General features: G+C 70.4%; 57 protein-coding genes and 1 tRNA gene (2 of these 58 only partly in view). 28 read left to right on the forward strand and 30 right to left on the reverse strand.

Features of this window, described 5'->3' with window-relative positions:
* On the forward strand, positions 1-1,228 hold the 3' portion of the coding sequence (gene nhaA, locus AB4Y83_RS09140) for a Na+/H+ antiporter NhaA (protein ID WP_442296642.1). It extends 128 nt beyond the left edge of the window; only the last 1,228 of its 1,356 coding nucleotides appear in the window; its start codon lies off the left edge, out of view; the stop codon is at positions 1,226-1,228.
* A 321-nt stretch (positions 1,229-1,549) separates the two neighbouring features.
* Positions 1,550-2,605, forward strand: a complete 1,056-nt coding sequence (locus AB4Y83_RS09145; protein ID WP_442296643.1) for a hypothetical protein — start codon at positions 1,550-1,552, stop codon at positions 2,603-2,605.
* On the opposite strand, the gene AB4Y83_RS09150 is transcribed toward AB4Y83_RS09145, so the two are convergent.
* Positions 2,528-3,436: a glycosyltransferase 87 family protein gene (locus AB4Y83_RS09150; protein ID WP_442296644.1), complete on the reverse strand. Its 909-nt coding sequence runs from the start codon at positions 3,434-3,436 to the stop codon at positions 2,528-2,530. The genes AB4Y83_RS09145 and AB4Y83_RS09150 overlap by 78 nt on opposite strands.
* A gap of 172 nt (positions 3,437-3,608) precedes the next feature.
* Between AB4Y83_RS09150 and AB4Y83_RS09155 the strand changes: the two genes are divergently transcribed.
* The 5 genes from AB4Y83_RS09155 (at position 3,609) to AB4Y83_RS09175 (ending at position 8,530) form a co-directional block, all read left to right on the forward strand.
* Positions 3,609-4,160 carry a phage holin family protein gene (locus tag AB4Y83_RS09155; protein ID WP_442296645.1) on the forward strand — a complete coding sequence of 184 codons (552 nt, stop codon included), beginning with the start codon at positions 3,609-3,611 and terminating at the stop codon, positions 4,158-4,160.
* A 22-nt stretch (positions 4,161-4,182) separates the two neighbouring features.
* Positions 4,183-5,094: an alpha/beta fold hydrolase gene (locus AB4Y83_RS09160; protein ID WP_442296646.1), complete on the forward strand. Its 912-nt coding sequence runs from the start codon at positions 4,183-4,185 to the stop codon at positions 5,092-5,094.
* Positions 5,095-5,215: 121 nt separating this feature from the next.
* On the forward strand, positions 5,216-5,977 hold the full coding sequence (locus tag AB4Y83_RS09165; protein ID WP_442275752.1) for a serine hydrolase: 762 nt from the start codon (positions 5,216-5,218) through the stop codon (positions 5,975-5,977).
* A 107-nt stretch (positions 5,978-6,084) separates the two neighbouring features.
* Positions 6,085-7,299 carry a glycosyltransferase 87 family protein gene (locus AB4Y83_RS09170; RefSeq protein ID WP_442296647.1) on the forward strand — a complete coding sequence of 405 codons (1,215 nt, stop codon included), beginning with the start codon at positions 6,085-6,087 and terminating at the stop codon, positions 7,297-7,299.
* Positions 7,300-7,417: 118 nt separating this feature from the next.
* Positions 7,418-8,530 (forward strand): hypothetical protein, encoded by a 1,113-nt coding sequence (locus tag AB4Y83_RS09175; RefSeq protein ID WP_442296648.1) that lies wholly within the window; start codon positions 7,418-7,420, stop codon positions 8,528-8,530.
* 11 nt (positions 8,531-8,541) lie between these two features.
* Here AB4Y83_RS09175 and AB4Y83_RS09180 read toward each other — a convergent pair whose 3' ends face one another.
* Positions 8,542-9,726 (reverse strand): sensor histidine kinase, encoded by a 1,185-nt coding sequence (locus AB4Y83_RS09180; RefSeq protein ID WP_442296649.1) that lies wholly within the window; start codon positions 9,724-9,726, stop codon positions 8,542-8,544.
* A 74-nt stretch (positions 9,727-9,800) separates the two neighbouring features.
* On the reverse strand, positions 9,801-10,472 hold the full coding sequence (locus AB4Y83_RS09185) for a response regulator transcription factor (RefSeq protein WP_442296650.1): 672 nt from the start codon (positions 10,470-10,472) through the stop codon (positions 9,801-9,803).
* A gap of 60 nt (positions 10,473-10,532) precedes the next feature.
* Here AB4Y83_RS09185 and AB4Y83_RS09190 point away from each other — a divergent pair, with 60 nt between their 5' ends.
* The 3 genes from AB4Y83_RS09190 to AB4Y83_RS09200 all read left to right on the forward strand — a co-directional run bounded on the left by AB4Y83_RS09190 (position 10,533) and on the right by AB4Y83_RS09200 (position 16,441).
* Complete coding sequence (locus AB4Y83_RS09190) at positions 10,533-11,993, forward strand: ferredoxin reductase family protein (protein ID WP_442296651.1); 1,461 nt, start codon at positions 10,533-10,535, stop codon at positions 11,991-11,993.
* Complete coding sequence (locus AB4Y83_RS09195; RefSeq protein ID WP_442296652.1) at positions 11,990-12,556, forward strand: FMN-binding protein; 567 nt, start codon at positions 11,990-11,992, stop codon at positions 12,554-12,556. The genes AB4Y83_RS09190 and AB4Y83_RS09195 overlap by 4 nt, the downstream gene beginning before the upstream one ends.
* Positions 12,557-12,826: 270 nt before the next feature.
* Entirely contained in the window at positions 12,827-16,441 is a 3,615-nt protein-coding gene (locus AB4Y83_RS09200) for a S8 family serine peptidase (protein ID WP_442296653.1), read from the forward strand.
* Between the two features lie 171 nt (positions 16,442-16,612).
* Here the strand turns inward: AB4Y83_RS09200 and AB4Y83_RS09205 are convergent, their stop codons facing one another.
* A complete protein-coding gene (locus AB4Y83_RS09205) occupies positions 16,613-17,284 on the reverse strand; it encodes a response regulator (protein ID WP_442296654.1) in 672 nt (223 codons plus the stop codon).
* A complete protein-coding gene (locus AB4Y83_RS09210; protein WP_442296655.1) occupies positions 17,281-19,044 on the reverse strand; it encodes an ATP-binding protein in 1,764 nt (587 codons plus the stop codon). Before AB4Y83_RS09210 ends, AB4Y83_RS09205 begins: the two co-directional genes overlap by 4 nt.
* Positions 19,045-19,127: 83 nt before the next feature.
* On the opposite strand from AB4Y83_RS09210, the gene AB4Y83_RS09215 reads away from it, so the two are divergent.
* The 4 genes from AB4Y83_RS09215 to AB4Y83_RS09230 are packed head-to-tail and all read left to right on the forward strand — an operon-like array spanning position 19,128 to position 22,679.
* Positions 19,128-20,153: a Bug family tripartite tricarboxylate transporter substrate binding protein gene (locus AB4Y83_RS09215; RefSeq protein ID WP_442296656.1), complete on the forward strand. Its 1,026-nt coding sequence runs from the start codon at positions 19,128-19,130 to the stop codon at positions 20,151-20,153.
* 2 nt (positions 20,154-20,155) lie between these two features.
* A complete protein-coding gene (locus AB4Y83_RS09220; RefSeq protein ID WP_442296657.1) occupies positions 20,156-20,743 on the forward strand; it encodes a tripartite tricarboxylate transporter TctB family protein in 588 nt (195 codons plus the stop codon).
* Entirely contained in the window at positions 20,743-22,290 is a 1,548-nt protein-coding gene (locus tag AB4Y83_RS09225) for a tripartite tricarboxylate transporter permease (RefSeq protein WP_442296658.1), read from the forward strand. The genes AB4Y83_RS09220 and AB4Y83_RS09225 overlap by 1 nt, the downstream gene beginning before the upstream one ends.
* A complete protein-coding gene (locus tag AB4Y83_RS09230; protein ID WP_442275739.1) occupies positions 22,287-22,679 on the forward strand; it encodes a universal stress protein in 393 nt (130 codons plus the stop codon). Before AB4Y83_RS09225 ends, AB4Y83_RS09230 begins: the two co-directional genes overlap by 4 nt.
* Before the next feature lie 144 nt (positions 22,680-22,823).
* On the opposite strand, the gene AB4Y83_RS09235 is transcribed toward AB4Y83_RS09230, so the two are convergent.
* From AB4Y83_RS09235 to nth, 5 genes are all read right to left on the reverse strand, one after another.
* Positions 22,824-23,291: a GNAT family N-acetyltransferase gene (locus tag AB4Y83_RS09235; protein ID WP_442296659.1), complete on the reverse strand. Its 468-nt coding sequence runs from the start codon at positions 23,289-23,291 to the stop codon at positions 22,824-22,826.
* A gap of 51 nt (positions 23,292-23,342) precedes the next feature.
* Complete coding sequence (locus tag AB4Y83_RS09240) at positions 23,343-23,603, reverse strand: hypothetical protein (RefSeq protein WP_442296660.1); 261 nt, start codon at positions 23,601-23,603, stop codon at positions 23,343-23,345.
* A gap of 72 nt (positions 23,604-23,675) precedes the next feature.
* On the reverse strand, positions 23,676-24,878 hold the full coding sequence (locus tag AB4Y83_RS09245) for a MarP family serine protease (RefSeq protein WP_442275737.1): 1,203 nt from the start codon (positions 24,876-24,878) through the stop codon (positions 23,676-23,678).
* The gene (locus AB4Y83_RS09250; RefSeq protein ID WP_056774027.1) at positions 24,875-25,618 is read right to left on the reverse strand and encodes an NUDIX hydrolase; all 744 of its coding nucleotides are present in this window, start codon (positions 25,616-25,618) and stop codon (positions 24,875-24,877) included. Before AB4Y83_RS09250 ends, AB4Y83_RS09245 begins: the two co-directional genes overlap by 4 nt.
* Positions 25,615-26,274: an endonuclease III gene (nth, locus tag AB4Y83_RS09255; protein ID WP_235508717.1), complete on the reverse strand. Its 660-nt coding sequence runs from the start codon at positions 26,272-26,274 to the stop codon at positions 25,615-25,617. The genes AB4Y83_RS09250 and nth overlap by 4 nt, the downstream gene beginning before the upstream one ends.
* A 234-nt stretch (positions 26,275-26,508) precedes the next feature.
* On the opposite strand from nth, the gene gntA reads away from it, so the two are divergent.
* The 3 genes from gntA to AB4Y83_RS09270 all read left to right on the forward strand — a co-directional run bounded on the left by gntA (position 26,509) and on the right by AB4Y83_RS09270 (position 28,767).
* Positions 26,509-27,285, forward strand: coding sequence for a guanitoxin biosynthesis heme-dependent pre-guanitoxin N-hydroxylase GntA (gntA, locus tag AB4Y83_RS09260; protein WP_442296661.1), 777 nt, complete (start codon positions 26,509-26,511; stop codon positions 27,283-27,285).
* A 55-nt stretch (positions 27,286-27,340) separates the two neighbouring features.
* Positions 27,341-28,024: a DUF1989 domain-containing protein gene (locus AB4Y83_RS09265; protein WP_442296662.1), complete on the forward strand. Its 684-nt coding sequence runs from the start codon at positions 27,341-27,343 to the stop codon at positions 28,022-28,024.
* 65 nt (positions 28,025-28,089) lie between these two features.
* Positions 28,090-28,767, forward strand: coding sequence for a Crp/Fnr family transcriptional regulator (locus AB4Y83_RS09270; protein ID WP_020145792.1), 678 nt, complete (start codon positions 28,090-28,092; stop codon positions 28,765-28,767).
* A 57-nt stretch (positions 28,768-28,824) separates the two neighbouring features.
* Here AB4Y83_RS09270 and AB4Y83_RS09275 read toward each other — a convergent pair whose 3' ends face one another.
* The 5 genes from AB4Y83_RS09275 to AB4Y83_RS09295 all read right to left on the reverse strand — a co-directional run bounded on the left by AB4Y83_RS09275 (position 28,825) and on the right by AB4Y83_RS09295 (position 31,860).
* Complete coding sequence (locus tag AB4Y83_RS09275; protein ID WP_442296663.1) at positions 28,825-29,175, reverse strand: hypothetical protein; 351 nt, start codon at positions 29,173-29,175, stop codon at positions 28,825-28,827.
* A 322-nt stretch (positions 29,176-29,497) separates the two neighbouring features.
* Positions 29,498-30,295 (reverse strand): MBL fold metallo-hydrolase, encoded by a 798-nt coding sequence (locus AB4Y83_RS09280; protein WP_442296664.1) that lies wholly within the window; start codon positions 30,293-30,295, stop codon positions 29,498-29,500.
* Between the two features lie 40 nt (positions 30,296-30,335).
* Entirely contained in the window at positions 30,336-31,187 is an 852-nt protein-coding gene (locus AB4Y83_RS09285; RefSeq protein ID WP_442296665.1) for an NUDIX hydrolase, read from the reverse strand.
* A 38-nt stretch (positions 31,188-31,225) separates the two neighbouring features.
* Positions 31,226-31,690, reverse strand: a complete 465-nt coding sequence (locus AB4Y83_RS09290) for a RidA family protein (protein ID WP_020145788.1) — start codon at positions 31,688-31,690, stop codon at positions 31,226-31,228.
* A gap of 14 nt (positions 31,691-31,704) precedes the next feature.
* The gene (locus AB4Y83_RS09295) at positions 31,705-31,860 is read right to left on the reverse strand and encodes a DUF4177 domain-containing protein (RefSeq protein WP_142179199.1); all 156 of its coding nucleotides are present in this window, start codon (positions 31,858-31,860) and stop codon (positions 31,705-31,707) included.
* Positions 31,861-31,933: 73 nt separating this feature from the next.
* On the opposite strand from AB4Y83_RS09295, the gene AB4Y83_RS09300 reads away from it, so the two are divergent.
* The 4 genes from AB4Y83_RS09300 (at position 31,934) to AB4Y83_RS09315 (ending at position 36,054) form a co-directional block, all read left to right on the forward strand.
* Positions 31,934-32,704, forward strand: a complete 771-nt coding sequence (locus tag AB4Y83_RS09300) for an alpha/beta hydrolase family protein (protein WP_442296666.1) — start codon at positions 31,934-31,936, stop codon at positions 32,702-32,704.
* Positions 32,705-32,841: 137 nt separating this feature from the next.
* Complete coding sequence (locus AB4Y83_RS09305) at positions 32,842-33,759, forward strand: hypothetical protein (protein ID WP_442296667.1); 918 nt, start codon at positions 32,842-32,844, stop codon at positions 33,757-33,759.
* Positions 33,760-33,829: 70 nt separating this feature from the next.
* Positions 33,830-34,882 carry an ArsA-related P-loop ATPase gene (locus tag AB4Y83_RS09310; RefSeq protein ID WP_442296668.1) on the forward strand — a complete coding sequence of 351 codons (1,053 nt, stop codon included), beginning with the start codon at positions 33,830-33,832 and terminating at the stop codon, positions 34,880-34,882.
* Entirely contained in the window at positions 34,879-36,054 is a 1,176-nt protein-coding gene (locus AB4Y83_RS09315) for an ArsA family ATPase (RefSeq protein ID WP_442296669.1), read from the forward strand. The genes AB4Y83_RS09310 and AB4Y83_RS09315 overlap by 4 nt, the downstream gene beginning before the upstream one ends.
* A gap of 73 nt (positions 36,055-36,127) precedes the next feature.
* Here AB4Y83_RS09315 and AB4Y83_RS09320 read toward each other — a convergent pair whose 3' ends face one another.
* Complete coding sequence (locus AB4Y83_RS09320; protein WP_056774052.1) at positions 36,128-36,433, reverse strand: WhiB family transcriptional regulator; 306 nt, start codon at positions 36,431-36,433, stop codon at positions 36,128-36,130.
* A gap of 286 nt (positions 36,434-36,719) precedes the next feature.
* Between AB4Y83_RS09320 and AB4Y83_RS09325 the strand changes: the two genes are divergently transcribed.
* Positions 36,720-39,179, forward strand: coding sequence for a penicillin-binding protein (locus AB4Y83_RS09325; protein WP_442275726.1), 2,460 nt, complete (start codon positions 36,720-36,722; stop codon positions 39,177-39,179).
* A gap of 70 nt (positions 39,180-39,249) precedes the next feature.
* On the opposite strand, the gene AB4Y83_RS09330 is transcribed toward AB4Y83_RS09325, so the two are convergent.
* Complete coding sequence (locus tag AB4Y83_RS09330) at positions 39,250-39,705, reverse strand: GatB/YqeY domain-containing protein (protein ID WP_442275725.1); 456 nt, start codon at positions 39,703-39,705, stop codon at positions 39,250-39,252.
* Positions 39,706-39,785: 80 nt separating this feature from the next.
* Between AB4Y83_RS09330 and AB4Y83_RS09335 the strand changes: the two genes are divergently transcribed.
* Both AB4Y83_RS09335 and AB4Y83_RS09340 read left to right on the forward strand, forming a co-directional pair.
* On the forward strand, positions 39,786-40,724 hold the full coding sequence (locus tag AB4Y83_RS09335; RefSeq protein ID WP_442296670.1) for a metallophosphoesterase: 939 nt from the start codon (positions 39,786-39,788) through the stop codon (positions 40,722-40,724).
* Between the two features lie 112 nt (positions 40,725-40,836).
* Positions 40,837-40,910: transfer RNA gene (locus AB4Y83_RS09340), tRNA-Pro, on the forward strand.
* Between the two features lie 80 nt (positions 40,911-40,990).
* On the opposite strand, the gene AB4Y83_RS09345 is transcribed toward AB4Y83_RS09340, so the two are convergent.
* The 6 genes from AB4Y83_RS09345 to AB4Y83_RS09370 are packed head-to-tail and all read right to left on the reverse strand — an operon-like array spanning position 40,991 to position 46,595.
* Positions 40,991-42,160 (reverse strand): site-specific integrase, encoded by a 1,170-nt coding sequence (locus tag AB4Y83_RS09345; protein WP_442296671.1) that lies wholly within the window; start codon positions 42,158-42,160, stop codon positions 40,991-40,993.
* Positions 42,157-42,354, reverse strand: coding sequence for a helix-turn-helix domain-containing protein (locus AB4Y83_RS09350; RefSeq protein ID WP_330476036.1), 198 nt, complete (start codon positions 42,352-42,354; stop codon positions 42,157-42,159). The genes AB4Y83_RS09345 and AB4Y83_RS09350 overlap by 4 nt, the downstream gene beginning before the upstream one ends.
* 13 nt (positions 42,355-42,367) lie before the next feature.
* Positions 42,368-44,059 carry a replication initiator gene (locus AB4Y83_RS09355; protein WP_442296672.1) on the reverse strand — a complete coding sequence of 564 codons (1,692 nt, stop codon included), beginning with the start codon at positions 44,057-44,059 and terminating at the stop codon, positions 42,368-42,370.
* Positions 44,056-44,448 carry a WhiB family transcriptional regulator gene (locus AB4Y83_RS09360; RefSeq protein ID WP_442296673.1) on the reverse strand — a complete coding sequence of 131 codons (393 nt, stop codon included), beginning with the start codon at positions 44,446-44,448 and terminating at the stop codon, positions 44,056-44,058. Before AB4Y83_RS09360 ends, AB4Y83_RS09355 begins: the two co-directional genes overlap by 4 nt.
* Positions 44,449-44,488: 40 nt before the next feature.
* On the reverse strand, positions 44,489-46,180 hold the full coding sequence (locus AB4Y83_RS09365) for an FtsK/SpoIIIE domain-containing protein (RefSeq protein WP_442296674.1): 1,692 nt from the start codon (positions 46,178-46,180) through the stop codon (positions 44,489-44,491).
* A 1-nt stretch (position 46,181) separates the two neighbouring features.
* A complete protein-coding gene (locus AB4Y83_RS09370) occupies positions 46,182-46,595 on the reverse strand; it encodes a hypothetical protein (RefSeq protein WP_442296675.1) in 414 nt (137 codons plus the stop codon).
* A gap of 137 nt (positions 46,596-46,732) precedes the next feature.
* On the opposite strand from AB4Y83_RS09370, the gene AB4Y83_RS09375 reads away from it, so the two are divergent.
* Complete coding sequence (locus AB4Y83_RS09375; RefSeq protein ID WP_442296676.1) at positions 46,733-47,578, forward strand: GntR family transcriptional regulator; 846 nt, start codon at positions 46,733-46,735, stop codon at positions 47,576-47,578.
* A 38-nt stretch (positions 47,579-47,616) separates the two neighbouring features.
* Positions 47,617-48,237 (forward strand): HAD family hydrolase, encoded by a 621-nt coding sequence (locus tag AB4Y83_RS09380; protein WP_442296721.1) that lies wholly within the window; start codon positions 47,617-47,619, stop codon positions 48,235-48,237.
* Between the two features lie 205 nt (positions 48,238-48,442).
* Here the strand turns inward: AB4Y83_RS09380 and AB4Y83_RS09385 are convergent, their stop codons facing one another.
* From AB4Y83_RS09385 to AB4Y83_RS09415, 7 genes are all read right to left on the reverse strand, one after another.
* Positions 48,443-48,889 (reverse strand): hypothetical protein, encoded by a 447-nt coding sequence (locus AB4Y83_RS09385; protein ID WP_442296677.1) that lies wholly within the window; start codon positions 48,887-48,889, stop codon positions 48,443-48,445.
* Between the two features lie 31 nt (positions 48,890-48,920).
* Positions 48,921-49,328 (reverse strand): amidase domain-containing protein, encoded by a 408-nt coding sequence (locus tag AB4Y83_RS09390; RefSeq protein WP_442296678.1) that lies wholly within the window; start codon positions 49,326-49,328, stop codon positions 48,921-48,923.
* The gene (locus tag AB4Y83_RS09395; RefSeq protein ID WP_442296679.1) at positions 49,289-50,152 is read right to left on the reverse strand and encodes a hypothetical protein; all 864 of its coding nucleotides are present in this window, start codon (positions 50,150-50,152) and stop codon (positions 49,289-49,291) included. Before AB4Y83_RS09395 ends, AB4Y83_RS09390 begins: the two co-directional genes overlap by 40 nt.
* Before the next feature lie 784 nt (positions 50,153-50,936).
* Positions 50,937-51,062: a hypothetical protein gene (locus AB4Y83_RS09400; RefSeq protein ID WP_442296680.1), complete on the reverse strand. Its 126-nt coding sequence runs from the start codon at positions 51,060-51,062 to the stop codon at positions 50,937-50,939.
* A 374-nt stretch (positions 51,063-51,436) separates the two neighbouring features.
* Positions 51,437-51,688, reverse strand: coding sequence for a hypothetical protein (locus AB4Y83_RS09405; RefSeq protein ID WP_442275723.1), 252 nt, complete (start codon positions 51,686-51,688; stop codon positions 51,437-51,439).
* A gap of 88 nt (positions 51,689-51,776) precedes the next feature.
* The gene (locus AB4Y83_RS09410) at positions 51,777-52,292 is read right to left on the reverse strand and encodes a DinB family protein (RefSeq protein ID WP_442296681.1); all 516 of its coding nucleotides are present in this window, start codon (positions 52,290-52,292) and stop codon (positions 51,777-51,779) included.
* Positions 52,293-52,995: 703 nt separating this feature from the next.
* Positions 52,996-54,174 carry a carboxylate-amine ligase gene (locus AB4Y83_RS09415; protein ID WP_442296682.1) on the reverse strand — a complete coding sequence of 393 codons (1,179 nt, stop codon included), beginning with the start codon at positions 54,172-54,174 and terminating at the stop codon, positions 52,996-52,998.
* 234 nt (positions 54,175-54,408) lie between these two features.
* Here AB4Y83_RS09415 and AB4Y83_RS09420 point away from each other — a divergent pair, with 234 nt between their 5' ends.
* Positions 54,409-55,818: an MDR family MFS transporter gene (locus AB4Y83_RS09420; protein WP_442296722.1), complete on the forward strand. Its 1,410-nt coding sequence runs from the start codon at positions 54,409-54,411 to the stop codon at positions 55,816-55,818.
* A 107-nt stretch (positions 55,819-55,925) separates the two neighbouring features.
* Positions 55,926-56,131: the start of a pyridoxamine 5'-phosphate oxidase family protein gene (locus tag AB4Y83_RS09425; protein ID WP_442296683.1), read on the forward strand. It continues 283 nt past the right edge of the window; 206 of the gene's 489 nt are visible here — the first part of the coding sequence; its start codon is at positions 55,926-55,928; its stop codon lies beyond the right edge, outside the window.

Consider the following 56,131-nt stretch of genomic DNA (forward strand, 5'->3'; position numbering starts at 1 on the left):
CGGCGGGGCGATCCTCCTCGCCGCAGCCGTGACCGCCCTCGTCTGGGCGAACTCGCCGTGGCGCGACGGTTACGCCGCCGTGCGCGACACCGTCATCGGCCCGCATGCCCTGCACCTCGACCTGTCGCTGGGGACCTGGGCGGCCGACGGGCTGCTCGCCGTCTTCTTCCTCGTCGCCGGCATCGAGCTCAAGCGCGAGTTCGTCGCGGGCGACCTCTCCGACCGGCGCAAGGCGGCACTGCCCATCGCGGCGGCGGTCTGCGGCGTCGCGCTGCCCGCGATCCTGTTCGTCGTCACGGCCACGCTGATGAGCCGGGGCGACAGCGCGAGCGAGCTCAGCGGCATACTCCGCGGCTGGGCCGTCCCGACGGCCACCGACATCGCCTTCGCGCTGGCGGTGCTCGCCGTCATCGGCACGCACCTGCCGAGCGCGCTGCGCTCGTTCCTGCTGACCCTGGCCGTCGTCGACGACCTCATCGCGATCACGATCATCGCCGTCTTCTACACCGACACGGTCAGCTTCCTCTGGCTGCTCGCCGCGGTCGTCCCCCTGGCCGCGTGGCGCCTGCTCCTCAAGCGCAAGATCACCAACCCGCTCATCCTCGCGATCCCGGCCCTGCTCGCCTGGGTCTTCGTCCACTCCAGCGGCGTCCACGCCACGGTGGCCGGCGTCCTGCTCGGGCTCCTCGTCCCGGTCAACCGCGAGGTGGAGGACGACCCCGACCGCCACTCGCTCGCGGAGCGCATCGAGCACAAGATCCGTCCGTTCTCCGCGGGCTTCGCGGTGCCCGTCTTCGCGTTCTTCGCTGCCGGGGTCACGGTCGTCGGCGGCGGGTTCGGCTCCGCACTCGGCGACGCAGCCGCGGTCGGTGTTGTCGTCGGGCTCGTCGTCGGCAAGACGGTCGGCGTCCTCGGCGGCACGTGGGCGGTCGCCCGCTTCACCCGAGCCGAGCTCGACGAGGACCTGGCCTGGACCGACGTCCTCGGACTCTCGGTGCTCTCGGGCGTCGGGTTCACCGTCAGCCTGCTCGTCGGGGAGCTCGCTTTCGGCAACGGCTCCGAGCGCGACGACCACGTCAAGCTCGCCGTCCTCAGCGGCAGCGTCATCGCCGCACTGCTCTCGAGCGTGGTGCTCCGGCTGCGCAACCGGCACTACCGGCTCGTCGAGGCCCGGGAGACCGCGGACCTCGACCACGACGGCGTGCCTGACGTCTACGAGCAACACTGACGCGGAGTTTCTGTGGCAGGACTCCGGCTGCCCGATTTGGCCGGATGCGACCACAGTGCGTTCCGACCATGGCTATCTTGTCCCGACCGGGGATCGGAGTCTGAGTTGAGTAGTGAGCGCGCGACAGCGCGGCAGGTCGGGGGTCGTGGGCGCGTCATCGCGATTCTTGCCGCGGGCTACGTGGTCATCCGCCTCGTTGACTTTGTGCTGCTCTGGCTCGCGTCAAGCTCACAATCGCCCACTGGACCGGCCAACCCCATCGGTGCGCCGACCACGTACTACGTCCACACCGAGGGACTCGCGTCGCCAGGCTTGGGAGGGGTGCTCGCCAACTGGGACGGCCAGTGGTACGAACGCATCGCAACTGAGGGTTACCCGAAAGCTGCCGAGGCGCACTCGGCGAACGACGCCTGGACGTGGCAGTTCCCCCCACTGTTTCCAGTGCTGGCGCGACTGGTGATGTGGGTAACTGGGCTCGGATTTCCTGTCAGCGCAGTCCTCTTGAATTTCGCGCTCGGCGGCATCGCGACCGCACTTCTCTACGGGATCTACCGCGCCGCGGTCACGACTCCGATCGCCATCGCCGGGGCGCTCTCGGTCAGCGCCTTCATGACGGCACCGCTCCTCAACGTGGCCTACAGCGAGCCCGCAGCACTTGTCTTCCTGCTCCTCACCTTCCGCGGACTCATGGCAAGGCGATACGCCCTCGCTTGGCTGTCAGTCTTGGCCCTGGCCTTCACACGCCCCGTCGCGGCCCCGCTCGCCCTCGTCTTCGCGGCCCACTGGTGGACGTGTTGGCGATCGAGAAGCACGTTGCGCCCCACGAAGGCCACGCATTTCTGGCTTGCGGTCTGCACCGTCACCTCCCTCCTCTCGCCGTTCCTGTGGAGCGTGATCGCGGCCGCATGGCTGAGAGACGCGCAGGCCGTCACCCGAACGAACGGTCCGATCTCAGGATCTGCCCGGGCCGCCTCCATGATGAGCTCGTTCGACTTCGGCTGGTTTGCTCGCGCCCACGATCAGGCTGGGTGGCAGGGCGTGGTTCTCCTCGTGCTCGCAGTGGCCGTAGGAGTCGGCGCTCCCGTCGCGGCTGCGCGACGTCTCGGTCTCCCTCTCGAGCTTCAGATCTGGGGAGTCAGCTACATCGTGTTCGTGCTGCTCGTGACCCCGGTGACGCCCGGCGTCATGCGCTACCTCCTGCTGGCCGCTCCCCTACTCGCGGCTGTCCCCATGTGGACGCTTACCTGGACCCGCCGAGGTCTCGGGGTGACGGCTTTCATGATGATCACCGCCGTCGCGTTATGGAGCCAGTGGTTCTGGATCCGCTACGTGTACATCCTTGACCCGGGACCGGCTCTGGTCCCATGGAGCCCTTAGGCGCGAAGAGAATGAGAATTCGCTCCGGCGCTGCCACACGAGCAGTCGTGGAATCGCGCCGAGGATGGCAAACACGGCATAGCCCTCGATGACCGGGCACGCGAGCACCATGGCTGGCGCCAACAGCCAGGCGCGGCCACGTCTCGCGGCCCACACCGTGAGCAGAGCCGCGCACCCCAGGCGGACCGTGGGCCCGATCCCACGATCACCCGCCGACTCGAGCACGAACGAGACCCAGCGCCCCCACGCGTCCGGGCTCACGGCATACGACAGCCCGCAGACCAGGACGGTAGATGCCGTCGCCCACGCAAGGGGCCGCCAGTCACGGCGCGCCGGGAACCACAGACCGACCACCGCCGGGCCGATCTTCGTCAGCAGCGGGAGCATGAGCCACCACGCCTGACGTCGAACGCTCCACACGAGCGCCACCGCGAAGAAGAGGTAGATGTTGCCGATGAGGATGTCCGGCAGGAGGAAGAGCCCTGCCACCAGCCCTCTGAGCCACCCCAGCGGCCGGACGAGCCAGAGCAGGGCCGCCAGGCCGAGCATCGCCCAGAGCACCTGGAACGCCGGCCAGGGCAGGTGACCCAACGGGGAGAGGACCTGAGCGAAGACCGGGGAGTAGAGGTAGGCGTCGGTGAACTCCGGCGGCAGCGTGTACCAGGTGCTCGGATCGGAGGCTGCCAACCAGTACGCATGGGAGTCGAGTCCCAGGGTGCCGGCACGGGCGTAGCCGGACACCTGGAGATAGGCAAAGAGCAGACCCCCGGGCAACAGCGCGACCCACAAAGCCCGGAGCAGGCGCTCTCGGTCGATCGACGCCTCGGTCACGCCTGTCCCCCCTCAACGGGTACGTGCAAGGCGTGCCCACGCGCGCCACATCCCGGACCATAACGCCGGGTCCCGCATGCCGCACGGGGTTGAGCACGGTCAGGTATCGATTCGAAGATAGGGTGGGCATGCACGCCATGGCTGGACTGAACGCAAACGAGGAAGTGAGCCGATGAGCACGGATCCCCGGCAGGAGCGGACACTCGGCCAACTGGTCGCGTCCGCGACACAGGACATCTCGACGCTGGTTCGCAGCGAGATCGCCCTGGCCAAGGCTGAGGTCTCGGTGCAGGTCAAGAAGGCGGGTGTGGGCGGCGGCCTGCTCGCCGGCGCGGCCGTCATCGCGTTCTACTCCGTCTACTTCCTCTTCACGACGATCGCCGAAGGCATCCAGGCCCTGGGCCTGCCGCGCTGGGCGAGCTTCCTCATCGTCACCGTCCTCATGCTGCTCGTCGCAGCCGTCCTCGGCCTGCTCGGCGTCAAGAAGATGAAGACCGTCGACCCCACCCCGGCGAAGACGATTTCCGAGGCGCAGGAGACGGTCGAGGCGATCAAGTCGGCGGTCGAGCACCCGGGCACGACCGTCCCGGCCCCGCGTCCCGAGTGGGACCGCCCCGGTCTCCCGGCCACCGTGGCGGCCGATGCCACTGCCCCCATCACTCCCGCCGCGCCGTCGAGCAACGGGAGCGCGTCGAGCACGCCAGACCCGTCGCGCGACGCCTGACCCGAGACCCTCAGCCGCACCCATGTCCGTCGACGCTGCCTTCGTCAACATCGACGGACCGTGGGAGCACCGCTACGTCTCCGCGAACGGCGCCCGCTTCCACGTCGCCGAGCTGGGCGACGGCCCGCTGGTGCTGATGCTGCACGGCTTCCCGCAGTTCTGGTACGCGTGGCGCCACCAGATGGTCGCCCTGGCCGACGCCGGCTACCGCGTCGCCGCCATGGACCTCCGCGGCTACGGCGGATCCGACAAGCCCCCGCGGGGCTATGACACCTACATGGCGACCCTCGACGCCGCCAGCGTCGTCCGCGCCCTCGGGGAGAAGGACGCCGTCGTCATGGGTCAGGGCCTCGGCGGCTGGATCGCGTGGTGCATGCCGATCCTGCGACCCGACGTCACCCGCGCCATCGCGTCACTGTCGATGCCACACCCGCGGATCCTGCGGCACGCGATGTGGTCCAACGCCAGGCAACGTCGGGCCTCGTCATGGATCGCCGGCCTGCAGAAGCCGTTCGTGCCGGAGCGAGAGATGGCCAAGTCGCACGACTACGTCGAGGACCTCCTCCGCTCGTGGTCCTCACCCTTCGGTAGCTTCCCGACGCCCGAGGACGTCTCCCGCTACGGCGACGCCATGATGATCCCGTTCGTGGCCCACTCCGCGGCCGAGCACTACCGCTGGCTCGGCCGGTCGGCCGTGCGCCCCGACGGGCCGCTCTTCATGCGCCGCATCCGTCACGCGATCCGAGTGCCGGTGCTCCAGCTCCAGGGCAGCGACGACGGCTGTGTCATCGCCGCCGCCACCCACGGGTCGGGCGCCTTCGTGCCCGGCGACTACCGCCATGTCAAGGTCCCCGGCGCCGGCCACTTCCTCACCGAGGAAGCCCCCGACCCGGTGAACGCCGCCCTCCTCACGTGGCTCGGAACCCTTGCCTGACATGGAGCTCGAGCTTCCCGACGCCGGCGGCGTCGCGTGGTCGGTGTGCGTCCGTCGCGTGATGGTGGAGCCGGGACCGGGGAATCGGAGGGCTCACTCGACGCTTCCACTGGACTCCGGAATGCCGTTGGCTGCCGCGGGTGCCGACGCGCCGTTGCGCACGGCGTCCGTCGGCAAGGTGCTGCTCCTCGTGGAGACGGCCCGACTCATCGCCGCCGGCGACCTCTCCCCCGATGAGCCACTCACCCGCTCGGTCGACCTCTGGGTCGGCGACTCCGGACTCTGGCACACCCTCTCGGTCGAGACGCTCCCCCTCATCGACGTCGCGGCCCTCGTGGGGGCCGTCTCCGACAACCTCGCGACCAACGTCCTGCTCCGGCGGGTCGGGCTCGCCGAGGTCGCGGCCCGCGCCACCTCCCTCGGCCTGCGTGCAACCGCCCTGCACGACCGCGTCCGAGACGTCCGCGGCGCCGACCATCCCGCCACCCTGTCCACCGGCAGCGCCGCCGAGCTGAGTCAGCTCATGGCCCGACTCGCCTCCGGCACGGCCGCCGGTCCAGACGCGGACCGCCTGGTGCGCCAGTGGCTCTCGGCCAACGTCGACCAGTCCATGGTCGGCTCGGCTCTCGTCGAGCAGGGCGGTCTCGACCCGATCGCCCACCACGCGTCGCTGGACCTGCCGACGACGTTCTGGAACAAGACCGGGACGGACGCCGGGGTGCGGGCCGACGTCGGCGCTGTGACGTCAGGCGATCGGACGATCACCTGGGCCGCGGTCGCCAACTGGGACCCCTCTCCCGGCACGACGCTCGACCACCTCACGGTCTGGGCCGTCCTGCGCGGGATGCGCCACATCGGCGAGCAGGTCCTCACTCAGCTCTGAGTTAGCGCGAATTGGGGCGAATCGCGGACTTCCGGCGGACCCTCACGGACAATGGCCGGGCGCGAACATGCTCGGTTCCGCCGCCTCGCCGCTCACCTCGGGAAGTCATGACCACGCCCAGCTCGCGTCCGCTCGCCACCCTGCTTGCGCCGGTTGCCCTTCTCGCGACGGCCCTGTTGGCCTGGGTCCAGTGGAAAGGCGTGACCAGCGGCATCTGGGTGGACAGTGACGTCTACGTCATGGGGGCGCGGCGCATCCTGGACGGCGGTGACCTCTACGCGAGCACTACGTCGGTCGACCTGCGCTTCACCTATTCGCCCTTCGCGGCGGCAGTCTTCGTCCCCTTGGCACTACTTCCTGTCGARGTGGCGCGATGGAGCCTCACAATCGTCTCGTTGATCGCGTTGGTGACCACGCTTGTGGTCGTCGGACGTCGTCTCGCGCTCAAACCCTGGCTCATGGCCTGGCTCGTCGTGGCGACCGCAGCGCTCGAGCCCGTGCTCCGCAACCTGCTGCTCGGGCAGATCAATCTCATTCTCATGGCGATCGTCATCGTCGACCTGCTGGTCGTCCCTCAGCGATACCGGGGAGTTCTGGTCGGGGTCGCTGCGGGGATCAAGCTGACCCCCGCGGTCTTCGTCATCTACTTCCTGCTCCGCAAGGACTGGGCCTCAGCGGCGCGAGCAGCCGGGGCGTTCTTCGCAACTGTTCTCACCGGTCTCGTCGTGTCCCCGTCGAGCACTCTGGCGTTCTGGGGAGGCGGCTTCCTGGGCCTGGGCAAGTTCGGGGCTGACGCGGTCGTGGGAACGGACAACCAGTCGTTGCTCGCCGGTGTGCTGAGACTGCTCGGGCGTCCCGAGGTCCCCGTCACGGTCCAAGCTCTCCTTGCGATCGGAGGGGTCATCCTGGGATCCATCGCCGCGCGCAAGAGCCTCGACCGCGGTGGCGCTGTCGGGCAGGTCGAGGCAGTGGCCTGGCTAGCCCTCGGGGGCCTTCTCGGGTCGCCCGTGTCGTGGACCCATCACTGGGTGTGGATCACTGTGGTCCTCGCCGTCCTCGTGGCCCGACAGTCGCCCGTCCGAGCCGCCCTCGTGCTCTTCATCTTCTGGTTCCCGCTGATCTGGATGCTCTACACGACCGACGGATTCGAGGCGCTCACCTTCACGTGGTGGAAGGCGCTGCTGTCTGCTGTCTACGCCATCGCCGGAGTGGTCATCCTGATCGGCGAGGTCATGCGCAAACCGCCTCCGCCTCCGTCGCTGGGGACGACCGTGACATCGATGGCCAGCGTGCCGCCCGAGAGCGCAACCACCCCCGCCTGATCTGCTCCACCTGCCGCGGGGGCGTGTCGCGGTCCGCGGTTCAGTCAAATGCCCTCGGCTGCCACTCAGAACTGGGACCGTGGATCTCTGCACCACTTCGCACGTCACAGGGGGCGGCATGTCAAGGGCTCGCACACTCCGGATCGCGCTGGGCCTCATCGTCGCAGGTCTACTGCTGCTCTTCATCGTCGTGCCACCCGCGACGGTCGCGGTGCCTCCCGGCATGGAACAAGGGCTTCGCATCGTCTTCGGGCTGGGCCGTGAGGCCCGCACCGCCGTGAAGCTGGTCGACGCCTGCGACGCTGCGAGAGAGAACGCCAAGCCCCCGACCGACCTCGTCGAGGCGAGCAACGGCACGTGCGTCAAACCGACCGGCACCACCACCCCGAAAGCGTCCGAGCGTCCCGCGATCCTCTCCACGTCGCTCCTGGGTGACCTCGTGGCGTGCGGGGACGAGGCGAGCACGAGGACCGTCCCCTCTGCCCAGCTCACCGTCTCGTCGGAGCTCGTCGGCGTCACGGGCCTGCGCTACACGATGACAGCGGACCCGGCTTCGCCGGTGGAAGTCGCGCCCGGTGCGTACTGCGGGCGGCTCGTCGTCGAGCGCGCAGCCGGGCCCTACCGGTCCTTTCCCGCGCTGGTACTCGTGGACGACCGGATGCAGCCCTTCGCCGTCGGCAAGGCGCTGGCCCTGCTCGTGGTCGGTGCGGGAATCGGGCTGCTCATCCGGCTGCTCAACGACCCGTTCGGCAAGCTGCTCAGAATCACGAGGAGGCTGGACCGCATCCGCCGGTGGTTGGCGTCAGGTCCGACCGGCTACGACGACCAAGCCATGGCCGGGATCCAGCGCAAGATCGACGACGCCAACGCCGCCATCAAGGATCTCGACACCGACGGCGCGGACGAGATCGTCACCGACCTGGAGAGCGCACAGAAGGTCACCCCGGAGGCCGGCCGCGAGATCCTCGCCCAGACGCGCCCGGCCCGGGCACAGCTGCCCGACCCGTCTCATCCCGCCTTCTGGCTGATTCGTCACTACTGGGCGGTTGCCCTCGGCGCCATCCTGGTCGTCGTGGCTGCGACGGGTGTGTGGACGCAGTACATCGGAAACAACGCCTTCGAGGGTTCGACGAGGGACTGGGCCGGACTCGTCATCTTCGCTCTGGCCGCCCAGGTCACCGTGTCTGGCCTGACGGAGGCCCTCGGCAAGCTCGCACCCGGGTCTAAGTAGGGCCAGGCCCCTCAGTCGGCGGCAGCAGCTGGGATCAGCAGCGTGAAGGTCGCTCCACCACCGGGAGTCTGGGCCACGTCCATCCGGCCACCGTGTGAGCGGACGATCTGCGTCACGAGCGCCAGCCCGAGGCCGACGCGCCGGCCTCCCGACCCGCCGTCTCCGCGGGAGAAGCGTCGAGACAGGTTCTCGACGTCGGCGGCATCGATCCCGTCACCGTGGTCGACGACGTCGACGCGCACCTGGCCGTCCTCGACACCCGACCGCACCTCGACCCGGGTCCCCTTCTCGGAGTGGGCGATCGCGTTGTCCACGAGCGCCAGCACCGAGCGACGAAGGCTCGGCCGCACCCCCTCCACGACACAGACCCCGCCGTCCGACGCCTCGTCGACGAGCGTCACCCCGTGGTCCGCGGCATACGGCATGAGCGAGGTGACGACCTCCGAGGCGAGGGCACCCAGGTCGACCCGCTCGGCCACCTCGTCGACGTGCTCGAGCTGCGCCGAGAGCAGCAGGTCGGACACGACGTCGGCCATGGCCTGGGTGTCGTGGACGAGCTGGTCGACCTCGGCGAGCCGGCGCGCCGACGCCGGGTCCCCGCCGCCGGCGGCAGCATCCGCAGCGACGTCCGCCGCGACGTGCCGACGCAGCATCTGCGCCCGGGTGCTGATGACGGCCAGAGGAGTGCGCAGCTCGTGCGAGGCGTCGGCGACGAACTGGCGCTGCAGCTCCATCGCCTCGCCGAGTGGCCGCACCGCACGCCGCCCCGCCAACAGCCCCGTCAGCGCGGCCAGGAGCACCCCCACCACCCCGGCCGCCGCGGTCGACACGAGCAGCCGCTGCTCCTCGCCGGTGTGCAGGCGGATGTCGTAGACGGCGACGTAGCGCACGCCCTCGCGCCGGTCGACCCACGCGGGCCACGACCGCCCGTCTGCCGTGAGGCTCGTCTGCCCCGACTCGTCCGGCCCCACGGCAGAGGCCGCGGTGGCCAGCCCGGGAGGCATCGACCGGGTCGCCTCGTGACCGGAGTCGGTCAGCTTGACGAGCCACGTGCCGGGCGGCGCGTCGACGACGTCGTCGGCCGTCCGGGCCGTCGTCTCGGTGCGCCCGCGGATCTCGGCGAGCTGCTGCCGGTCGAAGAGCACGGCCGTGCCGATGATGGCGAGCAGCACGACGAGCGCCGTGGTCGCACCCACGCGCAGAGCCACCGACCGCGACGCCCGTCGCAGCGGGTCGCGCTCCCCGACGGCCGCCCGTGAGCGCCGACCCATCAGGAGGCCCCGAGCCGGTAGCCGACCCCGTGCACGGTCTCGATGACGGACTTCCCGAGCTTCCGGCGCAGGTAGTAGACGTACGTGTCGACGGCGCCGAGCGTGTCGGCGTTGTCGAAGGCCGCGACGAGCAGCTCGTCCCGGGTGAAGACCCGAGTGGGCCGGCGCGCCAGCGTCTCGAGCAGGCGAGCCTCACGGCCCGACAGCATGACCTCGCCGTCATCACCGACGAGTCGCTGCTCGGCGACGACGAGCCGTCGCCCACCGACGGCCAGCTCCCCGGCCGCGCCACCCATCGGGCGCAGCAGGGCCCGCAGGCGCGCGAGCACCTCGTCGACGTCGAAGGGCTTGACGACGTAGTCCTGCGCCCCGGCATCGAGACCCTCGACGCGGTCGGCCACGGTCCCCCGCGCGGTGAGGAAGAGCACCGGCGCCGTCAGGCCCCGCGAGCGCAGCCGCGTCACGAGGTCGACCCCCTCGATGCCCGGCAGCCCACGGTCGACGACGAGCACGTCCCAGTCGTCGACGAGGCCACGGTGCAGGCCCGCCTGTCCGTCGCGGACGGCCGTGACGGCATACCCCTCCTCGCCGAGCAGCTCGGCGAGCATCTGCGAGAGGTCGGGGTCGTCCTCGACGAGGAGCAGCCGTGGGCGGATCGGCGACGCGGTCATGGCCCGAGCCTCCTTTCGTGTCTCATAACTTTCTGAGATCGGCTGCCCACCATCGACTGTGTGAGCACCACCATCGCACCACACCGTGGGACCCCGAGCCGGGTCCGTCGAGCCCTGCGTGCCGGCGCGGACTTCCGCCGCTGGCAGGCCCGCACCGGCGACCTCCTCGAGACCCTGGCCATCGCGAGCCTGCTCGCCGTCGTGGCGCAGTTCCTCCTCGGCGGAGGCAGCCACGACCTCGTCGCCGGCACGAGCAGCACCACCCTCATCGCCGTCGGGCGCCTCACCGGCCTCGTCGCGATGGACCTGCTGCTCATCCAGCTGCTCCTCGCCGCCCGCGTGCCGTGGATCGACCGCGTCTACGGGATGGACCGGGCGCTCAAGGCGCACCGCATCCTCGGCCGCATCACGGTGCCGCTCGTGCTCGTCCACGTCGGCGCCATCGTCATCGGCTATGCGGCGCGCGACGACCTGCACGGCCCGTTCGCTCCGGTCGTCGAGTCGTTCCGGCTCCTCACCGGTGGCAGCGACCTCCTCTTCGCGTTCATCGCCACCGCCCTGCTCGTCGTCATCGCGGTGACGTCGGTCAGCATCGCCCGTCGGCGCCTGTCCTACGAGTGGTGGCACCTCGTGCACCTGACGGCGTATGCCGCCGTCGTCCTCGCGGTGCCGCACGAGCTGTCGATCGGCTCGGACTTCACCGCCTCGCAGTGGGTGCGCACCTACTGGTGGACCCTCTTCGTGATCGTCGCGGCCAGCGTCCTCTGGTGGCGCGTGCTCGTCCCCGTCGCCCGCAGCCTGCGCCACGACCTGCGCGTCACCGACGTCGTCGAGGAGGCCCCCGGCGTCTGGTCCGTGTGGATGAAGGGCCGTCACCTCGACCGGCTCCCGGTCCGCGCGGGGCAGTACCTCAACTGGCGCTTCGCCAGCCCGCGCCTGCTCGCGACCGCCCACCCGTGGTCGATCTCGAGCGCCCCCGACGGCCGCCGCCTGCGCATCACGGTCCGCGAGCTCGGCGACCACTCGAGCCGCCTGGCCCACCTGCGACCCGGCACGCGCGTCCTCTTCGAGGGCCCCTACGGCGCCTTCACCTCCCGCCAGCGCGTCCGCCGACGCGTCCTGCTCCTCGCCGCCGGCATCGGTGTCACGCCGGTCCGCTCGATCCTCGAGGAGCTCGTGCGCCACGGCCACGCCGGCCCCGGAGACGTCACCGTCGTCTACCGCGCCAACGACGAGTCGCAGCTCGCGCTGCGCGACGAGCTCGAGCACCTGACTGCGGTCGGCGGCCACCAGCTGCTCCTCCTCGTCGGCCCGCCCGTCGGCGGCTCCTGGCTGCCGCCCGACCACTCCGGCGGCCGGCCTGTCCCCGATGCCGAGCGCCTCGCCGAGCTCGTCCCCGACCTGCGCCGCCACGAGGCCTACCTCTGCGGCCCCGGCGGCTGGATGAACCTCGTCCACCGCAGTCTCCTCGAGGGCGGCATCCCCAAGGCCCACATCCACGACGAAAGGTTCTCCTGGTGAGGAAGGCAACGTCTGCCCTCGTCGGCCTGGCCGGCATCGTCACGCTGAGTGCGTCCTGGGCGACCGGGCTCGCACCGAAGCACGCCGCCGTCACGGGCGTCCACATCCTGTCGTCGGCCAAGGCCGGCACGCCCGTCGCCGCTGCGCCGCCGAAGCCGTCCGGCAGCTCGAAGGCCTCCGGCTCCAAGCCGGCAGCCAGCTCGAAGACGTCCAGCGGATCGAAGACGTCGGGCGGATCGAAGACGTCGGGCGCCGCTCCCAAGGCCACCACTGCGGCACCAGCGTCCGGCACCGTCGACGGCGCCGTCGTCGGGACGCAGTACGGCTCCGTGCAGGTGCGGGTCAGCTTCACGGGCAAGAAGATCACCAACGTCCACGCCCTCCAGCTGACCGACAGCTCGCGCACGTCGGTGTCCATCAGCGCCGGCGCCGCCCCGACCCTGAGGCACGAGGCGCTGGCGGCGCAGTCGGCGCAGATCGACGTCGTGAGCGGCGCCACCTACACGAGCGAGGCCTACCAGCAGAGCCTCCAGTCGGCGATCGACGCCGCCCACCTGGGCTGACGACCCCCCACGATCCGCACCCCGAGAGGGTGCCCGCGACGCGGCCCGCCGATCTTCCCCTGTGGTCGGCGGGCCGCACCTTTCCCCGCGTCGGACAGCACCCGGCACACACTCCTGACCGATGGCGTATGCCGGGTGCCGCGGTCCGCGTGCGGCGCGGGGTTCGCGAGCCGCTGCGGGTGCGTGCAGATGTCGGTGCATTCGAGGCATCCGGGACCTCGTGCTCTGTCATGATGCGCTCGCACCACCACTTCTCACAGGGGCTCCTCCATGTTCAGACGCCGGCCGTTCGCCGCTGCCCTGACGCTTGCGCTCGTCGCGCCCGTCACGGCCTTCGCCACCTCGCCCGTCGCGTCCGCGGCTCCGACCCCGACGGCGAAGAAGGTCGTGGCCAAGCACCTGCCACGACCCTCCCGTACCGGCGGCCACACCCGTGCCCACGACCCGCACACGGTCCTCGTCAAGTTCAAGACGACGGCGTCCAAGGCCAGCCGGGACCTGGCGCTCCAGCGTCGAGGAGGTCATGCCGGCGTGCAGGTCGGGGGCACGAGCTTCGTCAAGGTCACGACGAACGGTCGCGCCGAGGAGCTCGCGAGCAGGCTCGGCGCCGACCCGTCGGTCGCCGAGGTCACGCTCGACTACGTGCGCTCCGCCGCGGCCACGCCGAACGACCCGGCCTTCGGCTACGACCAGGACTACCTCAAGACCGTCCGCGTGCCGACCGCCTGGGATCGCTCGAAGGGCTCGCTCACCCAGGTCGTCGCCGTCATCGACACCGGCGTCAACGGCAAGCACCCCGACCTCGTCGGCCGCACCGTTGCCGGCTACAACGCCATCAGGAACGTCGGCATCGCCGCCGGTGCCGCGAGCGACGACAACGGCCACGGCTCGATGGTCTCGGGCATCATCGCTGCCGCGACGAACAACGGTGTGGGCATCTCGGGCGTGGCCTGGAACGCCAAGATCATGCCGGTCAAGGTCCTCGACGGCACCGGCAACGGCACCGACTCGGACGTGGCCGAGGGCGTCAACTGGGCCGTCTCCCACGGCGCGAAGATCCTCAACCTCTCGCTCGGCGGAGACGGCGACAACCCGGCACTGCATGACGCTGTGAAGAATGCCGTCGCCAAGGGTGCCGTCGTCATCGTCGCCGCAGGCAACTGGGGTGACGACGTGCCGCAGTACCCCGCGGCCTATCCCGAGGCGATCGCCGTCGGCGCCACCGACTCGACCGGCGCCCTGACGGACTTCAKCAGCTACGGCCCGTGGATCGACGTTGCCGCCCCCGGATGGGGCATCCTGTCGACGCGCCTCGCCGACACGTACTACTTCGGCGACGGCACGTCGTTCTCCGCGCCGATCGTGGCCGGCGTCGCCACCCTGATCCGCACCCAGTCGCCGGCCCTGACGCCGGCGCAGGTGCTCTCGCGGCTCAGGTCCACGGCGCGTGACGCCGGGCCCCGCGGCATCGACCCCTACTACGGTGCCGGCGTCGTCGACGCGACGAACGCGCTCGGCGGCGGCTGGGCCGCCGACTTCGCCCAGCCGGCCCCGTGGATCGGTGAGCCCAACGATGTGCCCGTGCGCGCCAAGACGCTGGACCAGGCCAACTACGGTCTCATTGACGTCGAGGGCGACGTCGACTGGTACCGCTTCACGCCGACGGCCCTGCGGGCAGCGAGCGTCACGGTGGGCCCCTCGTACAACAACGCCGACGACGCCCAGAACCTCGACCCCGTGCTCGCCGTCTACGACAAGAACCTCCGGCTCGTCGGGCAGGTCGACGCCAAGGGACCCGGCGAGAGCGAGACGCTGACGTTCCGACCATCCGGCGACGAGTACTTCTTCACGGTGCGCAACTTCAACGGCAACCGCACCGACGCGTCCTACGTCGTCGGCGTCGACTCCGCCCCCATCGGTGAGTTCGACCCGTCCGTCCTCTTCCCGGTCGCGTCCGTGGCCGGCGGCAACGTGGCACTGGGCGCCACCGCGGTCGGCGACCTCACGGGTGACGGCAGGGTCGACGCCGTGGCCACCGCGGCCGCGCCCGGCACCGGGGCGCAGCTCTTCGTCTTCGCCCAGACCAGCTCGGGGACGTTCGGCGCCGCTCGGCCTTTCGGCACCGTGGACTCCTCACTCGCCCACAACGTGGTCGTCGCCGACGTCGACCGTGACGGACGCCGGGACGTCGTCGTCGCGACGGATCTCGGCGTGCAGGTTCTCCTGCAGACGACAGCCGGCGACCTCGCACCCGCCACCCTCGTGCCTGGTACATCCGGCGTGACCTTCGTCGAGACCGCCGACCTCGACGGCGACGGTCGCACCGACCTCGTCACCTCCTCTCCTGCGGGCGTCACAGCGCTGGTGCAGCAGGTCGACGGGTCGTGGGCCGCCACGGTCGTCTCCGACACTCACGCCACGGAGCTGGAGACCGGCGACCTCGACGGCGACGCACGCCCCGACGTGGCGGCCGTCGCGGCCGACGGCGTCCGCGTGCTGCACAACACGACCACCGGGTGGACGAGCACCACTCACGTCGCCGTCGCCGGCGCCGTCCACCGCGGCATCGAGGTGGCCGACGTCAACGGCGACTCGCGTGCGGACCTCGTGGTCAGCACCGGCGAGGTCGCACCCTCGTCGCAGATCGTCGTGCTGACGCAGACGAGCACGGGTCAGCTGGCCGACCCCGTCGTACGCAGCACCACCGACTGGCCGACTTCGGTCGAGTCCGGAGACGTCGACGGCAACGGGCGACCTGACGTCATCGCCCTCCACGAGAAGTGGGGCAACGTCACGGTCGAGTTCCAAGGGCAGGACGGCACTCTCGGCGCCACGGGCTACGGGCAGACCGACACGGTCCAGGACTTCGGTCCCGGGGCGCTGGCCGTCGGCGACGTCACCGGCGATGGCAGCCCCGATGCGGTCGTCGCGACCGACAGCGGCCTCCGCCTCGTCCGCAACGGCGGCGCCTCCACGCCGGGGACGACTCAGCTGTGGGTGAGGAGCACGTCGCCCAACGACTTCGGGTCGGGGCTGACGCAGACCTACACGCCTACCGTGACGTTCGCCCGCGACGTCGTTCCCTCGAGCGTCACGACGTCGACGGTGCGGATCCTCAACGGCCGCAACGGATCCGCGGTGCCCGCCAGCGTCACGTACGACGCCGTGAAGCGCACCGCAACGGTCAGGCCGACGTCGCCGCTCTACGACAACGCTCCCTACCGGCTCACGGTCTCCGGCGTGAAGGACACGTCGGCAACGACGATGACGACGGCATACTCCTCGACGTTCCGCACGGTCGACGTGGCACCGAAGGGCGTCGGGGCGTTCAGGGCGACAGGCGCGCTGCGCGCGGCGACGCTGACGTGGACGGCGCCGGGGGTCAACGACCTCGACCGCTACATCGTCCGGATGGCCACGGGATCCACGCCGCCGGCGAACGTCACGACCGGCACCGGCGTCTACTCGGGCACGGCGCTGAGCGCGAAGGTCAACCTCGCCCAGGGCACGACGTACAGCGTCCGCATCTGGGCCAAGGACCGCTCGGGCAGGTACAGCCCGGCATCGTCGGTCAAGCTCGTCGGCACCGCGGAGACCATCGGCTCCAGCACGACGTCGCTGACCAAGGGCCGCTTCGTCACGGTGAGCAGCAAGCTGACCCGCCGCGACACCGGTGGTCCGATCTCCGGCGTCCCGGTCCAGCTCTACTGGCGCAAGGTCGGCTCGACGACGTGGAATCTCACGGCCACGCGCACGTCGAGCTCCGTGGGCACGGTCTCCTACGCCCACGCCCCCAGCGCGTCGGTCGACTACATGTGGGTCTACCGCGGGTCGAGCGCCTACGTCGGCTCGAGCAGCGCACTGCGCCGGGTCACCGTCCGCTGACGCCAGGGCGTCCGCCCCAGCCCCACTCGAGTGAGCGCCCAGCCCCACTCGAGTGAGCGCCCCGTCCCATTCGAGTGGCCCCGTTCTCACTGCAGCTGCGTGAGAACGGGGCCTTTCGACGGGCGGGGTCAGTGCACGATCGGCCTGGCGGCGCGTGGTCAGCCGGCGCGGTCAGAGCCAGCGGTAGCGGCGCTCCGGGCGACCGGTCGTGCCGTAGCGAAGGGTCACCTCGGCCTGGCCGAACGACACGAAGTGCTCGAGGTAGCGACGGGCACTGACCCGCGAGATGCCCACGGCCTCAGCACATTCCGTCGCCGACAGCGTCTCGCTCGACTCTCGGAGCGCCTTCTCGACAGCCTCCGCCGTCTCGGCGCTGAGCCCCTTCGGCAGCACGGCCACCGGACCGCGGCCGACCGGCTGCGAGGTGAACGCCGCGTCGATCTCCTCCTGCGTCAGGTCGTCACTGAGGCCGCGGGCCCGTTCGGCGGCATACGTCCGCAGGCGTTGCTCGAGGTCGGCGAAGGCGAAGGGCTTGAGCAGGTAGCCGACGACGCCCTGCCGCACCGCGCCCCGCACCGCGTCGGCCTCCTTGGCCGCGGTGATGACGAGCACGTCGCAGGTGTGCCCGGCCGCGCGTAGGCGGGTCACGACGTCGAGCCCGAACGCGTCGGGGAGGTAGAGGTCGAGGAGCACGAGATCGGGCCGGAGCGACTCGACGAGGGCCACGGCCTCGTCGCCCGTCTGGGCCGTGCCGACGACCTCGAAGCCGTCGACCCGCTCGACGAAGCCACGGTGGATGCGAGCCACCATGAAGTCGTCGTCGACGACGAGCACCGTGGTCATCGCTTCTCCTCCGCGTGCCCGATGGCGGCCTCGACGGTGAGGCGGGCGACGAACTTCGCGCCCGTCGGGGTGTTCTCCACCTCGACCTCGCCGCCCCGACGTTGGCAGATCAGGCGCGTCAGCGCCAGCCCGATGCCACGCTCGCCCGCCCGGGCCGCCTTCGTCGTGTAGCCGTGGGTGAAGACCTCCGTCACGACCTCGGGCGCGATGCCCGGCCCCGAGTCGACGACGCTGACCTCGAGCGAGCTCGCGTCCTGGCGGATCGTCAGCTCGACCCACTTGTCCGGGCCGTCGGACGACGCCGCAGCGTCGATGGCGTTGTCGACGAGGTTGCCGACGACGGCCGCGACGTCGGCCGAGTCGCGCGGGCCGACGCGACCGAGCGACGTGTCGTCGGAGACCCGCAGCTCGACGCGCCGCTCGGTCGCCTGCGCGGCCTTGGCCATGACGAGCGCCGTCACGGCGGTGTCGCGGATGCGCCGCGAGACCGTGAGGTCGAGCTGGGCACGGTGCTCGCTCACGGCGTCGACGTAGCCGACGACCTCGTCGTACTCGCCGAGCTGGATGAGCCCCGAGATCGTGTGCAGCTGGTTGGCGAACTCGTGCGCCTGGGCCCGGAGCAGCTCGGTCGTGCTGCGGAACGAGCCGATCTCGCGCTCGAGGTCGGCCAGCTCGGTGCGGTCGCGCAGGGTCGTCACCGAGCCCAGAGGCCGGCCGTCCTTGCTGACCTCCATGCGGTTCATGACGAGGACCCGTCCGCGGCGCAGGACGACCTGGTCGCGCGGCGTCGGCCGCCCACTCTCACCGGTGCCGTCACTGGTGCCGCCACCCGTGGTGACACCGTCGTCCACGGCCTCCGATGGCTCGCTCTCGTCCGTCACCCCCCGCAACACGTCACGCAGCCGTGGACCGATGGGGAGGTCGTCGAGACGCATCCCCACGGCATGCTCCGGCAGATCGAGCAGACGCTGGGCGACGTTGTTGACCAACGTGATCCGCTCGTTCGTGTCGAGCGCCACGACACCCTCGGCGAGCCCGAAGAGCATCGCCTCCCGACTCTCGGCGAGGCCCGTGATCTCGGCCGGCTCGAGCCCGAGCGTCTGCCGCTTGATCCGCCGGGCGAGCAGCCACGAGCCCACGCCTCCGAGCACGAGGGCGATGCCCAGATAGGTCGGAAGGTACGACGAGGCCCCTTGGAGGCGGTCGAGGGCGGACGGCATACGCACGGCGACCATGACGGTGCCGAGCTGGGCCCCCACCGGCAGAACGGCGGGTCCAGTCGCAGGCGGGTCGTAGAGAAGTGGGCTCTGCGCGACGAGCATCCGCTCGCCCTGGACGTCCATGACGCCCGTCCAGCTCGCCCCCTCACCGACGGCCGGCGCGCCGAGCGGGATGCGGGTCTTGTCGATCGTCGGGTCCGACGACACCCGGGCGACCTCGTCGGCGTCGGCCAACGTCACCGATGTGACGTCGTACTGGGTCACGATGGACTGGGTGATGGTGGGCAGGACGTTGACGACGCCGCCGGGGCTCATCTCCGCGCGCACGATCGGTGTGCTGGCGACCTGCTCGGCGATAGCCGCGATGCGCCGGCCCTCGGTGCGCGTGAACGTCGACTCCGACTGCGCGAGGGACACCAGTGCGACGGTGACGAGCACACCGAGCAGGATGACCATCTGCACGACGAGCAGCTGCCCGGCGAGGGAGAGGCGACCGAAGCGGCCCGGTCTCTGCGTGACCAAAACGAACTCAACCTTCATTGCTGACACAAGGGCGACACGGCGTCGTGGCGCAGGCCACGATCATGCCGTTCCAGCCACAGAACGCGAAAGAGACCTCAACGATGAGCACTCGTACCCCCGCCCGCAGGTCCGTCCTGCTCGGCGTCACCGTCGGCGTCACCGCCCTGGCCCTCTCGGCCTGCGGAGCCACCGCCAAGAAGGACGACGCCCCCACCGGCGCGGCCGGCGGCTCCCCCGCCAGCAACCTCCAGATCATGGTCCCCAACGCCCCCGGCGGCGGCTACGACACGACCGCCCGCACCGCGGCGAAGGTCATGGAGGCCGCCAAGATCACCAGCGCGATCCAGGTCTTCAACCTCCCGGGCGCCGGCGGCACCGTGGGCCTGCAGCGCACGGTCAACGAGAAGGGCAACGGCAAGCTCGCCATGCAGATGGGGCTCGGCGTCGTCGGCGCGGCCTACACGCAGAAGAGCCAGGCCACGCTCAACGACACCACCCCGATCGCCAAGCTGATCGAGGAGGCCGGCGCGATCGTCGTGCCGAAGGACTCGCCCTACCAGGACGTCAACGCGCTCGTCGCGGCGTGGAAGGCCGACCCGAAGAAGGTCAACGTCGGCGGCGGCTCGTCCCCGGGCGGACCCGACCACCTGCTCCCGATGCAGCTGGCCAAGGCGGTCGGCATTGATCCCAAGACCGTCAGCTACATCGGCTTCGACGGCGGCGGCGAGCTGCTCCCGGCCCTCATCGGCAACAAGATCTCCTTCGGTGCCAGCGGCTTCGGCGAGTTCCTCGACCAGGTCAAGGCCGGCCAGGTCAAGGTCCTCGCGGTCACGAGCGAGAAGCGCATCGACGCCCTCCCCGACGTGCCGACCCTCAAGGAGTCCGGCATCGACCTCGTCTTCACCAACTGGCGCGGCATCGTGGCCCCTCCCGGCATCTCCGACGCCGACAAGGCCACGTGGATCGACGCGCTGACGAAGATGCACGCCTCGCAGGGCTGGAAGGACGAGATGGAGAAGCGCGGCTGGACCGACGCCTTCGTCACCGGTGACGCGTTCGGCACCTTCCTCAAGGAGCAGGACGCCTCGGTCGCCGAGATCCTCACCACCCTCGGACTGGCCAGCTGACCATGTCGGACCACACCCCCGACCCCACGCGCGACGCGCCCGCCGGTGCTGTGACCAGCACCGGCGGCACGTCCGCCGTCATGTCCGACGGGGTGGCCGCGCAGGGCCGCGGGGATCGCGCGCAGTACGGCATGTGCGCGTTCCTCGCGGTCCTCGGCGGGCTGCTGCTCTTCGACGCCGCCCGCATCGGCCACGCGACGAGCAGCAACGACCCCGTGGGTCCCCGTCCCGTGCCGATCATCCTCGGCATCCTGCTGCTCGTGACCGCCGTCCTGTATGCCGTCGACGTCTACCGCGGCGGGGTCGGCAGCGCCGAGGAGGGCGAGGACGTCGACCTCTCGACCGGCTCGGACTGGAAGACCCTGGGCCTGCTCGCCGCCTTCTTCGTCCTCAACGCCGTGCTCATCGAGCCGCTCGGCTGGGTCATCAGCGGCACCATCCTCTTCGCCGGCTCGGCCTTCGCCCTCGGCAACCGCCACCACGTGCGCGGTCTGCTCTTCGGCCTGGGCCTCGCGCTCGCCACCTTCTACGCCTTCGCCATCGGGCTCGACGTCAACCTGCCCGCCGGCGTGCTGCAAGGAATCCTCTGATGGACAACTTCGCCAACCTCATCGACGGGTTCGGGCACGTCCTGACCCCGATGAACCTGCTCTTCGCCCTCATCGGCGTCACCATCGGCACCGCCGTCGGCGTCCTCCCGGGCATCGGCCCGGCCATGACCGTCGCGCTGCTCCTGCCCGTCACCTACGGCCTCGAGCCGACCCAGGCCCTCATCATGTTCGCCGGCATCTTCTACGGCGGCATGTACGGCGGCTCGACGACCTCGATCCTGCTCAACACGCCCGGTGAGTCCTCGTCGGTCGTCACGGCCATCGAGGGCAACAAGATGGCCAAGGCCGGCAGGGCCGCGCAGGCGCTCGCGACCGCCGCCATCGGGTCCTTCGTCGCCGGCACGATCGGCACGCTGCTGCTCGCGCTCGTCATGCCGCAGGTCGTGAAGTTCGCGGTCAGCCTCGGTGCCCCCGAATACTTCGCGATCATGCTGCTGGCCTTCGCCGGCGCGAGCGCCGTGCTCGGCAGCTCACGCATCCGCGGCTTCGCGGCCCTGCTCATCGGCCTCGCCATCGGGCTCATCGGCATCGACAAGGTGACGGGCCAGCAGCGCATGACCTTCGGGACCGCGCAGCTCGCCGACGGCATCGACGTCGTCGTCGTCGCGGTCGGCATCTTCGCCGTCGGCGAGGCGCTCTGGGTCGCGGCCCACCTGCGGCGCAAGGCCGCCGGCGTCATCCCGGTCGGCCGTCCGTGGATGGGCCGGGACGACTGGGGCCGCTCGTGGAAGCCGTGGCTGCGCGGCACCGCCTTCGGCTTCCCGTTCGGCGCCCTCCCCGCCGGTGGCGCCGAGATCCCGACCTTCCTGTCCTACATGACCGAGCGCAAGCTCTCGAAGCGACCGGAGGAGTTCGGCAAGGGCGCCATCGAGGGCGTCGCCGGACCCGAGGCCGCCAACAACGCCTCGGCCGCCGGCACCCTGGTCCCGATGCTCGCGCTCGGCCTGCCGACCAACGCGACGGCCGCGATCATGCTGGCCGCGCTGCAGGGCTGGGGCCTCGAGCCGGGGCCGCTGCTCATGGAGAAGCAGCCGGTGCTCGTCTGGACGCTCATCGCCAGCCTCTTCGTCGGCAACACGATGCTGCTGCTGCTCAACCTGCCGCTCGCCCCGGCCTGGGCCAAGCTGCTCCAGATCCCGCGTCCCTACCTCTACGCCGGCATCCTCTTCTTCGCCTCCATGGGGGCGTATGCCGTCAACGCCCAGCCGTTCGACCTGCTCCTGCTGCTCGCGCTGGGCATGGTCGGCTTCGCGCTGCGCCGCTTCGGGCTGCCGGTGCTGCCGCTCATCATCGGCGTCATCCTCGGACCGCTCGCCGAGCTGCAGGGGCGGCGCTCGCTCCAGCTCTCGGGCGGCGACCTCAGCGGTCTCGTCGGCGGCCCCGTCGCCTGGGTCTGCTTCGCGATCATCGCCCTCGTGCTGATCTGGCCGCTCGTCGGCAAGCTGACCGGCCGGGGTCGCGGACGCGGCCGGGGCGGCGACGGCCCCGGCGCAGACGCCCCCGCGACGAAGGAGGTCATGGCATGACGATCCTCGTCGGCTACATCCCGACGTCGCAGGGCGAGGCGGCCCTCGCGGCCGCGATCGCCGAGGCCAAGGCGCACGACGAGTCGGTGCTCGTCATCAACATGTCCCGAGACGACAAGCTCGTCGACGCGCACCGCGCCGAGGGCTCGGACCTCGACCGGCTCGACGCCGACCTCGCCGAGTCCGGGGTCACGCACGAGGTACGTCGCATCGAGCACGGCACCGACCCGGCCGACCAGCTCCTCGAGCTCGTCGACCGGGAGCAGCCGCGGATGCTCGTCATCGGCATCCGGCACCGCAGCGCCGTCGGCAAGCTGCTGCTCGGCTCGACCGCGCAGCGCCTGCTCCTCGACGCCACCTGCCCGGTCCTGGCCGTCAAGGCGGACTGAGCGACCCGGCATACGCCCCCGTTCGAGGTGATACCGGCAGCCACGGTGCTGCCGGTATCACCTCGAGGCGCGCCCGGCCCCTGACGGTTCGAGGTGATGGCGCGCGCCACCTCGGTGCCGACATCACCTCGAACCCGGGACGGGTCAGGCGGGGGCTCGGGAGACGGCAACGTGGCGGGCGACCTCGGCGAAGCCGGCGCGCTGGTAGAGCCCGATCGCGGGCCCGCCCTCCTCGGCGACGATGACGAGCCGCCCGACGGCCGGGTCCTCGAGCGCCCACTCCCCTGCGGCACGCACGAGCGCCCCGGCGATGCCGCGCCGGCGGTGGCTCTCGAGGGTGACGACGTCCTGGTAGCGGGCGAGGTCGCCGAGCCGCACGATGCCGAGGTTCGCAACGAGCCGGTCGCCGTCGAAGGCCCCGAACCACCGCGCCCGCCCCGACTCGACGAGCCCGCGTTGCGCCGCCGCCCGCCGCCGTTCGAAGACGAGACGCGCGTCGCGCCGGTCCTCGGGGGTGTCGCTCCCGCCGACGTCGGCCGACTGCTCCCAGTCGTCGTCGGACTCGAGCGGCGTGAGCCGTATGCCGTCGGGTGCGTCGGCGGGAGCCGGCACCGACGTCGTGGCGAGGTCGACGTCGACCTCGACGTCCCAGCCGTGCGCGGCCTAGGCCTCGGTGTCACCGCCGTCGTGCGTGAAGGCGATCGCTCGGTGGTGGGCGTCCGGGAGCTCCTCCTCGAAGCGTGCGGTCCAGCGCTCGATCTCGTCCGAACGGACCGCGGAGGGCACGAGCAGGAAGTTGCCCCACCAGAAGGTCGGGTTGGCCTCGGTGCGCACGACGAGGTGGTCGCCGAGGTCGGTGACGGTCGCTCCCTGGAGGCGGAGCAGGTCGAGGTCGGTGGTCAGCCCGGGACTGTCGATGCGCACCCCCCGATCCTTCCACCGTCGAAAGGCCACACCGACGAACTTCGGCCTTTCGACGGTGGCGGGGCAGGCGAGTCAGCCGGCGACGCAGGCGCCGGTGTCGACCTCGGCCCCCGCGGACCTGGCCTCGTCGAGCACCGGCTTGGCCTCGGCGAGCGTCAACGCGTAGCCGGTCGAGTCGTCCTCGAGCGACTTGGCGAAGATGACACCGACGACCCGGCCCTCGGCGTCGAGCAGGGGGCCGCCGGAGTTGCCCGGCTGCACGGTCGAGGCGAGCGAGTAGATCTCGCGGATGACGCGCTCGCTGCCGTAGACGTCGAGCCCGCGGGCCTCGAGCTGGGCCCGGACACGGGCGGACACGACCCGGTAGGGGCCGTCAAGCGGGTAGCCCGGCACCGCAGCCGAGTCGCCGCGCTTCAGCTCACCGCCGAGCGGGAGCGCCGGCAGAGCCAGGCCCGGCACGCTGAGCACGGCGAGGTCCCGACGCGCGTCGAAGACGATGACGCGCGCGCGCAGCGTCTGGTCAGCGCTCTCGACCCGCACCTCGTCGGCGCCGGCGACGACGTGGGCATTGGTGACGATGCGGCCCGGCGAGAGCACCCAGCCGGTGCCCTCCTGGCCGCGCTGGCACGACTGGGACTGGGTCGTCACCTTGACGACGGACCGGCCGGCCGCGCGGATCGCCGCCGACTGCGCGACAGCGGGGTCGGGGTCCTGCACCGGCGTGATCGGCTCGGGTGCCAGATCGCCGAACACCTGCGGGAAGCCCTGGCTCGACAGGAAGCCGCGGAAGCTCGCGAAGACCTGGCCGGTCTGCTCGGGGACGACGGAGTTGACGACCTGCAGCACCTTCGAGTCGGCCATCGCCTTGGACAGCGCCGGGTTGCCGGCCGTGCGCAGCGCACCGCCGATGAACCAGATGATGAGGCTGGCGGCGACCATGACGACGATGCCACCGAGGACCGAGTCGACCTGACGCAGCGAGGTCTGGCCGACGCGGCGCCGGATCCGTGCCCCGAGGAGGCTGCCGAGGTACTGGCCGAGCCACCCGAACGCGACGACACCGAGGATGAGCACGAGCACCCGGGTGCGGTCGTTGTCGGCAACCGACTGCCACCGTGCCAGCATCTCGGGCAGCTGCCACACCGCGAACATCGCGAAGGCGAAGAAGCCGACGAGCGAGAAGACGCTCTGGATCAGCCCCTGCCGGTAGCCGGAGTAGCCGTACGCCAGCAGGAGCAGGACCAGGGCGATGTCGAGCACGACACTGCCGGTCATGACCGCCTCCCTCCGAGGTAGCGCTCGGGGAGCTCGCGCCGGATCTCAGGATCCCACGGCCGGGAGAGTCCGCCGAGCTCGAGGACGCTGCTGACGAGCCCGGCGGTGAAGCCCCACAGGAGCAGGTGGTCGAGGTCGAAGCCCGGTCCGACGTAGCCCGAGGGATGCGTCACCGAGAAGCGGGTGGCCGGGTCGACGAGGTGCGAGACGGGTACCGAGAGCACGTCGTGCACCTCTGCCGGGTCGCGGACCCCGATCGGCGAGGGCTGCGCCCACCAGCCGAGCACCGGCGCGACGACGAACTGGGCCGGAGCGAGGAAGAGCGAGGGCAGCTGGGCGACGACGTCGACCCCAGCCGGGTCGATGCCCGTCTCCTCCTCGGCCTCGCGCAGCGCGGTGGCGACGAGGTCGTCGTCCCCGGGGTCGCGGGAGCCGCCCGGGAAGGCGATCTGGGCCGGCTGGGTGCGCATCGTGTGCGAGCGCTCGATGAGCACGACGTGCTCGCCGTCGTCGTCGGCGCCGGCGGGTGGGGGGCCGAAGAGGATGAGGACCGCCGACTCGCGGCCGCCCTCCTCCGGCGGCAGGAAGCGGGAGAACCACTCGGGCGCGACCTCCTCGAGGCGCACCGCGAGCTCGTCCATCCACGCCGGACGCGGCACGGTCCCCGCCCCGGGCGTCGGGGAGGGCTCGATGGAACCCGACCTGCCGGCATACGCGATCCGGCTGAGCGTGTGGGTCACTTCGGCGCCAGCTCGTACTTCAGGAGCTTCGCCGCCTTGTCGGGGTCGGTCTCGCCGGCGCCGTAGCTGGGGCACCAGCGCGCGACCGGGCACGCCCCGCAGGCCGGCTTCTTCGCGTGGCACGTGCGGCGGCCGTGGAAGATGACGACGTGGCTGAGCATCGTCCAGTCCTTGCGCATGAAGAGCGCGCCGACCTCGTGCTCGACCTTGACCGGGTCCTCCTCCTCGGTCCAGCCGAAGCGGCGGGCGAGGCGGCCGAAGTGGGTGTCGACGGTGATGCCGGGGACGCCGAAGGCGTTGCCGAGCACGACGTTGGCCGTCTTGCGGCCCACACCCGGGAGCGTCACGAGGTCCTTGAGGCGCGGCGGCACCTCGCCGTCGAAACGCTCGACGAGGGCGATCCCGAGCTTGATGAGCGAGTCGGTCTTGGCGCGGTAGAAGCCGGTCGGCTGGATGATCGTCTCGAGCTCGGTGCGGTCGGCGTTCGCGTAGTCGGCGGCCGTCGGGTACTTCGCGAAGACGATCGGCGTCACCTTGTTGACCCCGACGTCGGTCGTCTGCGCCGACAGGATCGTCGCGACGAGCAGCTCGAGGGGTGTGCTGAAGTCGAGCTCGCAGTGGGCGTACGGGTAGCGCTCATGGAGGGAGCGGTACATCTTCCGGGCGCGCCGGGTCCGCGCCACAGGGGTCTCGTCGTCGATCACGAGGGCTCGGGGGGACACGGACGACACTGTATGCCGCCCCGCTGTCACCCGCTGTCCGCCTCCGTGGGGCGGTCGGTCGGGCGCGTTCGTCCAGGGTTTGGTGCGGTTGCGTCCGGGGCGCGTCCAAGGTTTCGCGCGAAGCGAACCAGAGGTGGGTACGTCCTGCATGCACAGGAGGAGTCCGACATGTCAACCGAAACGCGCACCCAAGCCCCAACGCCCACAACGGCGCCCGGGCTGCTCGCCCCCGACGAGCGGCACGGGCTCGAGACGACCCTCGACCTGCTGGCCGGGATGGAGCTCGCCCACGCCTCCGACGACGACGTCGTCCGGGCCCTCGAGCTCATGGTCACCCATGCCGAGTTCCCCTGCCTCGGGGCCAAGTCCGTCTTCCGCCGCGGCAGCGTCGCGCATGTCGTCCTCGACGACATGTCCGGCCCGGACGTCCCGACGCAGCTGCTGGAGCGGCTCGCCGCCTTCGCCGGGTCCATCGAGGGCGAGAGCGGCTTCCACTCCTTCATCGCGACCTTCCGAGGGCCCCTACCCACCGACGAGGCCGGGTTCGAGGCGTCCCTCTTCGGGCTCCTCCAGCGGCTCCACGACGCCGACGACAGTTCGTGGGCGGACGGCGTGGGCTCGGACCCCAACGACCCGCACTTCGCCTTCTCCGCCGGCGGCACGGCGTACTTCATCGTCGGTCTGCACCCGGCCGCCTCGCGGGTGGCCCGGCGCGCGCCGCTACCCACCCTCGTCTTCAACCCGCACGACCAGTTCGAGGAGCTGCGGGCCGAGGGACGCTTCGACGGCATGCGCACGACGATCCGGCGGCGCGACGAGGACCTCCAGGGCYTCGTCAACCCGATGGTCGCCGACCACGGCGACAGCAGCGAGGCCATGCAGTACTCCGGGCGGCATCACCAGAGCGGCTGGGAGCCACCCCTCGACGTCCACGACGCCGACTAGACGCACGCACGACCCGACGACCCGACACACGACCGAGGACCACAGGGGAGCAAGGATGACGATCTCGCAGGACGCCCGACTCATGACGGACCGACTGTTCGGCCCCGGCGGCCCGGTGCTGCAACCGGCCGGCGACTACCGTGACGGCATGGACCTGACCCGGCTCGCCCCCCAGACCGGAGCCGCCTTCGTCCTCAGGGCCGGGCAGCGACTCACCGTCATCGACCCGACCGGCGAGCAGGTCAGCGACTTCTTCGCCGTCATGGACGACGACCGCGACGAGTGGTTCAGCTCGGGCCGCACCATCGACTACGCCAACTCGACCGCCGTGACGACCGGCAGCGTGCTCTACAGCAACCGGAGCAGGCCGATGGCGACCGTCGTCGAGGACACGTGCGGGCACCACGACATCCTGCTGACGCCGTGCTCGCAGCAGACCTTCGACCTGCTCTACCCCGAGTTCGAGGGCGCCTACCACCCGAGCTGCTTCGAGAACCTCGCGACGACCATGGCGGCCTTCGGCGTCGAGCCCGACCGCATCTCGACGACGCTCAACATCTTCATGAACGTGTGGAACGAGCGCGACGGCGAGCTGCACATCGACCCGCCGACCTCGAAGGCGGGTGACCGCTTCGTCCTGCGTGCCGAGGCCGACCTCGTCGTCGGCCTGACCGCCTGCTCGGCCGAGAAGTCCAACAACGGGGTCTGCAAGCCGATCGACTACCGCATCGACGACTGAGACGCGCGGCCCGAAACCCCTGTGGTGGCAGGGCGACGGCGGAGCCGACGTGGCACACTGACCCCGTGGATCTCGACGTGGTGAGGCGTGCGCCCCTGTTCAAGGCTCTGGACGACGAGGCGGCCTCCGCGCTGCAGTCGGAGATGAGCCGGTCGCACATGGAGCGCGGCGACGTGCTCTTCCACGAGGGAGACCGGGGCGACACGCTCTACGTCATCGCCGAGGGCAAGATCAAGCTCGGCCGCACGAGCCCCGACGGACGCGAGAACCTCGTCGCCATCCTCGGCCCGGGCGAGATGTTCGGCGAGCTCAGCCTCTTCGACCCGGGCCCGCGCACCATGACGGCCACGGCCGTCGCCGAGACGCAGCTCCTCGGCCTCGGCAACGACTCCCTCACGGCGATCCTCACCGGCCGCCCCGAGGTCTCCAAGGCCCTGCTCGCGGCGCTCGCGCAGCGCCTGCGCCGCACCAACGCCCACCTCGCCGACCTCGTCTTCACCGACGTCCCCGGTCGCGTCGCCAAGGCGCTGCTCGACCTGTCCGAGCGCTTCGGCCGCCCCGTGGAGGGCGGCATCATGGTCTCCCACGACCTGACCCAGGAGGAGCTCGCGCAGCTCGTCGGCGCCTCCCGCGAGACGGTCAACAAGGCGCTCGCGGACTTCGCGACGCGCGGCTGGCTGCGGCTCGAGGCGCGCGCCGTGCTCCTGCAGGACGTCGAGCGGCTCAAGCGCCGCGCTCGCTGACTCGCGCCTCCCACCCGGTTGAGGTGGACACGCGGGCAGATCGCCTCGCCGAAAACCTCAACCGCTGAAGGACCAGCCGTCCGGACCGTTGAGCACGACGCGGTCGGCCCCGCCGGTGGCCAGGACGAGCGCCGCGTTGACGTCGTCGTTGCGGGCCACCCAGGCCTCGGCCTCGGCCGGCGCCTTGCCGAACCGGACGTGGCGCTCGACGAGCCGCGACCGTCGCAGGACGTCGTCCCCCGACACGAACCAGACCTCGGCGAGCTGGGCCCTGGCCCGCGCCCACCGCTCCTCGGGGAGCAGCAGGTAGTTGCCCTCGGTGACGACGAGGCGGGCGGCCGGAGGCACGACCGTGGCCGCCGCGATCGGCTGCTCGAGCGTCCGCTCGAAGCCGGCGCGTAGACCCACGAGTCGGGCTGCTCGACGAGACGACGCAACAGGGCGGCATACCCGTCGGCGTCGAAGGTGTCCGGCGCGCCCTTGCGCGACCGCGAGCCGAGCCGGTCGAGCTGGGCGTCAGCGAGGTGGAAGCCGTCCATCGGCACGTGGGCGACCCAGTCCGCACCCTTGCGAGCCGCGACGGCCTCGACCAGCGCCACCGCGAGGGTCGACTTGCCCGCCCCCGGCGCGCCGGCGATGCCGAGCACGACCCGGCGGCGGTCGCCCACGAGCGCCACCGCGGCAGCCATGAGCTCCTCGATGCCGTGCACGGTCGGAGTCTCCCACCTCGTCACGGGTGGGTGCGGAGGTACTCGAGCTGCGCCTGCACCGACAGCTCCGCCGCCGGCCAGACGCTGCGGGGCACGTCGGCGTAGACCTCCTCGACGACCGCGTATGCCGTCTGCGCACCTCGGGTGACCGCGTCGCGCACCTGCCCCAGCCGTTCGGCGCGGTGCCTGAGGTAGAAGGTCACGGTGGCGGCCGCGTCGGCGACGAACGGCCCGTGGCCCGGGAGCAGGCTCGTGACGTCACCGGCCCGGGTCAGGGCCTCGATGCGGTCGAGGGAGGCGAGGTAGGCCTCGAGGCTGCCGTCAGGCCAGGCGACGACGGTCGTGCCGCGTCCGAGGATCGTGTCGCCGGTGAGCAGGGTGTTGTCGGCGGGGAGGACGAACGAGAAGGAGTCGCTCGTGTGTCCGGGCGTCTCCACGGCCAGGATCTCGAGCCCGCCGACCGTGATGGCCTCGCCGGCCCACAGGTCGTCGTGCCCGCGCCCGAAGGCCCGCACCGGGGCGCCGGTCAGCTCGTGGAACCGGTCGGCGCTCTCGGCGTGGTCGTCGTGCCCGTGGGTGAGGAGGGTCAGCGCGACCCGGCGGCCGGATTCGGCGACGCGACGCAGGACGTGCTGGAGGTGGTGCTCGTCGAGCGGGCCCGGGTCGACGACGACGACCTCGTCAGAGCCCGGCTCCGCGAGCAGCCACGTGTTCGTGCCGTCGAGGGTCATCGGCGACGGGTTGGGGCAGAGCACGCACTCGGCGCGCTCGCTCGTGATGCCGCCGTGCCAGCCGGGGTCGGCCGCGGCGCCGATCACCGCGACACGTCCCGGGGCCGGCCCGACGACGTCACCGGGCTCATCGTTCGACGATCTCCATGGCCGGCCCGCCGGGGCCGTCGACGACCTCCGGCATGATGAGCGGAAGGTGCTCACTGTGCACGACCACGTCTGCGGCAGAAGGCGCGTCGCGGATCTCCTCCACGCACACGACCGTCGGGGGCAGCATGAGAGCCGACCCGGCGGCATACGCCCTCAGCAGCTCGGAGGGCACCACCCACGTGGCCTGGTCGGCCTCGGTGGTCTCGCCGTCGGCCACCTGGAGCGGCGGCATGAGCGCGGCGAAGAACCACGTGTCGTAGCGGCGCGGCTCGAAGACCGGGGTCAGCCAGTGCGCCTTGGCGACGATGAGGTCGGAGCGCAGGACGAGCCCCTTGTCGCGGAGGACGTCGGCCAGCGAGAGCCGGCGGTCGACGAGCGCGAGGCGGATGTCGAGCCACTCGGGGCCGTCGACCATGGCGAGCGGTCCGCTCGCCGACGGGCTCGCCAGGAGCACGCCGCATTCCTCGAAGACCTCGCGGATCGCGGCCGCGACGTACATCTGGGCCTCCGAGGGCGAGCAGCCGAGCCGGTCGGCCCACTCGGACGGAGAGGGACCCGCCCACGGCAGGCCGATCTCGCCGTCGCGGTCGTCGACGGAACCGCCGGGGAAGACCATCATGCTCGGCGCGAACTCCATCTCGGAGACGCGCCGCAGCATGAAGACCTCGGGTCCGTCCACGCCGCCGGCGCTGTCACGCACGAGCATGACGGTGCTGGCGCGGCGGGGTTCGGCCTCGTCCCAGCGCTCCCCCGCGAGCCAGCGGGTCGCGGTGTCGGAGATGCCGGGCGTCGTGGTCAGGGGGAACCGGCGACCCACGGCGCCGGTCACTTGGCGCTCACCTGCCGTCATCGTGGCATCACCCGCACTCACCGGGCGACGGAGACGATGACCTCGACCTCGACGGGTGCGTCCAACGGGAGCGCAGCGACACCGACGGCCGAACGGGCATGGATCCCCTTGTCACCAAACGCCTTGACGAGCAGCTCGCTCGCGCCGTTGATGACCCCGGGCTGGCCGGTGAAGCCCGGGTCGGAGGCGACGAAACCGACGACCTTGACGACACGGGTCACCGTGTCGAGGTCGCCGATCTCGGACTTGATCGCCGCGATCGCGTTGAGGGCACACGTCTCGGCGAGGGACTTTGCGGTCTCGGCGTCCACCTCGGCGCCGACCTTGCCGGTCGCGGCGAGGGAACCGTCGACCATAGGCAGCTGACCAGAGGTGAACACGAGGTCGCCCTCACGGACGACGGGGACGTAGGCGGCGACGGGCGGCACGACCTCGGGCACGGTGAGGCCGAGCTCGGACAGGCGGTCTTCGACTGCAGACATGGTGCGGTGACTCCTCAGGACTTCGGGCGCTTAAAGTAGGCGACGAGGCTCGTGCCGTCGGGACCGTTGACGATCTGGACGAGCTCCCACCCGTCCGCCCCGAAGTTGTCGAGGATCTGCTTGGTGTTGTGGATCAGAAGCGGTGCGGTGAGGTATTCCCACTGGGTCATGGCCATCACCCTACTCAGTGTCACCACGGCTCTCTCGGGGTGCGTCGGTGGCGCGGGTGACACCATGACGCCCATGACGCGCAGCCCCTCGACGACGTCCCCCGCGAGCGCCTCGACGCGCTCCTACGGCAGCGACCCCGCGCAGGTCTACGACGTCATCCCGCCGGCGTCGGGTGCGCCTGCGGCGAGGGGCACCGTCGTCGTCGTCCACGGCGGGTTCTGGCGGGCGCAGTACGACCGCGAGCACGCGCTCCCCGAGGCCCGCGCCTTCGCGGCGGCGGGCTACCACGTGGTGCTGGCGGAGTACCGCCGAGTCGGTATGCCGGGTGGCGGCGTCCCCGGGACCCTCGACGACGTGCGCGACCTCGTCGCGTCGATCGCGTCGCAGCCTGACCTGCCGAAGTCGCTCGTCCTCGTCGGCCACTCCGCCGGCGGGCACCTCGTCACGTGGGCGGCGGGCCAGCCGTGGGCGTCGGAGCGCGGCATCGCCGGTGTGGTCTCGCTGGCCGGGGTCGTCGACCTCGGTGCCGCGGACCGGCTGCACCTCGGGTCCGACGCCACGCGTGACTTCGTCGGGTCGGGACCGGGCACGGCGGCGTGGACCTCGGCCGACCCGATGTCGACGCTGCCTCCGAAGGTGCCGGTGCGGCTCGTCAACGGGGCCGACGACGACACCGTGCCGCTGGGCGTGGCCGATGACTACGTCGCGAGGGCCAAGGCCGCCGGCGGCGACGTGACCGAGCAGGTCGTGCCCGGAGCCGACCACTTCGCCGTCATCGACCCGACGACGCCCGCCTTCACGGCCGTCCAGGCGGCAGTAGCCACCCTCCTCCCACCCAGTTGAGGTAAACCCGCCGCCGTTTCCGCGGCGTGGATACCTCAAACGCGGCGTCGTCCACATCCGGTCGCACCGGCTCGGAGTTGTCCCCAGGCTGGTTCGCCGACCGCCCCCGGCGACCCGCGCGGCTGCAGGGTCGGGTGATGAGATCCACCCGGCGCCGTGAGAGGGCCCGCGTCGTCGACGCCGCAGACCTCGGCGTGGTCTCTCGCGCCTCGCTGCGAGCACACGGGATCAGTGCCGCCGACGTGCGGGCAGAGGTCAGGGCCCACCGCTGGACGACGCACGGCCTGCAGACGGTGGCCCTGCACACCCGACCACTCGGTCAGGAGGAGCTGCAGTGGCGCGCGGTCTGGGAGACCGGCGCCGACGTCGCGGCCCTCGATGGCGTGACCGCTCTACTCGCGGCCGGGATGAAAGGCTACTGCGACGATCGCATCCATCTCTCCGTCGTCCACTCCCACACGGTCAAGCGACTACCGGGGGTTCGAGTGCACAAGATCACGCGCCGCCACGACCGCGAGCTCGAGCCACACGGCATACCCCGAGTTCGGCCGGCCGTGGCCGCGATCCGGGCCGCTCACTGGGCCGACTCGGATCGGCAGGCCGCCTTGCTGCTGGTCCTGCCGACGCAGCAGGGGCTCGTTCGGGCGTCAGATCTGCTGGAGACGGCGCGGACGATCCGCGGGCGTCGACGGCGCGCCTTCGTGGGTGGAGTCGTCAAGGACATCGCGCTCGGTGCGCAGTCGTTGGGCGAGCTCGACTTCGCCCGACTCTGCCGTGCCCGGGGGCTCCCCGAACCGGACCGGCAGGTCGTACGCCGGGGACCGAAGGGCCGGATCTACCTCGACGTCCGCTGGCGCTGCGGGGTCGTCGTCGAGATCGACGGCATCCAGCACACGTGGGGCCTCGTACCCGTCCTCGATGCTCTGCGCCAGAACGGCGTGACGCTCTCGCGCGACACGGTGCTGCGCATCCCCAACATCGGGCTGCGCCTGCACGAGAACGCCTTCATGGACCAGGTGGCGCAGGCGTTGCAGCAACGCGGCGCTTTGAGGTGATGCGGTCGACGAATTGGCGGCGTGTTCACCTCTAACCGGGGCGCGTCCGGGCGCGCCCTAAGGTGGAGGGGTGACGACCGGCCCCACCGACCCCTCCTGGGCGCGAGCGCGGCTGCACGTCGTCACCGGCAAGGGCGGCACGGGCAAGACGACCGTCGCCTCGGCCATCGCGCTGGCCCTCGCGTCGGCCCACGCTCACGTGCTGCTCACCGAGGTCGAGGGCCGGCAAGGCATCAGCCAGACCTTCGACGTCCCCCCGCTCGGCACCGACGAGACCCGCATCGTGCGCCTGCCCGGCGGCGGCGAGGTCGTCGGCCTGGCCATCGAGCCCAAGGCCGCGCTCCTCGAGTACCTCCAGCTCTTCTACAAGCTCGGCCGCGCCGGCAAGCTCCTCGAGAAGTTCGGCGCCATCGACTTCGCGACGACCATCGCCCCCGGCGTCCGGGACGTCCTGCTCATCGGCAAGATCTACGAGGCCAACCGCCGCCGCCGGGACGGCAAGCACAAGGGCGACGCACCCCCTGTCTACGACGGCATCGTCCTCGACGCGCCGCCGACCGGACGCATCGGACGCTTCCTCTCGGTCAACTCCGAGGTGGCCGACCTCGCCCGCGTCGGACCGATCGCCTCGCAGGCCGGCTCGATCACCCGCCTGCTCGAGTCCGAGCAGACCGTCGTCCACCTCGTGACCCTCCTCGAGGAGATGCCCGTGCAGGAGACCCTCGAGGCCATCGCCGACCTCCGGGCCAAGGGCCTGCACCCGGGCGCGATCATCGTCAACATGGTGCGCGAGCCGCTCCTCGACGACACGGCGCTCGAGCAGGCGCGCGCGGGCCGGCTGCACAAGCCGTCGATCCGCACCCAGCTCGGCGAGGCCGGCGTCAAGGCCACACCGGAGCTCGTCGACGGCCTGCTCGAGGAGGCCCGCGACCACGCGCAGCGGATCGACCTCGAGCGCGAGCAGCTCGCACTCCTCGAGGCCACCGGCCTGCCGATCGCCGAGCTGCCCGCACTCCCGGGCGGCGTCGACTCGGGCTCGGTCCGCGAGCTCGCCGACCTCCTCGTCCCGCTCTTCGTCCACCGCGCCGGCGCCCCCACCGGGACCGAGCAGGCCCACGCATGAGCCCCGGACCCGTCTCGACCAAGGCGCCCGTCCTCGACATCGACGCCCTCATCGACGACCCGGCGACGCAGATCGTCGTGTGCTGCGGTTYCGGCGGCGTCGGCAAGACCACGACCGCCGCCGCCCTCGGCCTCCGCGCCGCCGAGTCGGGCCGCAAGGTCGTCGTCCTGACGATCGACCCCGCCCGCCGCCTGGCCCAGTCGCTCGGGCTCACCGAGCTCGACAACACCCCTCGGCCGGTCACCGACATCGACACGGCGGCCGGCGGCAGCCTCCACGCGATGATGCTCGACATGAAGCGGACCTTCGACGAGGTCGTCATCGCCCACTCCGAGCCGGGCAAGGCCGAGCAGATCCTCGCCAACCCCTTCTACCAGGCCGTGAGCAGCTCCTTCGCCGGCACGCAGGAGTACATGGCGATGGAGAAGCTCGGCCAGCTCAAGGCGAGCGCCGGCACCGAGGACGCCCCGTGGGACCTCATCGTCGTCGACACCCCGCCGTCCCGCTCCGCCCTCGACTTCCTCGACGCCCCGAACCGCCTCGGCAGCTTCCTCGACGGACGCTTCATCCGTCTGCTCACCGCGCCGGCCAAGGCGGGCGGGCGCGCCGGCCTCAAGGTCTTCGGCGTGGGCGTCCAGATCGTCACCTCGACCATGACCAAGATCCTCGGCGGCCAGATGCTCAGCGACGTGCAGACGTTCGTCAACGCGCTCGACACGATGTTCGGCGGCTTCCGCGAGCGTGCGGACGAGACCTACCGCCTGCTCTCCGAGGACGGCACGGCCTTCCTCGTCGTCGCCGCACCGGAGCGCGACGCGCTCCGCGAGGCGTCCTACTTCGTCGACCGCCTCGAAGCGGACGGTATGCCGCTCGCCGGGCTCGTCGTCAACCGCATTGGTCGCGTCTCGGCGACCGGGGTCACCCCGTCGCGCGCGCTCGCCGCCGCGGAGTCGCTCGAGGAGAGCGGCGGACCGAAGTCGGCATCCAACGCCGCCGGCCTGCTGCGGTTGCACGCATCGCTCGTGCGCACGGCCGAGCGACAGCGCGAGCTCGCGGACCGCTTCTCACGGTCACACCCCGGCATACCCGTCGCGCACGTGCCGGCGCTGGGACGCGACGTCCACGACCTCGACGGCCTGCGTGAGATCGGGCATGCGTTAGCGGGGTCGTGACCCACCCTCAGGTGGCCACGGCCCCGCTCACGTACGACGTGGTCCGACCGGAGACCGGTCGGCGCAAGCCGGCTCAGTCGTGCTTGACCTGTGAGGCCATGCCCGCACGGAGCGCCGACTTCCAAGACGTGATGTCCGGACGCTTGCGGAGCAGGGCCCGGCGCTCGCGCTCGGTCATGCCTCCCCAGACGCCGAACTCGGTCCGGTTGTCGAGAGCCTCGGCCAGGCACTGCGCGAGAACAGGACACGTCTTGCAGACGGCCTTCGCGTCGTGCTGGGCCTTGCCTCGGACGAACAGAGCATCCGGGTCCACGCCTGAACAGCTGGCCTGACTGGCCCACTCGTTCACCCACGGATCCACGATTGCGACAGCACTCATTTTGTTTCCCCTCCCCGCCCGGCGCCTCCCATGACATCCGGACTGACCGCGGACCGTCCCACCGATCCTGATCATGTGGACCCCCCTAAGGCCCAAACGAGACATTACGAGCGCTGGGCCGCGCCGGACATAGCCTCTATGGACCATTTAGTTGGGACGGTGACTAGTCACCTGGACCTCGGACCCCTGGTCATCCAGAGGCGCGAGCGGGTGGTTTGAGACACCTGCAGACCCGGGTGGCTGCACAAGTCCAGTGGCCATAGGGTGAGCGGTTACCCTTGGGCCCATGTCTTCACGCACTACCTCGATCGGTGGCGTCATCAGCCTGCTCGGCGCGTTTCTCGCGTCCGCGCTCGTGCTCGGACTGCTCGCCGCCGGCCTGGTGATGCCCGCGGTGGGCGCCACCGGCGCGCTCGCGCGCAGCGGCGTCGACGTCTTCAACGAGCTCCCGAGCGAGTTCACGACCGACCCGCTGGCCCAGACCTCCCGCATCCTCGCCGCTGACGGCACCGTCATCGCGACGCCGCAGGAGCAGAACCGCACCATCGTGCCGCTCAACAAGATCGCGCCGATCATGCGTGAGGCCCAGGTCGCGATCGAGGACCACCGCTTCTACGACCACGGTGGCATCGACATCCAGGGCACGGCCCGCGCCGTCATCTCCAACCTGCGCAACGGCTCGTCCGTCGGCGCCTCGTCGCTCACCCAGCAGTACGTCAAGATCTCGCTCCAGTACTCCGCCCTCAGCTCCGGCAACGAGGAGGCGGCCGCCGAGGCCGTCAAGAAGGACTACATGCGCAAGCTCAAGGAGCTGAAGTACGCCATCACGCTGGAGAAGAAGCTGACGAAGGACGAGATCCTCGAGGGCTACCTCAACCTCGTCTACTACGGCGACCGCGCCTACGGCGTCGAGGCCGCGGCCCAGCACTACTTCAGCGTCCACGCCGACAAGCTCTCCCTGTCGCAGGCCGCACTCCTCGCCGGGCTGACGCAGAACCCCGGCACCACCGACCCGGTGAACTTCCCGAAGAAGGCCCTGGCCCGACGCAACGTCGTGCTCGACCGCATGCACGAGCTCGGCCGCATCACCGACAAGCAGTGGCAGGCCGCCAAGAAGCGCACGCTCAAGCAGGACATGCGCGTGACGCAGCCGAAGAGCACGTGCCTCGCCTCGCCCTACCCGTACTGGTGCGACTTCATCGTCAACTACGCCCTGACGATGCCGCAGCTCGGCAAGACGCTCGAGGAGCGCAAGCGCACCCTCTACCGCGGCGGCGTCACGATCACGACGACCCTCGACCCGAAGCTGCAGGACTACGCGCAGAAGGAGATCACCAAGAAGGTGCCGATCGGCAACAAGGCCCGGATCGGCTCCGCGGCCTACGTCGCCGACCCCAACACCGGCAAGGTGCTCGCCTTCGCCCAGAACACCGCCTACTCCGTCACCAAGGACGCCGGCGGCGAGACGGGCATCAACTGGGCCCTCGACAAGAAGTACGGCGGGTCCGGCGGGTTCCAGTTCGGCTCGACCGCCAAGGCATTCGCCCTCGTGACGGCCATGCAGTCCGGCATGACGACGAAGTCGTCGGTCAACGCCAAGGCGGCCGGCGGCGAGAGCAAGGCGACGTACACGCCCAAGGAGTGGCCCGGCGGCACCGCCAACTGCGGTCCGGGCGACACGTGGAAGGTGCGCAACGACACCCCGTTCAAGGGCGGCAACATCTCGCTCATGGAGGCCACGGCGCTGTCGACCAACACCGCCTTCGTCGCCCTCGTCGAGCAGCTCGGCGGCTGCAAGGTCCGCGACACGATGATCCGCCTGGGTCTGCACCGCTCCGACGGCCAGACGATCGGCAGGTACGCCCCGCAGTACATCCTCGGTGGCGACGACGTCTCCCCGCAGGGTGTGGCGCACGCCTACGGCGTCCTCGCCGCAGACGGCAAGAAGTGCCCGATGGTGGCCATCACGAAGATCACGCAGGGCGGCAAGAACGTCGCCCTGCCGGCGTCGAAGTGCGACCAGGTCGTCGAGCCGGACGTCGCCAAGGCGACCGACAAGTTCCTCGAGTACAACATGACCCACGGCTCGGGCATCCGGAACCAGCTCAACGACGGCACCCGTGAGTCGGCCGGCAAGACCGGTACCGCCAACAACAACAACGAGTCGTGGTTCGTCGGCTACACGCCGCAGCTCGTGACGGCCGTCTGGGTCGGCACGCCCTACGACCCGGTGACCCGCGTCATGAAGAACGTCCGCGTCGGCGGCGAGTTCTACCCGGTCATGCACGGAGCGGCCATCGCTGCGCCGATCTGGAAGGCCATCATGAACAAGGCCCTCGACGGCCAGCCCGAGGTCAAGTTCGGGGATCCGGCCGACAAGTACCTCGGCACCGACACCGCCAACCAGACGGTGACTCCGGGCCAGCTGCCCGCCGTCGTCGGGCGGTCCGTCGCCGAGGCCGAGTCCCTGCTCCAGGCGGCGGGCTTCCAGACGCAGGTCGGCGGGACGATGTCCTCGCAGGTGCCGCAGGGCCTCGTGGCGGGCATCTCGCCCTACCAGTCGCCGCCGCCCGGCAGCATGATCACGATCTACACCTCGCGCGGCGGGTTCCGACAGGCACTCCCCGCCCCGCAGACGACCGTCTTCACCCCCGGCGGCACCGGCGGCGGTGGCGGTGGCGGCGGCGGCGGGAACGGCAACGGCCACGGAGGCGGCAAACCGACCAAGCCGCCAGGCCGCGGTTGACCCAGCGATGACGAAGGCCCGACGCGATGCGCGTCGGGCCTTCGTCGTCCGTCGGCGACGTGGGTGGGCCTCAACCCGCGAGCACCCGGCGCACGATGGCGGCGACGCGTCCACCCTCGGCGCGGCCGGCCACGGCAGCGTTGGCGGCCTTCATCGCGAGGCCCATCTGCGGCATACCCGTGGCGCCGGAGGCGGTGACCGCCTCTCGGACGATCGCCTCGAGCTCGTCGTCGCCGAGCTGCGTCGGCAGGTACGCCTCGAGGACGGCGAGCTCCGCGTCCTCCTTGGCCGCGAGCTCCGGGCGTCCCGCGCCGACGTATGCCGTCGCCGCCTCACGACGCTTCTTGGCTTCCTTGGTGAGGACCTTGAGGACGTCGTCGTCCGTCAGCTCGCGGTGCTCGGTCCCGGCGACCTCCTCGTTGGTGACGGCGGTGAGGGCCATCCGCAGCGAACCGGCCCGGACCTGGTCGCGCTCGCGCATCGCGGACGTCAGGTCGGACTTCAGCTGCTCCTTGAGGGTGCTCATGGGGCCAGTCTGTCAGGTCGGCCACGCGGGCCCCGACCGGTTTGTCGGGGGTGCGGCCCTCGGGTGCGAGGATGGGCCCCATGCGTGCCGTGACCAAGACCGTCCTGGGCTTGGGGATCGCCGGCGCCGGGGTGCTCGGCTGGGCCTCGCTCGTCGAGCGCAACGCCTTCGTGCTGCGTCGCTTCGACGTGCCGGTGCTGCCCGACGGCGCCGAGCCAATGCGGGTGCTGCACCTGTCCGACCTGCACCTGCTGCCGCGCCAGCGCGCGAAGCGCTCCTGGGTGCACAGCCTCGCCTCGCTCGACCCTGACCTCGTCATCACGACGGGAGACAACATCGCGGCCCCCGATGCCGTGCCCGCGCTGCTCGACGCGTACGACCGGCTCCTCGGCATCCCCGGCGTCTTCGTCCTCGGGTCCAACGACTACTTCGCCCCCAAGCTGAAGAACCCCCTCGGCTACCTGACCCGCAACTTCGGCAAGGGCGTGGGCACGACCCAGCGGCTGCCCACGGCCGACCTCGTCCGCGGGCTCGGATCCCGTGGCTGGGTCGACCTGACGAACCGTCGGGACTCGCTCACCGTGCGCGGCCTGCGGATCGACGTGCGTGGCGTCGACGACCCGCACCTCGGCTACGACCGCCTCGACCTCGTGCGCGGGCCGGCGTCGCCCGAGGMCGACCTGACGCTCGGCGTGACGCACGCGCCCTACCAGCGGGTGCTCGACGCGTACGCTTCCGACGGCGCCGGACTCATCATCGCCGGACACACGCACGGCGGCCAGGTCTGCGTGCCCGGCTACGGCGCGCTCGTGACGAACTGCGACCTCGACACGGGCCGCGTCAAGGGCCTGTCGCGCTGGTGGCCGGGAGCCGGCTCCACGCCGTCGTCGCAGGCTCCTGAGGGCGCTGCGTGGCTCGAGGTGTCCGCCGGTCTGGGCACCGCGCCCACCGCTCCCGTACGCCTCGCCTGCCGTCCCGAGGCGACCCTCCTGACGCTCGTCCCCCGCTCGCAGGCCTGAACTGGCACGGTCCGTCGCGGCGGGCGACGAGCCCGATTCGGAGATGGGCCGGGGGCTGCGCTAGCATCTCTGCTGCTGCCTCCGGTCCACGGATCAGGGGTAGATGCAGCACCGGGGTGTGGCGCAGCTTGGTAGCGCGCTTCGTTCGGGACGAAGAGGTCGCAGGTTCAAATCCTGTCACCCCGACCGGTGAAAATGCAGGTCAAAGGCCCTCTGCCAGAAGTTGGCGGAGGGCCTTTGCCATCGCTGAGTGACAATCTGGGTGACTACCGTTCCGCATCGCCCGTCCCGAACAGGCTGTCCATGGCCACCGCGCCGGTCTGCAGCACGGGCCGGATCTGGTGGCGGTAGACGAGTTCGGTGACGCTCGTCCCGCTGTGCCCCACGAGCCTAGAGATCTCCTCGATCGAGACCCCCGAATCGGAGAGCAGCGAGACGAACGAGTGCCGCAGCTCGCGCGGAGACCAGTCCGTCGACTCGATGTTCGGCACCCTCGCCAGGGCAGCGCGAAAGGCACGCAGGGCGTTGTTCCGGTCCATCGGCGTACCGGCCTTGCTCGGGAACACGAGGCCATGGTCGTGCCACCGCTCCCCCGCCTGGAGGCGCATCTCGGCCTGTTCGACCCGCTGACGCCGGAGAGCGTCGACGGCCCTACTAGGCAGGGCGAGCGTCCGCCGCGACCTTCGCGTCTTGGTGTCGCCACCCGACCGAACCGACCGCCAGACCTCGACGTAGGCGGGGACCGGTGGTGTAGCGCTCGGGACGCCCTCGATATGCACGTGCCGCCATTCGAGCGCACGCAGTTCCTCCGTCCTGGCACCCGTAAGGAGCGACACCACGATGTAGTTGTGCATCCAGTCGCCGGCCGTCTTCGTCAGCACGTCGCGTGCCTGTTCAGAAGTCAGCGACTTCGACGGGCGACCGGGCCGACCGGCCGGGACGCTGCACAGCAACACGACGTTGCGCTTGACCTTGTCGCGAGCCATGGCGCGGTTCACCGCGCGGACCAGACAGGCGCGGACACCGCGCAGCGTCCGGGTGCTCAGCTTCGCCGAGAGCCCGAGCAGCCACGCATCGACCTCGCGCGCGGTCAGGTCCCGGAGGCGTCGCGCGCCCAGGTGCGGGATCACGTGGTTGCGACTGAGACTCTCGTTGGCGGCGCGGGTCTCCTCGTCGCGCGAGTTGAGGCCGAAGGCCAGCCAGTCCTCGACCGCTTGCTTCACGGTATAGGTGTCATCACCGACGGCGACCCCGTCCTCATGGTCACGAAAGACTTCGCGTAGCTTGCGCTTGGCCTCGGTCTTGGTCCGGCCCGAGCCCTTCTTGACAATGCGCTTACCACGGCCGTCGTAGCCGAGGGTAACGGTCGCGATCCAACGCTGACGGCGCTCGTCCCAGTGCAGCCCACCGTCGCCCTTCGCCCTTCGCTCGGTCATGCGACGTCCTCGGACAGCGACTCGAGGTAGTCGTGGAGCGCGACGACAGGGACCAGCCGCCGACTCCCCTGTTTGACCGTGCGCAGCCTGCCCGACCGGATCAGCTCGTAGATGACGGATCGGCTCAACCGGAGGGCCTCGGCCGCCTCATCAACGCGGTAGGCCAGCGCGGGAACTTCCTTCTGGTGCTTCATCACTGCTCTCCTCTCAATCAGGTTGCGCACCTGTTGGCGCGCACTGGGTCGTTGCCGAACGGCCATCCACAGGCGTGGCGGGCGGAGAGCCGCGTTGTGCTGCAGTGCGTTTCGCGTCGTTGTACTGGGTGCGCCAGCGTTGCGCCTGGCGCAGGGATGCAGCGATGACGGCGGTGTAGTCGCGTTCACGGACCGGGACGTCTTCCCAGACGAAGCGGGGCAGCCCGTCGTCGTGCAGGACGTCGGCGGCGAGCCGGTCGGCTTCGGGCGCGTCGATCCCGGCTTCGGTCAGGACGGCGCGGACGACGACGGCGCGGTCGGCCTTGTGCTGGGTGAGGGTCTTTCCGGACCAGTGCCGGGAGACCAGGACGCGGCGGCCGCCGAGGCCGAGGTTGTCGCGGTCGTGGGCCTTGGACGGGCAGGCGCCCGGGACCAGGCCGGGGCCCGGGTCTTTGGGTTGGATGCCGTGGCGCAGCCAGTTCGCGCAGGCCGGGGAGCAGGGCAGCCAGCGGACCTCGCGGTGCAACCGGTCGATGTGCCGCTCGTACGCGAAGGACGCCGCATCGGACTCGCTATCCGGGCCGACGCCGTCGTCCTTGGTGGGCGCGGCGTAGGTGTCGGCGATGGACTTGGTCAGGTACTTGCACAGGTACCGGATGGCGCGGTCGCTGTGAGGGGTGCCGCCGAGCAGGCCTTTGATGTCGACCTGCTTGCCGAAGGTGAGCACGTGCATCGGCTCGGTGTCGTGGCCGGACTCGCGACCTGCGTCGAGGCGGTCGAGGGCGTCCTGCCAGGTCGGCAAAGCGACGCCGGTCGAGGGGTCGGTGTAGGTCTCACGGTCGCGGTCCCACACCGGAAGGACGTCGACGTCGTATATGACCTCGTCGATGGAGGGCCACCAGATCGCGGCATAGGTACCTCGTGCGACGGCTTTGATGGTGGCTCGGGGGATGGCGCCGCGGACGGCGGCGTGCAGGTGCGGGGCGAGGCGGCGTTGGGGCTCGACGGCGGCGAAGTACTGCACCTTGTAGCCGGCGGCGCGGCGCAGGTTCTGCCAGAACCGGTCGACCAGCCGCGGGAACAGCAGCGCGTCGAGGGCGGCGCGGCGGTAGTCGTAGCGGGCGGGGTTCCGGGGGACGCCGGCGCCGGGGAGCACTTTCCCGTACGAGGGCAGGGTGAGGGTGAGGAACATCGAGGGCCGGTAGCTGCGGCCGGTCTTCTCGTCGGTGAAGGCCGAGCCGATGGTGCGGTCCTCGACGGGCATCGTGGGCAGGTCCGGGAAGCCGGGCAGGTGCCGGGTGGAGCGCACCCGCCGCGACGGCCCCTCCTCGCCCTCTTCCTCGCTGTCCTGGTGTTCGTCCTCGTCGTCCGGCTCGTCGAGCTGGTCGGTGTCGAGGTGCCGGGGTGGGTCTTCGGTGAGGTGCCAGCCTTCGCGGCACTGGTGCATCCGGAGCCGTCGGGCCTTGTCGGCGCAGGACGGGCAGACCTTCTCGCGGGTGGAGCCGCAGGCGATGGGGACGGTGGTGACGGCGCCGGTGGCGCGGTCGGTGACCTGGCGCAGCAGCGGCCGGATGCAGACCCCGGCACTTTCGGCGGCGGCGACGGCCATGTCGGTGGTGATGCCGCTGTGGGCGCGGGTCGGGAGGCGCAGCTCTACCGCAGCCACGGAACCAGCGATCGGGGCGGCCGTGTGGTGGTTGCTCATGCGGCACCACCGATGGGGAGGACGCCCTGCCACGCCGGCCGGTTCTCGGTGGCGCCGGGGGCTTTGACCCAACCGGGTCGTACGGATTCGGTGTATTTCGGGTCGCGGTTGGTGCCGGCCCACCAGCCCGCGCACACACCGGAGGTGTCGACGTGGGCGGCGCACTGGGTCAGGACCGGGCACGCCGTGCAGAGCGCGCGCATGGACTCGGCGTCCCACGGGCCGATCTCGTCGGGTTCGGCGGTCCAGGGCAGGTCGGTGCGGGCGCCGCAGGAGCCGAGTGACTGCCAGGCGAGCGACCCGAGCGGGTGTCGAGCTGCGGCGTCAGCGGCCTGGCACCAGCCGGCCTCGAGGGCGGCCCAGCGGGCGGGGCGGGACAGGGCGGTCATGGGAGGTCACTCCAGCCGTCAGTGTGGGTGCGCATGGCGATCAGGCCGCCTCGGGTCCGAGGTCGCCCGACGACGCGGAGGACTCGGCGGCCGCACGAGGGTCGGTTCGAGGGGCGCGCGGCTGGCGTGGCCGGCGCGGGGACCGCGGCGCGCGTCGGCTCGGCATCGAGGCCACGTCCCCGGTACGCCTCGCCTGCGTGCCGGGCTGCTCGACCACCCCGTCGACCTCCGGGTCCACAGTCGCGACGTCGGGCTCGGTGGGGTCTTCGACGACGAGGGCGGGGTAGGTGGTGGCGGCGGCGCGGACGAGGTGGTCGGGCCAGTAGTCGGCCCGGACCCGGTCGAGGGTGCCGTCCTCCTCCACGACCCACGCGGAGCCGGGAGCGGCCGGTGAAAGCCGGTGCGCCGGGGCGAGGGCGGCGGTGCCGTCGCCGAGGACCATCCGGGTCTCCTCGGCCGACCGCAGCCGGAGCGCGATGGTCTGGGTGAACAGGCCCCGCATCCCTACGACCTCCTTGCGCGGGTCCTGCACACACGCCAGGACGACGACGCCGAGCGCGCGGCCTTGGGTGAGGATCTCGGCGAGCAGCCGGGACGCTTCCCGCTTCGTGTCCGCGTCCGTGTACGCGGTCAGCGCGGCGAGCTCGTCGACCACGAGGACGTGCAGCGGATCCCCGGGCCGGGGCTGGTGCAGCCGGGTCACGCCGGCCATGGCCCGCCCGCGGTCCTCGATGACCTGCAGCAGCCGGGTCAAGGTCGCGACCGCGTCAGCTGGGGTGACCGCGACGGTGGTGAACAGGTGCCGGCCCATCATCACCTCGACCCCGCGTTTGAGGTCGATGCCCCAGAGCCGGACGAGATCTGCCCGCACGGCGGGGGCGAGGCCGCCGCAGACGCCCCACAGCATCGAGCCCTTGCCCGAGCCGGAGCAACCGACGACAAGGGTGTGCCGGCCGCGGACCTGCAGCGCCCACGCAGTGCCGTCCTGTCGCCGCCCGAGGGTCACCGTGTCGACCGCCAGGTCATGCCCCAGCGCTGCAGGCAGCTGCGCTTCCGCGGTCGCGGCCAGGGCCTCGCGCATGACCAGGGCGATATCCACGACGGACGGGCTCCACTGCCGGACCCGGTACGACACCGCGGACGCCGCCGACGCGAGTGCCGGGGCCGCCGACTCGAGGTCCTCGACCGTCTGACCCATCCGGGCACGAACCCGCAACGTGAGGGTGTCCCCGGCCGTGAGGACGTCCATCAGCCGCGGCGGCACCCACTCCGACGCTGTCCCGGTCGAGGAGACCTGCACGCGGCCGCTTCGGCGCGCCAGCGCCCAGGTCCGGCGCCGGACGTTGCGCTGCACCGACAACCCGCACTCCCGCGCCAGGACCGGCCAGGTGCGGCGAGCCCAGTGGCGCCACCCGAACCGGCGCGACGGGCTGGCGAGCCACCGCTCATACCCGGCCGGCCACCGGTACTCCCAGACCGCGGCCAGCAGGCCCGGGACCGCAGCGGCAGCGATCAGGACCCGCCCCGGGGTCGGATCGGGCTGGATCAGCGCCGCGAGCAGCCCCAGCAGGGAGAACCCGAGCGCCCACCGCGGGTGACGACGCGCCCACCGGCCCCACCCCTCAGCGAGAGCGAGGACCACCCGGACGCCCGTACCGGAGGCGCGCAGGGCGCGGGAGCCGACCGCAGCCGACCCCCGAACCCCACGCCATGCAGCCGTCGAGGAGGACATGTCACGCCGCCTTCTGACCCGACGCCGAACCCGACGACTGGTTCGAGGACTGGCCGGTGGCGGGCTTGCCCTCGTCGACGAGCCGGTCCGCCCGCCACATCTCCGACAGGCCACCGGCCTTGTTGACCCTGACCTCGACGGTCAGGTCGACGAACTCGACCGGCGCGAACTCAGCCAGCACCGGGCGGTGCGGGCAGCCCAGCTCGACGACCCCGGTCGTCATCGACTCCCGACCGAACGTCGTCTGTTTGTAGACGACCTCGACCTGCCACAGCGGCATCCCGGTCGCCTCGTCCCGTGCCTGCGCCTCACTCGGGCGACGCTTGCCGTCCCGCTCCTCCCACTCCCGGACCTCGTTGACGATGCCCGTCGAGCGAAGCCCCGCCCGCTTGCTGTCGACCGCGTAACTGGACATGTTCGAACCTCTCCGTAGATGACTAGGTTGGCTAGTCAATTGAATTGGTTCGATCACTGTGGACTAGGTTGGCTAGCCAAGTCAAGCATTTGGCCAGATTTGTCCAGCCCGGCTAGCCAACTCGGTAGCCTGAGGCCATGAGCTTGGACCCTGACGACCCCCGTCCGCCGTACCAGCAGGTGGCGGCTGCGTTGCGCGCGGCGATCTTGACGCGCCAGATCGCGCCGGGTGACAAGCTGCCCTCTCAGATGGAACTTGCGCGCCGCTACGGGGTGGCGCGCATGACGGTTCAGCAGGCCCTCCGCATCCTCAAGGACGAGGGCCTCACCGTCTCGCGGCAGGGAAGCGGTGTCTTTGCCAGGGCCCGCACTGAGCGTCCAATCGGCCTACGTCCGCACATCGAGCGCGCGTTCGAGCAGCTCAATGTCGAGATTGATTTCTCCGGGTACACCGCCGAGACGCTGCACGGGATCATCGCCGAGCCTCTCGACAAGATCCGAAGCGGGCGCCTGTCTCCGGCCTCGATCCGTATCCGGATGCTCCTGTCTGACATGAGCCGACCCCTTTCGCTCCCCGTGAACGTCGACAACAACGCAGAAGCAAGCGGGCCGGCCCGGGAGCGAATGGCCGAGATCAGCACTCGTCACGCCGGAGCCATAACTGCCACGGTCGAAGAACTGGCCGACTTGGGCCTGGTTCCGGAGGCAACCGTCGAGACACGCCTCCACGGCTCCGCCCCGCTGTTCAAGGTCTACATCGTCAACCGGGTCGATGCGTTCTTCGGCTACTACCCCGTCGTCCGGCACGAGGTCCGGATCGGGCGCCAGCGCCAAGCGATTTTTGACCCGATGGGTAAGGACGCTGTCATGTTCCAGCGCACCGACGACGGTGACTCCGAGTCAGCGGACGCTCTTTTCGTCGCGCAGACCCGCAACTGGTTCGACAGCGTCTGGGACACCATCGCGACGCCCGAGCAGGCGTGACCGGCAAAGCCGTCCGCTTGGTCAATCGCGCCCGAGCGGTGCTGCTCGACTTTGACGGACCTGTCACCTTGCTGATGCCGCCCCCTAGCAACGCTCACGCTGCGGAGGCAGCGCGAGCACCGTTGGCCGGCACAGCCTTGCCCAGAGAAGTGGCGACCACCACAGACCATCTTGCTGTGCTTCGCTGGACCGCCGATAACGCACCTGTCCGGCTCGACGACGTCGAGCGCGCCTGTATCGACGCCGAGATCAACGCTGCTCGGATCAGCACACCTACGCCCGGCGCTCTCCGCTTTCTCGACATATGTGCGCAGAAAGGCAAACCGGTCGTCGTCGTCAGCAATAACGCCGCTGACGCTGTGGCGACCTTTCTCAACCGTTACGACGCAACCAGCCTCGTTCGAGGCATCGTCGGCCGCGAGCCGCGACGGCCGGACCTATTGAAGCCGCATCCGTCCTTGGTCCTCGCCGCACTCGACCTCCTTCAGTTCCCCGCAGACGACACAATTCTCATCGGCGACTCAGACACGGACGTCCAGGTCGCCCACAGGACTGGGGTGCGCTCAATCGGCTACGCCAAGAGTCCAGCCAGGGGCAGAGCGCTCAAAGCCGCCGGCGCCGATGTCGTCGTCGACAGCATGGACATTGGCGGGCAATAGAGTGCGTTGCTCTGCCCGGGATGAGCAATTCGGCGGATACGCCGGCGCTGGAGAGGAAGCCACCCTCGGAGAGCGTCGCCCGTGCAGGCAGAAGAGCCTTGAGTGTCACGTCCCGGCAGGCCGAGCCTCCGCCCTGGCAGCGCGTCGGGCCTCCCCACCCGTCGCGCTGCCTCCCAAGCATTCCAGACACGCTCGTCCGGATTCGCTAGGAAACGGTATTAAATGCGACTTTCCATTCCGGCGCATTCAAGGATGCGGGGCCAACGTCGGCAACAAGAGTGACGTGAAATGTCTTCGATCCTTGCGCAGACCGCATGGTCAACTCGAGGTCCGAACTCGTCGCACCAGAACCCTCACTTAAAACGATCTTGTCCGCTGTCAATTGCCCATCGGGCAGCTGAGCGAKGACTTTCTGCGCTGCCGACTCGGACGCCGAGTTGTTGGTTGCGGACAATTCAGCTAACGCCGTGAGATCTTTAGCCTGGAGAGCGGAAACCAGAGCGTCGGTGACGGACAATGAAGAGGGGTGGTCCGGTCGCCAAGGCTGAAGCACTGCCACGGACACTCCGGCCACGATCACCGCTCCAGTCACCGAGGCTGCCACCCAACGACGCCTAGTGGAAGTATTCTCGCGCTGCGTCTCAATCGTCATTTCCAGCCTTCCTTAACCCTTGCGGCTCACTTCATGTCCGATGTGCATACTTGGTGGACTGCTTGTTGGTTGTGTTTTTGTTCACGATCGTCGACAACCGCACATTTTTGTAATCCGTGATGTGCTGCGCCATCAGCGGGTCCCCACCGTTGTTCGATTGACAGAAATTAACGTGATTGAGCGAACCGTCGTGGTCGTCGTCCCACCCGATCACGTCTCCCTGACTGCAGGAATAGATTGAACTTAGGGGCGTGAAGCGCTTTCTGTACCACGCGAAGTTTCGCCACGCCTGAGCGCCGGACCAAGAATAGCTACTTGTGAATTGCCCCGTGACCCACCAGTAGATGTAATTGCTTCGATCCAAGTAGCCAGCGGTGATTTGAGCCCACCCACCGGCCCTCATGCACTGGGATATGAAGTTTGTGCAATCAGCCCCCATGAGGGATAATTCGGGTTGTACGACAGTGCATACGTGTTGGCATAGGCTGCCATCGCACCATAGTTATAGCCCCCGACCCCTTGGTACGAGTACTGTGGATCGTACGCGCTCAACACTTTGTCGTTCGGCGCCGGACTTTCATCCGAGGCAGGTGGGAGATCCGAGGAGGGCGGAAGGTCAGGGTCGGGCTCGGGGTCCGTCGACTCCGCCGCAGGGGCAGCAGACGTCGTTTGCCCTGGGAGCATCGATTGCAGATTTGCACGGTCGATGAATGGGTCCGACTCGAGGACTGTTGGGGCAATCATGAGTGGGCGGACATGGCGAATGGGGATGACTTCGCTGATAGTCCAGACTCCGGCAACGGTCACGAGTACGACGTCGTACAAGGTCCGAAACTCCGCGTAAGGATAGAGCGGGTCGACGATTGACTCGTGCCGATAGAACCCAAGGTCAGACAGATGAATGACCATGCGGGAGGCGCTCCTCTCGCGCACGAAATGCACCTCTACGACCGACCGCCCGCTGGAGTAACCTCCGTTGATTTGGTGAACGTGAGCAGCGTCGGACCGTAGAGCATCTTCCCGTTGCAGCGCAAACTGCGCCGCAGACCTGATGACCGATTTGGTGAGTGCACCCGACGCCTCGGTATTGCGCCAAGTAGTGAGCTTCGCTTGCGCAGAGAAATACGATTCCAGCGCTCCGCGCACCGCCCCGTCCACGTCCTGTACCGCCGCCGCCGCGGCTGCCAAGGCTGGGCTGGGCCGCATGGCGATGCCCGCGATGCCAGCCGCAACGCCTCCCAGCATCGAACGTCTTGAAAACATCTGATGCTCCCCTGTCTGCGGCCTGTGACGGCCTTGTGCGAGGAAGTTACTTCACTCGTGTGAGGCAAACTCGATCAACGGAGCACCACATACCAAGTCTTTAACAAAGGCCTTCCTTCTCCCGACGAACGCCCTCCAGCCAGTCACTTGGAGACGCCACGCGAACTTTAGGTCCGGGTGAAACGACGACCTCGGCCCCCGGCTCGGACGCCTGCTGACACGGACAAGGCCTTGGCATTGCTGGGCACGGCTCTAAGTGATCAAGGGCGCGGCTCCGCCGCGCCAACCGGCCGTCCAAGGCCGGCTCACGGCAGGGACCCCCGCGCTCCGGCGCTTCGCGCCTACGCGCACCCCCGCCACTCACCGGCCACGCCAGCCGGCACACCGGGGGCCAGCCTGCTACCCCTACCGAGCCCACTGACCTCCGAGCCGCCGACCCGACGCTTGAGCATCCGCCCGACTCGGGACCGCATCAACGGCGCTACGCGTCACTCCGTGATGACCTTCGGCCACCGTTGACCCGGCCACTCCGCCAGGCTCTCGTGCTCCGCTATCGGTTCGGTGGCTCTCCCTGGACGCACGAGTTTGAACCCGCTTCGCGGCGTCGAGTAACCGAAGCACAGGCCAGAGAGCCGTGTCACATAATGTGCACATGACGCGTCGCCGCTGGCCTTGGTTCTTCATCCTGATCTGCGCTTTCAGCTCAGGCATTTGGCAAGGGCCGGACTTTCAGAAGGTCCCCATGGGTGACAGCGTCTGGGCCCGTCTCCTGCCACTCACGGGCCTAGCACTTGGTGCAATCTGGCAATTGGTCGACCGCCGCGACCTTACGAACCGCCTCACCGTCGCGGCCGTCCTCGTCGTCCTGCTGCTTCTGCTCCACGCCGGTTTCGGCGGCGGATACGTCCACGTGCCGGGAGTGTCGGCCGGGGCTGGGTCTAGTGGCCGGCCTGGTGCTCACCGAGCAATGGTTGCGTCGAGCGAACGCACGACAGGAACAGCTCGACAAACCACGTGCAGCGCGTACGACCCCTGAGTGACTAACTGAGTGACAGTCGGCCGAGATACGACCAACCAGCACGGCACGCCCACGGACGGAAACCACGCTGAGCTTCAACGCTACCCAGGTTGCTCAGCGTGGTTCGGGACGAAGAGGTCGCAGGTTCAAATCCTGTCACCCCGACCATCCGCGAAGGGCCTGCTGGAAACGACAAAGTCGTTCCAGCAGGCCCTTCGGCTGTCGGGGGACGACATCCGAGGAGGAGCGGCGGCCGACGTGGAGTCCTAGTGTTCGACGACGTGGTCGCCGTGCTGGTAGTGGCGGTGCCCATCGTGCAGGTGATCCACGTGGTTGCCGTGCTGGACCGTCTCGCACCCGTCGCCCTCGGCGTGGGCGTCACTGTGGTCCGTGTGCACGGCCCGCTCGGCGTGACGTTCGGAGCCATGGACGTGGTCGAGGTGGTCGCCGTGCTCGACGGTCTCGCAGCCGTCGTCAGGAAGGTGCTCGTGGTCGGACGCGATCGTGTGATCGGACATCTTTCCTCCAGGGACAGGTCGGTTCACCCGCATCTTCCTCCAGCGAACCCGGGGTGCGTCAAGGGTGGGTCGCGAGCGGTGTCGACGCCTACCGGTTCGTCCGGCCGTCGATGCACTCGCGCAGCAGGTCGGCGTGTCCGTTGTGCTGGGCGTACTCCGAGATCATGTGACCCACGACCGCCCGCACGGACCACGTCGCCCCCTCGGTGGTGATGACGTCGTCCAGGGAGACCGTCGCGAGCGCCGCCTCTGCGAGCCGGCACTCCGCCACCAGCCGCTCGTAGTCGGTCTGCGCCCGTGCGGGGTCGAGGTCCTCGAAGTCGGCGTCGTGCCCGAGCGCGGGGTCGTACATCGGCTCGAAATCCTCCCCGCCGATGAACTCGCGGAACCACCCGCGCTCGACCTTGGCCAGGTGCCGGACCAGCCCGAGCAACGACAGGTTGGACGGCGGGACCGAGCGCTGTGCGAGCTGCTCTCCGGTCAGGCCCGCACACGTGTCGAGCAGCACGGCGCGACGCCAGGCGAGCCTGGCCTCGAGCAGGGTCCGCTCGTCCCCCACCGGCTCGAACTGCGGCAACGACACCTCGGGCGCGGTCCACGTCATCCGGACATCCTGACAGCCCACCCCCACGCCGTCGGGGTGACCTGCCGACCCGGCCGACAGAAAATCTCGGGTGTCGAGCCCGGCGCGGCGCGACACTGGTGCGGAGGTGCCGGCCGGGCGGCCGGCACCCGAGCAGGGACGGAGACCGCGATGAGCGACGTGCCCCCTTCCGCAGGCCGGTCGGTCGACCCCGAGGGAGCCAGCGAGGGGGCCGCCGAGGGAGCAGCCGATGGAGACGTCGAGGGAGACGTCGAGGGAGCCAGCAACCCGCCCCGCCTGCGCGACTCGACGACACCCGGCCTCCCCGTCTACCTGTCGACGGAGCACTGGAGCTTGCTCGGCACCCGGTCCATGACGTGGTCCGAGATCATGAGCCGGATCACGATCTACCTCACCGTCGTGTCGGCCTTCCTCGTCGTCCTGGCCCTGACCGCGCAGGCCACCGGCTTCGACACGCCGTTCCGGGTCATGGCGGTCGGCTTCGCGTCGGCCGCCCTCGTCATGGGCTCGCTCACGGCGATCCGGGTCAACCTCGCGAGCCGAGAGGACGCCGACCTGATCCGGGCGATGAACCGGCTGCGGCACGCCTACGTCGAGCTGGCGCTCGAACGTCGGGTCTTCGCGGGACCGAAGGACGACGAGCGCTTCCCGACGCCCGGCCGATGCCCGCGCGTGGACGCTCGGCTGACGCCCGGCGGGAGTGCTACGGCTCGTCGGCGCGTGCCGTCTCGCGGACCGCCTCGGCGACGACGTCGACGAGCCGACCCGTGCGCGCCAGCATCGCGCGCTGCCGGACGGCCCCGTTGCCCTCCTCCCGCACCCGCGCGAGCCCCTCCTGCACGACGGCGAGGTCGCCCGCCGCGTCCAGTGCGGGTCCGACGTGGTCGAGCAGCGACTCGAGGACGGTCCAGCACGGCACGGGCAGTCCGGTGCGCCAGTCGAGGAGACGACCCTCGAGACCCTCGCGCCCGGCCTGCCAGGTCGCGAGCCGGAGCATCGTCGTCGACACGTCGGGCGCCGGACGGCCGAGAGCCCACTCCTGCGCGGCCGTCTCGACGAGCCCCCGGCACAGGGCCGCGACGACGACGGCCTCGTCGACCGTGAAGCAGACGTCGGCGGCCCGGACCTCGACGGTCGGGTAGTGCTGGGCCAGGCGGGCGACGAAGTAGACCATCCCCTCGTCGAGGACCACGGACGACAGCACCATGTCCCGGACGAGCCGGCGGTACGCGTCCGCCGACCCGAAGGGCCCCGTCGGACCCCACGACGGCCACCGGGCGAGCTCCTGGCTCCGGTAGCTCGCGAAGCCCGAGTCCTGCCCGTTCCAGTAGGGCGAGTTCGCGCTGAGCGCGAGCAGCGCCGGGAGCCAGACCCGGATCCGGTCGAGGACGCCGACTCCCTCCTCGTCGCCCTCGACGGACACGTGCACGTGGCAGCCGCAGATGAGGTGCTCGCGGGCGGTGAGCTGGTAGCGCTCCTGCAGCCAGGCGTACCTCGGCGACGTCACGGCGACCGGGCGGACGGGCAGCGGCGAGGTGGCGAGCGCAGCCACGCTCGACCCGGTCCCCCGGGCTGCCGCGACTGCCTCCGTGCGCCAGTGCCGCACCTCGTGGCGCAGCGCGTCGAGGTCGGCGGTGGGCGGCGTGTGCGTCTCGATCTGCTGCTGCTGGAACTCCCCTCGACGGCTCCCTGCACCCCGGCGCCCGCTTCCTCGGGATTCCGCCGCGCGGCCCGTACGAGCAGCTGGGCCGACACCGACCGTGGCCGTCCGTCGTGGACGTCGACGAGCAGCATCTCCTCCTCGACACCGAGGGTCCGCACCATGGTGCTCCTTCCGGAGCACGACCGAGGACGTATGCCGTGTGGCCCGGTGACGCGCCACGGCACCGTGTGGCGCCCGGCGCGCCGGACGGCATACGCCCGTTGCTCCGCGTGACCAGTGTGGCCCGTGGTGGGCTCCGGCGGGAGGGACGAAGGGCCCGGATGTCGGACCGGCGGGAATGAACGGCGGGCGCGTGCGTTGTCCCTCTTTGTCGCCCCAACCGGCAGGAGCATCGTGTCGACCTCGTCCACCCTCGGATTTCGCTCGGAACGCGGGCCCATCCTCATCGCCCTCATGCTGTCGACGTCGCTCATCGCGCTCGACTCCACGATCCTCGCCACGGCGGTCCCCTCCATCGTCGCGGACCTCGGCGGCCTCACCCAGTTCCCGTGGCTCTTCTCCGTCTACCTGCTCGCGCAGGCGGTGTCGGTCCCCGTCTACGCCAAGCTCGCCGACACGGTCGGGCGCAAGCCGGTCATCCTCGTCGGCATCGGGCTCTTCCTGGTCGGCAGCATCCTCTGCGGGTTCGCTTGGGACATGGGCTCGCTCATCGTCATGCGAGCACTGCAGGGGCTCGGCGCCGGTGCGGTCCTGCCGATGACGACGACGATCGCCGCTGACATCTACACCGTTGCCGAGCGGGCCAAGACGCAGGGCTACATCGCGAGCGTCTGGGCCGTGTCGTCCGTCGTCGGCCCGACGCTCGGTGGCGTCTTCTCCCAGTTCGCCTCGTGGCGCTGGATCTTCTTCGTCAACATCCCGTTCTGCCTGCTCGCCGCCGGCATGATCTGGCGCAAGTACGACGAGTCCGTCGAGCGTCGCCGGCACCGCATCGACTACGCCGGGGCCACCGTCCTCACGGTCGCCTTGACCCTGCTCATCCTCGCCGTCCTCGAGGGCGGCCAGGCCTGGGCGTGGAGCTCGTGGCAGAGCATCGGCTCCTTCGCCGTAGGCGGCGTGCTCCTCCTCGCCTTCGGTCTCATCGAGCGCCGGGCGGCCGAGCCGATCCTGCCGCTCGAGGTGCTGACCCGGCGGCTCATCGTCGCGACGTGCCTCATCGGCATCGGCGTCGGTGCAGTGCTCGTCGGGCTCACCTCCTACGTGCCGACCTTCCTCGAGCGCTCGACCGGCGCCACCCCCATCGTGGCGGGGCTCGCGGTCGCCGCGCTCACGATCGGCTGGCCCATCTCGGCCTCGCAGTCAGGTCGGCTCTACATGCGCATCGGCTTCCGCCCGACGGCGCTCATCGGCCTCGTCGTCGCGACCGTGGGCGCCCTCGCGCTGTGGCTCACCTCGGCCACCCCGAACGTCTTCGCCACGGCCGCGTCGTGCCTCGTCGTCGGCTTCGGCCTCGGCCTCGTCGCCACGCCGACGCTCATCGCGGCGCAGGCCTCGGTGCCGTGGAACGAGCGTGCCGTCGTCACGGGCACCAACATGTTCATGCGCTCGGTCGGCAGCGCCGTCGGCGTCGCGATCTTCGGCGCCATCGCGAACGCCGTCATCGCGTCCCATGGTGGCGAGGCGTCGAGCGAGGCGGTGCAGGCCGGCTCGACGGCCGTCTTCCTCGCCGTCCTCGTCGTCGCTCTCGTCACGGTCGCCGCCGGGCTGCTCATGCCCGACACGCGGGCTGAGGACGTCGCCCACGGCGGCTCGTCGGACAACGAGTCCACCGACGTCGCGCAGACCGAGCCCTCCACCGCCTGACCCGTAGCCACCGGCCGGCCAACCCTCGACAGGAACGAGTAGGGCTCGAGGGCATCGGGTACGTCGCCAGGGACAGCGTCACAGACCCCGACGACGAGGAGAACGCGATGCGCGAGCACGACGACGGCACCCGGAAGGTCGCCGACCTGATCAAGGACATCCGGATCGCGATGCTGACGCACGCGGACTCCAACGGTGTCCTCGTGAGCCACCCGATGGCGACCCAGGAGGTCGAGTTCGACGGCGACGTGCTCTTCGTCGCCGAGCGCGACAGCCACAAGGCACGCGACATCGCCACGCAGTCCCCGGCGCG

Origin of the sequence: Terrabacter sp. RAF57, assembly GCF_052113925.1 — a bacterium.
Taxonomy (GTDB): domain Bacteria; phylum Actinomycetota; class Actinomycetes; order Actinomycetales; family Dermatophilaceae; genus Terrabacter.

Coding starts and splice junctions, on each gene's coding strand:
- AB4Y83_RS09325 (WP_442275726.1), top strand. CDS start 36,720: ATGTCTTCACGCACTACCTCGATCGGTGGCGTCATCAGCCTGCTCGGC.
- AB4Y83_RS09290 (WP_020145788.1), bottom strand. CDS start 31,690: ATGTCTGCAGTCGAAGACCGCCTGTCCGAGCTCGGCCTCACCGTGCCC.
- AB4Y83_RS09345 (WP_442296671.1), bottom strand. CDS start 42,160: ATGACCGAGCGAAGGGCGAAGGGCGACGGTGGGCTGCACTGGGACGAG.
- AB4Y83_RS09175 (WP_442296648.1), top strand. CDS start 7,418: ATGTCAAGGGCTCGCACACTCCGGATCGCGCTGGGCCTCATCGTCGCA.
- AB4Y83_RS09220 (WP_442296657.1), top strand. CDS start 20,156: ATGTCGGACCACACCCCCGACCCCACGCGCGACGCGCCCGCCGGTGCT.
- AB4Y83_RS09350 (WP_330476036.1), bottom strand. CDS start 42,354: ATGAAGCACCAGAAGGAAGTTCCCGCGCTGGCCTACCGCGTTGATGAG.
- AB4Y83_RS09330 (WP_442275725.1), bottom strand. CDS start 39,705: ATGAGCACCCTCAAGGAGCAGCTGAAGTCCGACCTGACGTCCGCGATG.
- AB4Y83_RS09265 (WP_442296662.1), top strand. CDS start 27,341: ATGACGATCTCGCAGGACGCCCGACTCATGACGGACCGACTGTTCGGC.
- nth (WP_235508717.1), bottom strand. CDS start 26,274: ATGTACCGCTCCCTCCATGAGCGCTACCCGTACGCCCACTGCGAGCTC.
- AB4Y83_RS09360 (WP_442296673.1), bottom strand. CDS start 44,448: ATGACCGCCCTGTCCCGCCCCGCCCGCTGGGCCGCCCTCGAGGCCGGC.
- AB4Y83_RS09375 (WP_442296676.1), top strand. CDS start 46,733: ATGAGCTTGGACCCTGACGACCCCCGTCCGCCGTACCAGCAGGTGGCG.
- AB4Y83_RS09300 (WP_442296666.1), top strand. CDS start 31,934: ATGACGCGCAGCCCCTCGACGACGTCCCCCGCGAGCGCCTCGACGCGC.
- AB4Y83_RS09420 (WP_442296722.1), top strand. CDS start 54,409: ATGCTGTCGACGTCGCTCATCGCGCTCGACTCCACGATCCTCGCCACG.
- AB4Y83_RS09370 (WP_442296675.1), bottom strand. CDS start 46,595: ATGTCCAGTTACGCGGTCGACAGCAAGCGGGCGGGGCTTCGCTCGACG.
- AB4Y83_RS09410 (WP_442296681.1), bottom strand. CDS start 52,292: ATGACGTGGACCGCGCCCGAGGTGTCGTTGCCGCAGTTCGAGCCGGTG.
- AB4Y83_RS09210 (WP_442296655.1), bottom strand. CDS start 19,044: ATGAAGGTTGAGTTCGTTTTGGTCACGCAGAGACCGGGCCGCTTCGGT.
- AB4Y83_RS09155 (WP_442296645.1), top strand. CDS start 3,609: ATGAGCACGGATCCCCGGCAGGAGCGGACACTCGGCCAACTGGTCGCG.
- AB4Y83_RS09355 (WP_442296672.1), bottom strand. CDS start 44,059: ATGAGCAACCACCACACGGCCGCCCCGATCGCTGGTTCCGTGGCTGCG.
- AB4Y83_RS09215 (WP_442296656.1), top strand. CDS start 19,128: ATGAGCACTCGTACCCCCGCCCGCAGGTCCGTCCTGCTCGGCGTCACC.
- AB4Y83_RS09395 (WP_442296679.1), bottom strand. CDS start 50,152: ATGTTTTCAAGACGTTCGATGCTGGGAGGCGTTGCGGCTGGCATCGCG.
- AB4Y83_RS09245 (WP_442275737.1), bottom strand. CDS start 24,878: ATGACCGGCAGTGTCGTGCTCGACATCGCCCTGGTCCTGCTCCTGCTG.
- AB4Y83_RS09365 (WP_442296674.1), bottom strand. CDS start 46,180: ATGTCCTCCTCGACGGCTGCATGGCGTGGGGTTCGGGGGTCGGCTGCG.
- AB4Y83_RS09405 (WP_442275723.1), bottom strand. CDS start 51,688: ATGTCCGATCACACGATCGCGTCCGACCACGAGCACCTTCCTGACGAC.
- AB4Y83_RS09305 (WP_442296667.1), top strand. CDS start 32,842: ATGAGATCCACCCGGCGCCGTGAGAGGGCCCGCGTCGTCGACGCCGCA.
- AB4Y83_RS09320 (WP_056774052.1), bottom strand. CDS start 36,433: ATGAGTGCTGTCGCAATCGTGGATCCGTGGGTGAACGAGTGGGCCAGT.
- AB4Y83_RS09390 (WP_442296678.1), bottom strand. CDS start 49,328: ATGGGGGCTGATTGCACAAACTTCATATCCCAGTGCATGAGGGCCGGT.
- AB4Y83_RS09205 (WP_442296654.1), bottom strand. CDS start 17,284: ATGACCACGGTGCTCGTCGTCGACGACGACTTCATGGTGGCTCGCATC.
- AB4Y83_RS09165 (WP_442275752.1), top strand. CDS start 5,216: ATGCCGTTGGCTGCCGCGGGTGCCGACGCGCCGTTGCGCACGGCGTCC.
- AB4Y83_RS09185 (WP_442296650.1), bottom strand. CDS start 10,472: ATGACCGCGTCGCCGATCCGCCCACGGCTGCTCCTCGTCGAGGACGAC.
- AB4Y83_RS09295 (WP_142179199.1), bottom strand. CDS start 31,860: ATGACCCAGTGGGAATACCTCACCGCACCGCTTCTGATCCACAACACC.
- AB4Y83_RS09230 (WP_442275739.1), top strand. CDS start 22,287: ATGACGATCCTCGTCGGCTACATCCCGACGTCGCAGGGCGAGGCGGCC.
- AB4Y83_RS09160 (WP_442296646.1), top strand. CDS start 4,183: ATGTCCGTCGACGCTGCCTTCGTCAACATCGACGGACCGTGGGAGCAC.
- AB4Y83_RS09225 (WP_442296658.1), top strand. CDS start 20,743: ATGGACAACTTCGCCAACCTCATCGACGGGTTCGGGCACGTCCTGACC.